Below are 54,834 nucleotides of genomic sequence, written 5' to 3'. Positions count from 1 at the left end.
CCAAGGACCCGAACGACGGGCGCAACGTGTTCCTCGAAATCCGTGCCGGCACCGGCGGCGACGAGGCGGCGATTTTCTCCGGCGACCTGTTCCGCATGTATTCGCGTTACGCCGAGCGTCGTGGCTGGCGGGTGGAGATTCTCTCGGAAAACGAGGGCGAACACGGCGGCTATAAAGAGGTGATTGCCCGGGTCGAGGGCGACAACGTCTACGGCAAGCTCAAGTTCGAATCCGGTGCGCACCGTGTGCAGCGGGTTCCGGCGACCGAATCCCAGGGCCGCATCCACACGTCGGCCTGCACCGTGGCGGTATTGCCCGAGCCGGACGAACAGGAGGCCATCGAGATCAACCCGGCCGACCTGCGCATCGATACCTACCGCTCCTCCGGCGCCGGTGGCCAGCACGTCAACAAGACCGACTCGGCGATCCGCATCACTCACTTGCCGTCCGGCATCGTGGTCGAGTGCCAGGAAGAACGTTCGCAGCACAAGAACCGCGCCCGGGCGATGTCCTGGTTGTCGGCCAAGCTGAACGATCAGCAGACCTCCGCCGCGGCCAACGCCATCGCCAGCGAACGCAAGCTGCTGGTGGGTTCCGGTGATCGCTCCGAGCGCATCCGCACCTACAATTTTGCCCAGGGCCGGGTCACCGACCATCGGGTCAACCTGACCTTGTATTCCCTCGACGAGATCCTCGCCGGCGGCGTCGAGGCAGTGATCGAGCCGTTGCTGGCCGAGTACCAGGCCGATCAACTGGCGGCGATAGGTGAGTAAATGACGATCATCGCCAGTTTGTTGCGTGCCGCCGATCTTCCCGACTCGCCGACGGCGCGTCTGGATGCCGAATTGCTGCTGGCGGCGGCGTTGGGCAAGTCCCGCAGTTTCCTGCACACCTGGCCGGAACGCATCGTGCCGAGCGAAGCGGCGCTGACGTTCGCCGAGTATTTGCAGCGCCGCCGCAGCGGCGAGCCCGTAGCCTATATCCTCGGCCAGCAAGGTTTCTGGAAGCTGGATCTGGAAGTGGCACCACACACGCTGATCCCGCGCCCGGACACCGAACTGCTGGTGGAAGCTGCGCTGGAACTGTTGCCGGCCATACCGGCCAAAGTGCTCGACCTCGGTACCGGCAGCGGCGCGATTGCCCTGGCGTTGGCCAGCGAGCGTCCGGCCTGGAGCGTCACTGCTGTGGATCGCGTGCTGGAAGCGGTGGCCCTGGCCGAGCGCAATCGCCAGCGTCTGCACCTGAACAACGCCAAGGTGCTGAGCAGCCATTGGTTCAGTGCCCTGGAAGGTCAGCGTTTTGAGCTGATCATCAGCAATCCGCCCTACATTGCAGCGACCGATCCGCATCTGGTCGAGGGCGATGTGCGCTTCGAACCGGCCAGCGCCCTGGTGGCCGGTGTCGACGGGCTCGACGATCTGCGTCTGATCGTCGCCCAGGCGCCGGATCATCTCGACGCTGGCGGCTGGCTGATGCTCGAGCATGGTTACGATCAGGCCGAGGCGGTCCGCGATCTGCTGCTGACCCGCGGTTTTGAAGAGGTCCACAGCCGCACCGATCTGGGCGGTCACCAACGCATCAGTCTGGGGCGCCTGCCGTGCTGAATGATCAGGAGTTGCTGCGTTACAGTCGGCAGATTCTGCTGCAACACATCGATATCGACGGCCAGTTGCGGCTCAAGGACAGCCGCGTATTGATCGTCGGGCTCGGCGGCCTTGGCGCACCAGTGGCGCTGTATCTGGCGGCTGCCGGCATTGGCGAGATGCACCTGGCGGACTTCGACACGGTCGACCTGACCAACCTGCAACGCCAGATCATTCACGACACCGACAGCATCGGCATGGGCAAGGTCGATTCAGCGATCAAGCGCCTGACGGCGATCAATCCCGAGGTCCGGTTGATCGCCCATCGCGCGGCGCTGGACGAAGACTCCCTGGCCGCCGTGGTGGCCGGGGTGGATCTGGTCCTCGATTGCTCGGACAATTTTTCCACCCGTGAAGCCGTCAATGCCGCGTGCGTTGCAGCCGGCAAACCGCTGGTCAGCGGTGCGGCGATTCGCCTCGAAGGCCAACTGTCGGTGTTCGATCCGCGTCGGCCAGAGAGTCCGTGCTACCACTGTTTGTACGGGCACGGCAGCGAAGCCGAACTGACCTGCAGCGAGGCCGGCGTGGTCGGTCCGCTGGTGGGACTGGTCGGCAGCCTGCAAGCGCTTGAAGCGCTGAAGTTGCTGGCCGTATTCGGTGAACCACTGGTGGGGCGCCTGTTGCTGATCGATGCCTTGGGCACGCGCTTTCGCGAATTGCGGGTCAAGCGCGATCCGGGCTGCAGCGTCTGTGGTTCGAAACATGCGTGAAGCGCCGATTGGCGTGTTTGACTCCGGTGTCGGTGGGCTCTCGGTGCTGGCCGAGATCCAGCGCTTGCTGCCCAACGAGACGCTGATGTACGTCGCCGATTGCGGCAATGTTCCCTATGGCGAGAAAACCCCGGAATTTATCCAGCAGCGTTGCAGTGTGATGGCCGATTTCTTTCAGCAGCAGGGCGCCAAGGCCCTGGTGCTGGCCTGCAACACGGCAACGGTGGCCGGCGTCGCCGACTTGCGTCGCGACTATCGCGATTGGCCCATCGTCGGCATGGAGCCGGCCGTCAAGCCGGCGGCCGCCGCGACGCGCTCCGGCGTGGTAGGGGTGTTGGCCACCACTGGCACCTTGCAGAGCGCCAAGTTCGCCGCGTTGCTCGACCGTTTCGCCACGGATGTGAAAGTGATCACCCAGCCCTGTCCCGGGCTGGTGGAGCTGATTGAAAACGGCGACCTGCACAGCGCCGAGCTGCGTCAGCTGTTGGCCGGGTATGTCGAGCCACTGCTGGCGGCTGGCGCGGACACCCTGATTCTCGGCTGTACCCATTACCCCTTTCTCAAACCGATGCTCCGGCAGATGATCCCCGCGGACATCAGCCTGATCGATACGGGAGCCGCCGTCGCGCGGCAACTCCAGCGGCTTTTGGCCGAACGCGAACTGCTTGCCGCCGGGCCTGCCCGTGAAGCGCAGTTCTGGACCAGCGCTGATCCGCTTCATTTCAGAAATATCTTGCCGATACTGTGGAATACCTCTGGCGTTGTGCGAAGCTTCAACCGGTAGAAGGCTGTCTGGGGGGGAGTACGAAAAATCGGGGTGAACTTCTGATAAATCGCTGACTTCTATAGTTTTGCTGGGCCAGGCAACAAAAAAATCATACGAAATCGTTCGGAAAAGGAAGTTTCTAGTGAAGCGACTATTCTGCTTGGCCGCGATTGCGGCCACATTAATGGGGCACACCTTTACTGCGCAGGCGGCAGGTGTGGAGTTCGCGGTTGGTCAGACCAGCGATTCGACCATGACGTATCGACTGGGCATGCAATTCGACTGGGACCAGAGTTGGTGGCAGAGCGACGTGGGTCGTCTGACCGGTTACTGGGATGGCGCCTACACCTATTGGGAGGGTGACGAGAAATCCAGTAACCACAGCCTGTCGTTCTCGCCTGTGCTCGTCTATGAATTTGCCGGCCAGAACGTCAAACCCTACATCGAGTTCGGGATTGGCGTGGCGGCGTTTGCCAGCACCGAAGTCGAAAGCAGCGATCTGGGCAGCGCCTTCCAGTTTGAAGACCGCTTTGGATTCGGTTTGCGCTTTGCCGGCGGACATGAAGTCGGGGTTCGTGCGACGCACTATTCCAACGCCGGGATCACCACTCCGAACGATGGTGTAGAGAGTTACGCATTGCATTACACGATGCCGTTGTAAGACGCAACGCGGTACTAAATGTGGGAGCGAGCCTGCTCGCGAAAGCGGTTTAACATTCACCATTTATAGTGATTGTCAGACTGCATTCGCGAGCAGGCTCGCTCCCACATTTGTATTCGGGTGACTTCAAAACTCAGCGATACGCCGTCGAAATCCCCAGGCGTTCGTCGATGCATTCCGGTGCGCCCATCTCGAACTCCCGGCAGATCAGCGGACGTTTTTCGTAGATGGTGCACATCATCGTGTTGCGATCCAGTGCGGCACACCAGCCGTCGTCCAGGCGCAGCATGACTTCCCCGCCCCAGTCATCGGTATCGATGAACCGTTCAGGCACACCCGTGTCGGTGATCAGCATGACTTCGAGCTGGCAGCAGCAGGCTGCGCAGGTCGAGCACGTGACCGCGGGTTCCGCGATTTGCGTATGGGGGATGGTTTTCATGCCGCGCAGTGTAAGGCAGTCACCCGGTGCTGTGTGAAAGGTCTGACGGACGCCCAGGTATCGGCGCGTCCGGGATACCGCTGCCGATGATGGCGATTTTCAGGGTTAGTCCTTGATCGGTGGCTGACTGCGCACCATGCGTTTGCCGATCTCCAGTTTCACTTGGTCCGGCCGTTTGGAGAGCGGCCAGAGGGCAGCCATGAACGCAGCCGGGAAAGCGATTTCCAGCGGGCGGTCCTTGAGCTTTTCGAAGATGTGCCGTGCGGCTTTCTCCACCGGCCAGCTCAAGGGCATGGGAAAGCCATTTTTCGCCGTCAGCGGCGTTTCGACAGCCCCGGGGCTGATCACTGTGAGTTCTATGCCTTCAGGGGCCAGGTCGATGCGCAGGGATTCGAACAGGTAACGCAGCCCGGCCTTCGAGGTGCCATACGCCTCTGCCTCGGGCAGTGGCAGGTAAGTTACCGTACTGGCCATGGCAACCATATGTGGTGCGGTGCCGGCACGCAGCAACGGCAGGGCGGCGTCGATGCAATAGGTACTGGCTAACAGGTTGGTACGCAACACGTGCTCGACAATCGACGCATCGAACTGCCTGGCATCCACGTACTCGCTGGTGCCGGCATTGAGTATCACGGTGTCCAGCGAGCCCCAGTCCTCGGCAATCTGTTCGCCGATCTCGCGCACGGTCTGGCTGTCGGTCAGGTCACCGGCCACCACCAGCACTTGACCCGGATAGCGTTGCGACAATACTTTCAACTGCGCTACCGAGCGCGAACTGACGGCCAGGTGCGCACCGGTTTTCAGGATTTCTTCGGCCATGGCCGCACCAATGCCACTGCTGGCACCGGTCAGCCAGTATCGTCGTGAGAGCGTACGACTCATCCCAATCTCCTTTTCAGCCAGGCCATTGCCCGGCCCAATACGGGTAAACATTTATAAAGCAAAGCCCCGGCATCAAGGTAGTCCCGGTGGCGGTCATTCATGATCCAACGGCGGCGTATTGCCGTGACGGCAGGTTTTTGAACGCCGTCAACGCTCGCGTCCGGGATGTGCTCAAGTCGACGATCGGTGAAGGGTAATCCACCCCACCAAACAGGCCGCCGAGATTGGCAGGGTTATGCACGTCTTTTTTATTCAGCCCAGCCAGTTCCGGCAGCCATTGCTTGATGAACACACCTTCGGGATCGAATTTTTCCGATTGGCTCAGCGGGTTGAAGATCCGGAAGTAAGGCGCCGAGTCGGTGCCGGTGGAAGAACTCCATTGCCAGCCACCATTGTTCGCCGCCAGATCGCCATCGATCAGGTGACGCATGAAAAAGCGTTCGCCTTCGCGCCAGTCGATCAGCAGGTTCTTGGTCAGGAACATCGCCACCACCATGCGTAGGCGGTTGTGCATCCAGCCGGTGGCCAATAGTTGGCGCATGGCGGCGTCGATGATCGGCAAACCGGTGCGCGCCTGTTGCCAGGCGGCCAGTTCATCGGGAGCGTCGCGCCAGGCCAGCGCTTCGGTTTCCGGGCGAAATGCGCGGTGCCGGGACACTCGTGGGTAGCCCACCAGGATGTGTTTGTAGAATTCGCGCCACAGCAGTTCGTTGATCCAGGTGACGGCGCCTGTGTTACCGCTTTCGAACTCACCCTGATTGCTGTTCAACGCGGCGTGCAGGCATTGGCGTGGAGAAATCACCCCGGCGGCAAGATAGGCCGAGAGCTGACTGGTGCCGGGTTTTGCCGGGAAGTCGCGTTCGTTCTGGTAGTGCTCGATCTGCGCTTCGCTAAAGTTGTCGAGGCGACGCCGGGCTTCAGTTTCGCCGGCCGGCCACAGGCTGCGCAGGTGATCACCGGGTGTTGCGAAACCCTCGACGCTCAAGGGGATCGCATCGCTGGCAATGTTCAGCGGCGCTTGTTTGTGCGGCGCGCGGACCAGGCTGGGCAGCGAATGGTGCAGTCGTTCGTAGCAGACTTTGCGGAACTGGCTGAAGACCTGAAAGTAAGTGCCGGTCCGGGTCAACACGCTCCCGGGCCTGAACAGCAATTGATCGAGGTAGCGGTGAACTTCGATGCCTTCGGCCTGTAGCGTACGGACGACCGCTGCATCGCGACGGGACTCGTGGATGCCGTACTCTTCGTTGAGGTGCAGCGCGTCGACCTGCCACTGTCGGCACAGGTTCAGCAATACGCTGGGCGCGTCATCCCAGCGGGGAGCCTGGCGGATCAACAGTGGAATGTTCAGTTGACCCAGTTCGCGGCTCAGCTCGCGCAGGTTACGCAGCCAGAAGTCTACTTTGCAGGGCGCATCGTCATGTTCCAGCCATTGCTCCGGACTCAGCAGGTACACCGCGACGCAGGGGCCACGAGCCGCGGCGGTCGAAAGGGCGGTGTTGTCATGTAGGCGCAAGTCGCTGCGCAGCCAGATCAATTGCATAGGGGGATCCACGCGATTCATTTAAATCAGCCCGCGCTGAACGAGTACCTGATGTGCCGACAATGGATCTTCGGCCAGGTACAGGTCAGCGATTTCGGTGGTACTTGCGGACAACTCGGCGTGGTGGATGCACACCGTTGGTCCGGCAATCATTTTTGGGCAACTGACACCTTTGAAAAGTTTCGGCAGTTGCGCCAGGTTCATGGCCTTGCTGGAGTACAGCAGAACCCCGCGGGGTTGCAGCAGTTCGACCGCCAATGCCAGTTCGCCGACAGGCAGCGGCCCGTCGAAGACTTCCACCGGGCAATCCGCGCTGCTGATCAGCCAGGCCGTGAGCCACAGCTGAGGTTCCATGGGCAGGTCGGAGTGGTTGATCAACAGCATTGGCGCGGTGCGCAACTGACGATTGTCATGGTAGATGCGTGCGCCGAATTTGCTGCGTAGCCAGGCACAAAAAAAGCCCCGCTCCATCTGCGCACCGAATTGGCCTTGCCAGCGTTGCTCCAGAGCGGCCAGCAAAGGCATCAGCAATTGCTCGCACAGGGTTCGCGGCGGATACAGGGCCATCGCCTGATTGACGTTGTCATCCAGGGCGCGTTCCTGCAATCCGCTGACCGCCTGCAGCAACGTTTGCAGCAATGTGTGCCAATCGTTGTCGACGGACTCGCTGAATATTTGCGGCGTATCGAGCAATTCCTTGACCTGGCTGACGGCGACGCCGCGGTTGAGCCAGGTGAGGATGGCCTGGATGCGTTGTACATGGTCGGCCGAGAACAGCCGATGCCCCTTGGGGGTGCGTTGCGGCACGATCAGACCGTAGCGCCGCTCCCAGGCGCGCAGAGTCACGGCATTGACGCCGGTCAGGCGCGCCACTTCACGGATGGGCAGCCAGCCTTCGTCCAGTGCTTTTTTAAAGTCATCGCCGAGGTCTTCGCGGGCGCTGGTGTCGAGTGTTTTTTTCATCAGATAGCGTTTCGCAGGCTGAGGTTTTCCGGGTGCGGTTGCAGATAGACCTGCTGTGCGATGTACGGATCGGGGTGTTGGCGAAAGTGATGTTTGAGCAGCGTCAACGGCACCACCAACGGCACGATGCCTTGGTGGTACTGGCTGATCAGCTGTTGCACTTCCTGCTTGTCTTCGCGGCTGATGGCCTGTTTCAGGTAACCGCTGATGTGTTGCAGGACGTTGGTATGGGTGCGGCGGGTGGCGCACTTTTTCAACGCCGCCATCAATTCGCTGAAGTAGCGGGGGCCCAGTTCCTGCGGATCGTTTTTGCCCATGCTGCCCAGCAGGTGGCCCAGGGCTTTGTATTGCACCGGGTTGTGGGCCATCAGCAGGTATTTGTAGCGTGAGTGAAAGTCCGTGAGGCCGCGCCGGGTCAGGCCTTCCTGGCGTAGCTGCTGCCAGGCGCTGTAGGCGAATACGCGGGTGAGGAAGTTTTCCCGAAGCACCGGATCGTTGAGCCGGCCGTCTTCCTCCACCGGCAAGTCCGGGTGCAGCAGGCAGAAGGCCTGGGCGTAGATCCCGCGACCGCCAATGTCCGCCCGTGTGCCGTTGGCGTGGTAGACCTTGACCCGCTCCAGGCCGCAGGACGGGGAATTTTGCATGAAGATATAACCGCAAATATCCCCCAGCTGCGCTGCCATCTCCCGGCCGTAGGTGGCCAGCGGTTGTGTCACGTTCAGGTTGTGATCCAGGGTTCCCACGGCTTCGGGTTGATCGGCGCCACTCACCAGCCGAATCGGTTGGCGCGGTACGCCGAGGCCGATGGCCACTTCCGGGCAGACCGGGATGAAATCGAAGTAATCAGTGAGGGTACGGCTGCACAGCCGCGACTCCTTGTGCCCGCCGTTGAAGCGCACATCGAGCCCCATCAGGCAGGCGCTGATGGCTATTTTCGGTTTGACGGGGACGTGGGACATCGGAACACCTCGAATCTGAACCTGTACAAACATTTGCGTCTGTACAAGATAACTTCATCATAGATTCGAAGTTGTACAAGTCAAATTTTTTGTATAGGTTTTTTCGGCGCAATGCCCCTTCAGGAGCTGCCGAAGGCTGCGATCTTTGATCTTGAAAAATAAAATCAAAAGATCGCAGCCTTCGGCAGCTCCTACGGTCATTGCAGGTGTTCATGCAAGCGGCGGGCGGCTTCCTGACCGCTTAGCCAGGCGCCTTCGACACGTCCGGACAGGCACCAGTCGCCACAGGCGTACAGCCCCAGGTCGGCATCGGCCAGGGTGCCCCATTCGTGACTGCTGGCGGGGCGGGCGTAGAGCCAGCGGTGGGCGAGGCTGAAGCTCGGCGCAGGCATGGAATCGTGCAGCAGTTCGGCAAACGCGCCGTGCAACTGTTCGATCACCGCTTCCTTGGGCAGGTCGATGTGTTGCCGGCTCCAGGCACTCGTGGCGTGCAGCACCCAGGTGTCGAGGGTGTTGTCGCGCCCGGGTTTGCTGCGGTTGCGGGCCAGCCAGTCGAGTGGGCTGTCCTGTACGAAGCAGCCTTCCATGGGCGTTTCCAGCGGCGTTTCGAAGGCCAGGGCAATGGCCCAGGTCGGGTCCATTTTCACCCCGGCGGCGGCCCCCGCGAGTTTTGGCGCCGATGCCAGCAGAGCCGTGGCCTGTGGCGCGGGCGTGGCGATGACGACGTGGCTGAACGGTCCGTGGGTGAATCCCTCGGCGTCCTGCAGATGCCAGTGTTCTTCCCCGCGATAGACCTCGGTGATCCGGCAGGCGAAGTGCACTTCCAGATCACCGAGCAGGGCGCGAGTGATTGCGCTCATGCGGGGCGTGCCGACCCAGCGGGTCTGCTCGTCCGGCGACAGGTTGAGCTGACCGCCATGGTAGGTGTACAGCTGCGGCGTCCACTCGGCGACCCAGCCTCTGGCCTGCCAGCGCTGGACTTCCGTGACAAAGCGGCGGTCGCGGGCGGTGAAGTACTGCGCGCCCATGTCCAGAGCACCCGCATCGCTGCGCTTGCTCGACATGCGCCCGCCGCTGCCGCGGCTTTTATCGAAAAGTTGAACCACGTGCCCGAGGTCCGTCAGGGCCTGGGCGGCGGAGAGTCCGGCAATGCCGGTGCCGATGATTGCGATAGGTACAGTCATAGGGGCCTCGTTTACCTTTCTGTACAGACTACGCCGGGGTTCAAACCTGTACAATATTGTTTTTTGGTATAACTTTTAGCGTTCTCGTTCTGACAGCTTGGCCTATTGTTAAACATAGAGCCTGCTCGATACCAAAGATCCCTGCTTATAAAAATAGACTAGTGGACAGGGTAAAACGCCACGCGAGGAAGAAGTCATGCACATATTGCTGACCGGCGGTACTGGTTTGATAGGACGTCAGCTCTGCCGGCACTGGTCCGGGCAGGGCCATCGCCTGACAGTCTGGAGTCGCAAGCCTGAAAAAGTCGCGAAAACATGTGGTGCCCAAGTGCGTGGAATTGCCCGATTGGAGGATCTGGGGCAGGAACCGGTGGATGCGATCGTCAATCTGGCCGGTGCGCCGATTGCCGACCGGCCCTGGACGCACAAGCGTAAAGCCTTGTTGTGGAGCAGTCGGATCACGCTGACTGAAACCCTGCTGGCGTGGCTTGAGAGTCGCGAGCAGAAACCCCGGGTGTTGATTTCCGGCTCGGCTGTCGGCTGGTATGGCGACGGTGGCGAACGCGAACTGACAGAGGACTCGGGGCCGGTCAGTGAGGACTTTGCCAGCCAGCTATGCATCGCCTGGGAAGAAACCGCGCAACGGGCTGAAGCGCTGGGCATTCGCGTCATCCTCATTCGAACCGGGTTGGTGCTGTCGGCCGAGGGCGGCTTTTTGTCGCGGCTGTTACTGCCCTTCAAGCTGGGGCTGGGGGGGCCGATTGGCAACGGCCGGCAATGGATGCCATGGGTTCATATCGACGATCAAATCGCTCTGATTGATTTTCTTCTGCATCGCAACGAGGCCAGCGGTCCCTATAATGCGTGCGCACCCAAACCGGTGCGCAACCGCGAGTTTGCCAAGACGTTGGGCAGCGTACTGCATCGCCCGGCATTCATGCCGATGCCGGCCTTCGCCTTGAAGGTCGGGCTGGGCGAGTTGTCCTTGCTGTTGCTGGGCGGCCAACGGGCCACGCCGGTTCGCTTGTTACAGGCGGGTTTCACTTTTCAGTTCACGGATTTGCGCGCGGCTCTGGATGATTTGTCCGCTCGCCTTTGAAATAGGATGTTGCATGACCGATCACGCGTTGCTTCTGGTCAACCTGGGTTCACCTGCCTCCACCTCGGTGGCGGATGTGCGCAGCTACCTCAATCAATTTCTGATGGACCCGTACGTGATCGACCTGCCATGGCCGGTGCGGCGCTTGCTGGTGTCGCTGATCCTGATCAAGCGTCCCGAGCAGTCGGCCCATGCCTATGCCTCGATCTGGTGGGACGAAGGCTCGCCACTGGTGGTGCTCAGCCGTCGCCTGCAACAAGCCATGACTGCCCAATGGCAACATGGCCCGGTCGAGCTGGCGATGCGTTACGGCGAGCCATCGATCGAGTCGACGCTGGTGCGCATGGCTGCGGCGGGGCACAAGCGGATAACCCTGGCGCCGCTTTATCCACAGTTTGCCGACAGCACCACCACCACGGTGATTGAAGAAGCCAAGCGCGTGCTGCGCGAAAAAGGACTCGACCTGCAACTGTCGATTCTTCAGCCGTTTTATGATCAACCGGAGTACCTCGACGCATTGGTCGCCAGCGCGCGGCCTCATTTGCAGCAGGATTACGATCACTTGTTGCTGAGCTTTCACGGATTGCCGGAGCGGCACCTGACCAAGCTCGATCCGACGGGCAAGCATTGCTTCAAGAATGAGGATTGCTGCAAGAACGCATCGCCAGTAGTTTTGGCCACCTGCTATCGCGCGCAATGCCTGCGTACGGCATCGGAGTTTGCCAAGCGCATGGGCTTGCCGGACGACAAGTGGTCGGTGTCATTCCAGTCGCGCCTGGGACGCGCCAAATGGATCGAACCCTACACCGAGGCGCGCCTCGATGAGTTGGCCAAAAGTGGCGTGAAAAAGATTCTGGTGATGTGCCCGGCGTTCGTTGCCGATTGCATCGAGACCCTGGAAGAGATCGGTGATCGCGGCAAGGAGCAATTCCGCGAGGCGGGGGGAGAGGAGTTGGTGCTGGTGCCGTGCCTCAACGATGACCCGCATTGGGCGCGGGCGTTGAGTGCGTTGTGCGAAAGGGCGCCGTTGGCCCTTTAAAAGCTTCGCGAGCAAGCCCGCTCCCACATTGGATTTCGGTGTACACATTTATTGTGTCCAGCACCGATCAAATGTGGGAGCGGGCTTGCTCGCGAAGAGGCTCTTACAGTCAGCGAAAAATCCGAACCTGCTTAGATCAACGGCTCATTCGCTTTTTTGTGCTTCCAGCTGTCATTGCCCGGCAGGATCAGGTTCAAGCCAATCGCCACCACCGCGCACAGCGCGATGCCTTTGAGGCCGAAGTCGTCCGGCCCCGTGCCGGTGCCGATCAGTACACCGCCGATCCCGAACACCAGGGTCACCGACACAATCACCAGATTGCGCGCCTCGCCCAGATCGATCTTGTGGCGGATCAGTGTGTTCATCCCCACCGCCGCGATCGAACCGAACAGCAGGCACAGAATCCCGCCCATCACCGGCACCGGAATGCTTTGCAGCAGCGCACCGAACTTGCCGATGAACGCCAGGCTGATGGCGAAGATCGCCGCCCAGGTCATGATTTTCGGGTTGTAGTTCTTGGTCAGCATGACCGCGCCGGTCACCTCGGCGTAGGTGGTGTTGGGCGGGCCGCCAAACAGACCGGCCGCCGTGGTGGCAATGCCGTCGCCGAGCAGGGTGCGGTGCAGGCCGGGCTTCTTCAGGTAATCGCGACCGGTCACGCTACCCACGGCAATCACGCCGCCGATGTGTTCGATGGCCGGGGCCAAAGCCACCGGAACGATGAACAGGATCGCCTGCCAGTTGAATTCCGGCGCGGTGAAGTGCGGGATGGCGAACCAGGGTGCCGCAGCGATCTTCGCGGTATCGACCACGCCGAAGTAGAACGACATGCCAAAGCCCACCAGCACGCCGGAGATGATCGGCACCAGGCGAAAGATGCCCTTGCCGAAAACCGCAACGATCAGCGTGGTCAGCAGTGCAGGCATCGAGATCATCATCGCCGTCTGGTAATGAATCAATTCACTGCCGTCACCGGCCTTGCCCATGGCCATGTTGGCGGCAATCGGTGCCATCGCCAGGCCAATCGAAATGATCACCGGCCCGATCACCACCGGCGGCAGCAGGCGGTCGATGAAACCGGTGCCTTTGATTTTCACTGCGAGGCCGAGGAAGGTATAGACGAAACCCGCCGCCATCACGCCGCCCATGGTCGCGGCCAGACCGAACTGGCCCTTGGCGAGAATGATCGGGGTAATGAAGGCAAAGCTCGATGCCAGGAACACCGGCACCTGGCGCCCGGTGACGATCTGGAACAGGATCGTCCCCAGGCCGGCCGTGAACAACGCCACGTTCGGGTCGAGACCGGTGATCAGCGGCATCAACACCAGGGCGCCGAAGGCCACGAACAGCATCTGTGCACCCGACAGCACCGTGCGCCAGAGCGGATCGTTGAACTCTTGCTGCATGGTCACGCGTCCTTCTGCTTGGTGCCGAAGATCTTGTCACCGGCATCGCCCAGCCCCGGGATGATGTAGCCGTGTTCGTTCAGTTTTTGATCAATGGACGCGGTGTAGATGATCACGTCCGGGTGAGCCTTCTCGACCACGGCAATGCCTTCTGGCGCAGCGACCAGCACCATGGCGCGGATGTCGCGGCAGCCGGCTTTTTTCAGCAGGTCGATGGTTGCAACCATCGAGCCGCCGGTAGCGAGCATCGGGTCGATGATCATGGCCAGGCGTTCGTCGATTTCCGGCACCAGCTTCTCGAGGTAGGTGTGGGCCTCGAGGGTTTCCTCGTTGCGGGCCACACCCACGGCGCTGACTTTGGCGCCCGGGATCAGGCTGAGCACGCCTTCGAGCATGCCGATGCCGGCACGCAGGATCGGCACCACGGTAATTTTCTTGCCGGCGATTTTCTCGACCGACACAGTGCCGCACCAGCCATCGATATCGTAGGATTCCAGCGGCAGGTCTTTGGTGGCTTCATAGGTCAACAGGGCACCGACTTCCTGAGCGAGCTCACGGAAATTCTTGGTGCTGATGTCTGCGCGGCGCATAAGGCCAAGTTTATGACGGATCAGCGGGTGGCGGATCTCATGGATGGGCATGGGGAAAGGCTCCGGCGGCGGGCAAAAAAACCGGCCTAGATTAATCTATCCGAGGGTGTTGTCCTATAGACATACAGTACGTTAGTCCACAAACGCTTGATCTGGCCTCGCTTGATGCGTACCTTTGCCCGCTTTTCCTGAATCCGCCATCCCCCTGGAGAGCACCATGTCTGCTGATCTCGAGCATATCCGTCAAATCATGCGAGAGGCTGACTGCCTGTACACCGAAGCTGAAGTCGAGGCGGCCATCGCCCGCGTCGGTGCACAAATCAACGATCAACTGGCGGATTCCAACCCGGTGGTGTTCTGCGTGATGAACGGCGGGCTGATTTTTTCCGGCAAGCTGCTGACCTATCTGCACTTCCCGCTGGAAGCGTCCTACCTGCACGCTACCCGCTATCGCAACGAAACCAGCGGTGGCGACCTGTTCTGGAAGGCCAAGCCGGAAGTTTCCTTCATCGACCGTGATGTGTTGATCATCGACGACATTCTCGACGAAGGTCACACCCTGGGTGCGATCATCGACTTCTGTAAGCACGCTGGCGCACGTAAAGTGCACACCGCTGTGCTGATCGATAAAGACCACGACCGCAAGGCCCGTCCGGACCTCAAGGCCGATTTCGTCGGTCTGCCGTGCATCGACCGCTACATCTTCGGTTACGGTATGGACTACAAAGGCTACTGGCGTAACGCCAACGGGATTTTCGCCGTTAAAGGAATGTAAGACATGGATATGCCGCGTTTTCTGGATCAGACCTTGTTCGCCGAGCTGGCCGGGAAAGCCGCGGCCAATCCTCGCGGGCGCCAGCATCACAATTTTCATCAGATGGAAGACGCTTGCCATCGCATGGCGGTGGCGCTGCAGCCGTCTACCTATATCCCGCCTCACCGGCACTTGGGTGACAACAAGGCCGAAACCCTGTTGGTCCTCAAGGGACGGCTGGGCGTGCTGATCTTTGACGAGACCGGCATGGTGCTGAGCAAGACCGTGCTCGAGGCCGGTGGCGACTGTGTTGGCGTGGACCTGCCAACCGGTGTGTTCCACGGTCTGGTGGTGCTGGAGGCCGACAGCCTGATGTTCGAATGCAAGGCCGGTCCTTACCGTCCGGTCGGTGAAGGCGAGCTGGCGCACTGGGCTCCGCGCGAAGGCGAGCCTGGTGTTGCCGAGTATCAGGCCTGGATGCACGCGCAGTTCGATTGATTTTCTTCCTGTGGGAGCGGGCTTGCTCGCGAAAGCGGTGTGTCAGTCAACATCAAGGCGACTGACACACCGCTTTCGCGAGCAAGCCCGCTCCCACAGGGTGTCGTGTTCACAGCCCCACGTCCGCTCGCCCATGCTAGAGTGCCCGGCCCCGATTCCGGAGCCTGCCATGAACCCTTTTATCCGCAGCTGCGCCGCCCTGTTGCTGACCCTCAGCCTGCCTCTGGCCGCCGCCCCGGCGCCCATGCACAGTCAATTCCTGCCGCCGGACGACCTCACTCTGCGCGCTGCTGATCCCGAGCAGCAGCAACTGATGCAGGTCACCGATTATTCGGTGGTGGTCGGTGCTCAGCGTCAATCCACTCAACAGCCGATTCCGGTCACTTCGCCGTTGCTGATTCGTCTCAAGGGCAAATCCCTGAACAAGGGCGCTACCATCAGTCAGGTACTGGTCAATTTCGATGGTGAAAGCAAAAGCCTGAAGAAGCCGGTTTACGACGAGCCGAGCAAGACTCTGACCCTCTATTACCCGCTGGCGCAATACCGGGTGGTGATCGACTTGCTGCGCAACGACACGGTGTATTGCCAGTTTCTCAGCTACGCCAATGGCCATGTCTGGGCCGATCTGCATACCGGCAGCAATCGTGTGCGTTGAGCCCTGTGCCTGCGCGGGGGTAAACTGCCCGCCCCGTGAAATGTCTGCGAGCTGGAGTCGGCAATGCGTAAAGATAAAAAACAAGTGATTGGTGACGAGATCGGTGATGAGCAGATCAAGTTGTTCCTCGATTTCGAACCGGTCGACGCGACTTCTCCGTCCCTGCACAAACTGGTCAAGGCCTACCGTGGTCTGCGCATCGACGATTTCGAGCGTTTCCTGACGTTCTTCGTCGAAGCCGGTTACGACGTGAATGGCAAGGATGAGCACGGCAATGACTTTGTTGCCTTGATCAAGGATCAGCGCAATGCACCGGATTACATCGAGTTGATCGAGAAGGTTCGCGGTTAAGATCAGGAGATCGCAGCCTTCGGTAGCTCCACAAGGAGCGATCTTTCAAAGGCATAAAAAAACGCCCCGCTCTCAATGAGAGCGGGGCGTTTTTCATGGGGCCCAATCAAGCGTAGCTTTCGGTCTCGCTGCTGGCTTCAACCAGTTCCAGGGCAACGTTGTTCTGCGTGCTGATCTTGCGATACAGCGCAGCGTCGGTTTCCAGAACTTTCTCCCGGGCCGGGAAGATTTCTGCCAGTTTGCCAGCCCATTCGCCCTTGGCTTTGCTCGGGAAGCATTTCTCGATCAGCTCGAGCATGATCGAAACAGTCACCGATGCACCAGGCGAAGCACCGAGCAGTGCAGCCAGGGAACCGTCCTTGGCCGCGACCAGTTCGGTACCGAATTGCAGGATGCCGCCTTTTTTCGGGTCTTTCTTGATGATCTGCACCCGTTGGCCGGCCACTTCCAGGCGCCAGTCTTCGGCTTTCGCCTCCGGGTAGAAGCGACGCAGGGACTCCAGGCGCTGCTCCATAGACTGCATCACTTCGCTGACCAGGTACTTGGTCAGGTCCATGTTGTTTTTCGCCACGGCCAGCATCGGACCGATGTTGCCGGCGCGAACCGACATCGGCAGGTCCATGAAGGAGCCGTGCTTGAGGAACTTGGTGGTGAAGCCGGCGTACGGTCCGAACAGCAGGGACTTCTTGCCATCGACCACGCGGGTGTCCAGGTGCGGCACGGACATTGGCGGTGAACCTACGGCAGCCTGGCTGTAGACCTTGGCCTGGTGGTGCTTGACCACTTCCGGGTTGTCACAGCGCAGCCACTGGCCGCTGATCGGGAAGCCGCCGAAGCCTTTGCTCTCTTCGATGCCCGAGGCTTGCAGCAGTGGCAGTGCCGCGCCGCCAGCGCCGAGGAAGACGAATTTGGCGTCGACTTCACGGGTATTGCCGCTGTTGACGTCCTTGATGCTGACGGTCCAGCCGCCGTTGTTGCGCTTGAGGCCGGTCACGCGCTTGCAGTACTTGACCTGGGCATCGGGTGCGCTGGTCAGGTGCTTGAGCAACTGGTTGGTCAGAGCGCCGAAGTTGACGTCGGTGCCATTGATCACGCGGGTGGCGGCAAGGGTTTCGCCGGGGTCGCGCCCAGGCATCATCAATGGCATCCACTCTGCCATTGTCGCCTTGTCTTCGGTGTACTCCATGTCGGCGAAAGCGTGGTGCTTGCTCAGCACCTTGAAACGTTCCTTGAGGAAGGAAACGCCGCTTTCACCCTGCACGAAACTCAGGTGTGGCACCGGGCTGATAAACGATTTGCACGAGCCGAACGTGCCTTTCCTGGTCAGGTACGACCAGAACTGCTTCGACACCTCGAACTGGGTGTTGATGTGCACGGCTTTCTTGATGTCGACGGCGCCATCGGCTGCCTGCGGTGTGTAGTTGAGCTCACACAGCCCGGCGTGACCGGTACCGGCGTTGTTCCAGGGGTTGGAACTCTCCGCAGCACCGGAATCCATCAGCTCGACGACTTCCAGCTTGATCGCGGGGTCGAGCTCTTTGAGCAGCACTGCAAGGGTGGCACTCATGATGCCGGCCCCAACCAGTACTACGTCGACTGCTTCGTTATGCGCCATTTAACGCGTCTCCAAAATCTGCAGCACCAAATTGTCGGCATGGCTGCCAGGCATTCCGGGGCGTGTCAGTGTGGCCCCAGGGTATTCATGGCAGTATCGCCATGTCCGAATCTTCGCAATTTATCGCAACTTCGACGGACGCTACCTGCCGGGTCTAATAAGAGTCATATGAACTCATTTCAACGTGCGACTGGCAATTCGACTTATGGTCGATACATCCGTTTGTGCAACCAAATCCGTAGCGGACAGGCTTCAGGCTCCGGTGTTCGAGGAATACTCGGTCCTGTGTCGTTGGGCTGTTGTAGACGCTAATGGTGCATGTTCAGACGCAAAACTATTCATTTGCTCGCCACACTCTTGTGAAGTTGTGAAAACCCGTTTTTTTCACGCTCTTTTGAAGACGTGAACCTCAAAAAGGGCTGTCCCAGCCTGGCACCGTGCCCGGATGGATTGCCGCCATGGGATACAGGGCAGGCAAAACGGGCAAACAGCTCAGTGACCGAGCGTAATGACAGCTCTGCAGATTCGCGAAAAGTGGAGGTTTTGCTCAACAAAACAGCAAGCGCGCCAGCTTCACTCGATCTGTGTGGGCGGCTCTCTGTGGGCGGTGCGGGGTGTCAACACAAGCGCATTGACGATGCTGCGAGGCCCGATCAGGAGACGTCCTTATAATCGGGGGGAGATTGTATCTAAGAAACGCAGGGAAATGGTCGTGTTTAATGACTTTTATTAGGTGTTTGGTCAGGTTGTCAGCAGTTGCTGTGCACGCGAGCGTGGCTGGTAAGGTTGCGAAACGACGCGGGCGCCGGCCGGCAGCGGCTGATTCAGCCAATTCAGGCGGATTTCCTCGATTTCAACCCAGCCATCTCCCATGGGCTGCAAGCTGCACTGCTTGAAGGCCTGGCAGTGGCCGTTGCGGTCGAGCAGGGCGAAGCAACGGTGCAACGGGCGTGGCGCGAACAGAGAGATCAGATGGCGCATGGTGAAGTACCGTGTGGGTGATTGCCAGGAAGATTGCCTGTAGGCCATTACGTGCAAGTGTAGGAGTGGTGACATCTGTGTGACATGAACTGCAATCCCCAGGGTTTGTCAGAGATTTCATCAAACACTCTGAGGCGCTGGTTCCCCGCAGTGGCGCACCGCTATACTGCCGGCCTGTTTGTGCCTGATTCTGGAGAGAAGAGCATGTTGCAACGCCTGTTGTTCGGTTTGATCACTGTGACCAGTTTGACCCTGGTTGGCTGCGCCCACAGCCCGCAACAACTGAGCCCGGAACCCAAGCTGACCGCCCAGTTGGCCCCGGTTGGCCATGGCCAGCCCGTCGTGGTGCGTGTCGTGGACGGTCGCCCGTCGCCGACGCTGGGCACCCGTGGTGGCCTGTATCCGGAGACCAGCGCGATCACCGTGCAGGGCGCGCAGATCCTGCCGAAGCTGCAGGCCCAGGCTGAAGCCGCCGTGCGTCTGTTGGGCTTTACGCCGACGAACAACGCCATGAATGCGCCGCAACTGACAGTGACTTTGGCTGAATTGAAGTACCAGTCGCCCAAGGAAGGCATGTACGTGACCGAAGCCACCATCGGCGCGACGTTCCGCTCGGATGTGCAGAACGCCAACCGTCGCTACAGCGGCCGTTATGGTTCGTCCCTGGACCAGCGCTTCGGCATGGCGCCGAACCAGGAAACCAACACCAAGCTGGTCAGCGATGTGCTGAGCGATGCGTTGACCCGCCTGTTCAAGGACCCGACCGTGGGCCAGATTCTCGGCGAGTAATGCGAGCCCCTGTAGGAGCGAGCCTGCTCGCGATGGTCGTTAACGATTACGCGGGGAATCTGATACCCCGCGGCGTCCTCAAGTCCATCGCGAGCAAGCTCGCTCCTACAGGGGGCAAGGAAATCAGGCAGCCTGCGAGTAAAAATCCAGCACACTCACACCCGTCAGCAAGTCCGTTTCCGGCAAATCCGCATGTTGATGCCCACCCAAGGCGCAATACACCAGCCAATGGCGATCCTGAACGTTGAAGGCGAGGCTGCCGACGAGGGCTTGTTGTTCTTCGCTGGGAATGATGAGGTAGAGACGATCCTGGTTTTCGGCGTGGAGCATGACGTGATCCGTGTCGGTTTCGGGACGCGCATGTTCGCCGATACAGATGACGAAGCCGTGACTCAGGACAGCCATTGATCAAAAGCTTCGTTATTTGTCGGAAACAGAGGGCAGGGGCGCAGGCTTTCGGTAGAATCCGCGCCGCGGTCGCCCGTCCGGCACCTGCTACCTGTTTGACTTGAGGTTCGTGATGTCGCTGCACTTGATGACGCTGTTTACCGCCCATCCCGCCAAACTGATCAATCTGCTGGCCTTGCTCTTTGCCTTCCCGGGTGGCTGGTTGCTGCACGCCACCCGTCGCCGCGAACTGCGTGCGATGGCCAGTTTGCAGGCGCAGCGCCAGAGCAGTCCGAACGTAGAACCCACGCTGGATTGGGCGACCTTGCGCATGAACCGCTTTTTCTACATCTTCGGTTTTGCCTGCCTGGGGATGGCGCTGCTGGTGTCGTGGATCAGCACGCAGGTCTGAACCTTTTCAAAGTAAAAGATCGCAGCCTTCGGCAGCTCCTACAGGGGCACATCAATCCCGTGTAGGAGCTGCCGAAGGCTGCGATCTTTTGATCTTGATAAATCGTATCGAGCCGAACCCGCTTACAGCGGCAACCCTGCCTTCACCCGGTACTGATTACGCACCGGCGTTGCATATTGCAGCACCAGGTATGGACGATGCTCTTGCGGGCAGGCGTCCAGGCGGCGTTGCCATTCTTCCTGGGCCTTGGCCAGTTCTTCGGCCGGGAACACCTCGGCGGCCTTTGGCACCTGCAACTGCGGATCAGCGTCTTTCCACTGCGCGTAAGCCAGGTAGTGCACCGGGAACAAGCGATAGCCGCTGAGGATTTGCTTGTCCATCTCGACCGCCAATTGCTTGGTGTCTTCGAACAGTTCGGTGATCGGCGCGGCAAAGTTCACATGCACCCGGCCCTTGTAGCCGGTGATGCCCTTGGCGATGCTCACGTCATCCTCGCCCGGCACCTTGGTGTAGCTGCCAGTGGTGGCACGGATGTAAAGCTCGCGGGCCTTGGCCTCGTCGCAGGGGTCGTATTCGTAGCTGATCGACACAGGGGTCAGGTTCAGCGACTGAATGACTTCGCCGAATGGCTCGTCCTTGCGGCTCATGTGGAACATCTTGAGGATCGCCGATTCGGTACGGTCGTCACCGTCCTTGGCGCGGCCCTCGGCCTGGGCGATCCAGATCGAGGCGCAATCGTTGCGGATCGAATGGTTGATATACGCCGACAGCAATTGATAGGCCGCCATTTTCTCCCGGCGACCGCTGATCGAGCGGTGCACGATGAAGCTCTTGTTCAGGCGCATCAGGTCGCTGACGAAAGGCTTTTGCAGCAGGTTGTCGCCGATGGCAATGCGCGGGGTCGGCAGGCCGGCGTGGTACACGGCGTAGTTGACGAAGGCCGGGTCCATCACGATATCGCGGTGGTTGGCGATAAACAGGTAGGCGCTGCCGGACTTGAATTGCTCCACCCCGGTATAAGTGACACCGTCGGTGGCGCGCTCGATGGTGTGGTCGACGTAAACCTCGACTTTGTCCTGTAACGTGGCCACACAGGTCACGCCGGCAAACTCACGGCGCAGCCGATGGGCTATAAGAGGTTTGAGCGCCCAACCTAAAGCGCCGGCAAAACGCGGGAAGCGGAAGTGGGTGAGGATATCTAGAAACGCCTTGTCGCCGAGCAGTCGGTCCAGCACCGCTGGGACTTCGCTGTCGTCGTAAGGTCGGATGGCATCGAATTCGCCCATCATGCTCTCTTGTTAGAAACGGCTAGGGTAAGTAAAGGTTTTGTTCGAAAACCGGCGGGGCAAGGTCTGAAAAAGTTGCCAGACAACAATAGCCCTGCAAATAGACCGGCGATTATACGCACAAGTCACCTGGGAGACCGCGATGCTGGAAACTGCGCAGTATGAATGTCCGTATTGTGGTGAGGAGGTAGAGACTACTCTGGATTTGTCCGGTGGCGATCAGACCTACATCGAGGACTGTCAGGTGTGCTGTCGGCCGATAACCTTCGTGTTGCAGGTTCATGAAGAGGAATGGCATCTCGAAGTGTTCAGTGAGAATGAATGAGGGGCGTGTATGCAGCGCATCTACGATCCGGAAAACCTGATGGAAGGCGAGTTGCTGCAAGGCATGCTCGCCAGCGAGGGTATCGAGGCGCATCTGGTGGGCCGTGATTTGCTCGGCGGCTCCGGGGAGTTGCCGATCTATGGCCTGCTAGGGCTGTCGGTCGAGAACGACCAGGCCGAATACGCCCGCGAGCTGATCACCGCGTACAATGCAGCGCTGCCGCTGTCCGGCGATGAACCGGACAGTTTTCCCGGCACGCTGGTCTGTTAGGCTGGCGTTCGTTTGATCAAGAGCTGTGTTGCCCCATGTGTGGACGTTATGCCCTGTTTCGCTGGAACCCTGCCTTCGCTGCGCTGCCCGGTTTTCCCGTCGATCAGAAGGCGCAGTGGAACATTTCCCCGAATGATTCGGTATTGATGCTGCGGGCCGAGCCTGACGGTCAGCGCACGCTTGCCCGCGCCCGCTGGGGGCTGACGCCACCCTGGCTGACCGATCTGTCCCGCACCCCGGCCCACGCCCGCGCCGAAACCGTTGCCGAGCAGCCGATGTTTCGCCAGGCCTTGCGCGAGCGCCGCTGCCTGTTGCCGGCCAATGGTTTCTACGAATGGCGCGGCACGACGCGCAAGCGCCCGTACTGGCTGACACCGGGAGAGGGCTCGTCATTGTTTTTTGCGGCGATCTGGGAGGCGTATCCGGTACAGGAGCAGGTGTGGCTGAGTACCGCCGTGATTACCCAGCCAGCGGCGAGTCAGCGGCGGCCGTTGATTCTTGATGAGGCGGGGCAGGCCGCGTGGCTCGATCCCGAGACGCCGTTGCATGCTTTGCAAGCCTTGCTGGCCAGTGAGCCTGCCGCGTTGCGCGAACGGGTGCTGGCCAACATGGTGAATGATCCGAAGCTCAATGGGCCGGAGTGTCTGACGCCGGGTTGAGTTTTTTTGGTGGCAGTGCTGGCCCTTTCGCGAGCAAGCCCGCTCCCACACTGGATCTGTGGCGTACACAAATCCCCTGTGGGAGCGGGCTTGCTCGCGAAGAGGGCCTGAAAGTCAAACCCTGAACTGATTGATCAACCGCCGCTGTTGCTCGGCCAGCTTGGTCAAATCCGCACTGGCCGCACTCGACTCATCCGCACCGCCGGCCACTTCATTGGCAACCTGGCCGATGTTGATCACGTTGCGGTTGATATCGTCCGCCACCGCACTTTGCTCCTCTGCCGCGCTGGCTATCTGGGTATTCATGTCGTTGATCACCGACACCGCCTGAGTAATGGTCTCCAGTGCTTCGGCGGCCTTCGATGCGTGCAGTACGCTTTCGTCCGTGCGGTTCTGGCTGTCCTCCATGACTCGCACCACATCCCGCGTGCCTTGCTGCAGTTGCTGGATCATGGCCTGGATTTCTTCGGTGGCCTTTTGCGTTTTTTGCGCCAGGTTGCGTACCTCGTCAGCCACCACGGCAAAACCCCGGCCCTGTTCACCGGCGCGGGCCGCTTCGATGGCTGCGTTCAGGGCCAGCAGGTTGGTCTGCTCGGCGATCCCGCGAATGGCAGTGAGGATGGCGTTGATGTTTTCGCTGTCCTTGGCCAGGGTCTGCACCACGCCGACGGCACGGCCGATCTCCACGGCGAGTGCGCCAATCGAGTTCGAGGTGTCGCGCACGATCTGCATGCCTTGGCTGGCAGCTTGATCGGCATGGCTGGCGGCCTGTGCGGCCTGGGTCGCGTTGCGCGCCACGTCCTGGGCAGTGGCGGTCATTTCCTGCACGGCGGTGGCCACCTGATCGATCTCGGCCATTTGCTTGTGTACGCCGGTGTTGGTGCGGATGGCGATGTCGGCGGTGTGTTCCGACGAATCGCTGACGCTCTGCACCGACGTCACCACCTGGGTGATCATCGCCTGCAACTTGGCCAGGAAGGTGTTGAAGCCTTTGGCGATCGAACCCAGTTCATCGGCGCGGTCGCTGGTCAGGCGCCGGGTCAGGTCGCCTTCGCCCTGGGCGATATCGTCGAGCATGGCCACCATCTGCTTGAGCGGACGAGCGATGCCGTGGCCCACCAGCCAGATCACCAGCAAACCGATACCGGCAATGACCAGGCCGACCATCGCCATGCCGAAGGTGTCGGATTTACGTTGCGCATCCAGGTCAGCCTGGAGTTTTAGCAGGTCGGCCATGACCGCGTTCAGTGGCAATTGCAGCATCAGGGTCCAGCGCGCATCGGTCTGGCCGATGCCGAACGGCAGGTACAACTCGATCCGGCCCTGGGCCTTGTCGACGGTGTAGGTGACTTCGCCGCGCTTGAGACTGGCCATGTTGGCAATCTGCTTGCTGTCGAGGATATCGCTGACTTTTTCGCCGAATTTGCTCGGATCCTTGGTGTAGGCAACGATGCGGCCATTGCCGCCGATCAGGGCCATTTCCCCGGCGCCGCTGTAGAGTTTCTGGTTGGCGCCCAGGAGCATTTCCTGAATGAAGTTCACTGACAGGTCAGCGCCGACGATGCCCTGGAAGGTACCGTTGAGCATGATTGGTTCAATAAAGGAGGCGAGCATGACGATTTTGTCGCCCACCTTATAAGGCGCAGGATCAATCACGCAGGATTTTCCGGTTTCCTTTGAGCACAGGTAGTACTCGCTGGCACGCACGCCGGTGGACAGGGTTTTCTGATCGTCGACATCCACCAGTTTGTCCAGGCCCAGGGTGCCGTCGTCGTTGCGGAACCACCAGGGCAGGAAGCGCCCGTTGCTGGCGTCGATGCCGACCACCTGGGTGCCGACGTAGGCCGCATCGTTGTGGTCCAGTGCGTCTTTTTCCCAACCGATGTAGGTGCCGAGGATCTTCGGGTTCTTGACCACGTTTTCCTTGATCAGGCCGATCAGTTGCTCACGGCTCAGGCTCAACGAAGGCTGGCCATCGGCACCGGGTGTGCCGATCAGGGTGTTGACCCGCACCAGGCCGCCGGCAATCAGCAGCGGTGCTTCGAGTTCACGCTGGATCTGGCTGACCTGGGTCTGCGCCAGGGACGTCAGGCGTTGTTCGATGACTTGCTCGAACTGGGCCTGGGTCCGTTCCTGGACCATGTCCTGCGTCCGGGCACCGGAAAACAGCGCGTACACCACCAGCGCTGCCACGACACTAAGGACAATGGCGCCGGCAAGGGCCGCCACGGAAAACTGGATCGACTTGAATTTCATGGAGGCTCCGCACGCGAAAGGACGTCTGCCTGGGTGTATCGGCAGGGTGTCGGGCGGGCATGAGCGCGAGCTGTTGAAATGGCTGTTTTTGCCTGGCGGATGTCGCAAATGAATCAATGCGCGGCGTGACGGGCTGCGGCTTGCCCCGAAGTGTGAATTTTTTTCTGCATTGATGAGAGCTTTGCCTGAATTGCGCGTCTTATGTCTATTGTATCTGGCGTCGATACCATTCCACGCCTAGGATACCTGGCATGTTTTCAGGGAGTTTTCGATGAACAAGACATTGGCTATATATGCGCTGAGCGCAGGCCTGCTGCTCGCCGGCTGCCAGTCGGTCAATACCACCAGTGGTGGCGCTGTGGGCGTTGAGCGCAAGCAGTACATGTTCAGCATGTTGTCCTCGCAAGAGGTCGACCAGATGTACGCCCAGTCCTATACAAAGACTGTGAGTGAGGCGAGCAGCAAGGGCGTGCTGGACAAGACCAGCAGCGATGCCAAGCGTGTTCGGGCGATTGCCGACCGGCTGATTGCCCAGGTCCCGAACTTTCGTCCGGATGCGGCCCAGTGGAAATGGGAAGTGAACCTGATCAAGAGCGACGAGCTCAATGCCAACTGTGGTCCTGGCGGCAAGATCTTTGTCTACACCGGGCTGATCGACAGTCTTCAACTCACTGACGATGAACTTGCCGCGGTCATGGGTCATGAAATCGCCCACGCCTTGCGCGAGCACAGTCGTGAGGCGATGTCCAAGGCATACGGTATCGAAATGGCCAAACAGGGCGCCGGTGCGTTGCTCGGGTTGGGCCAGGACAGCCTGGCCCTGGCGGACGCTGTAGCCAACTACGGCATGACCTTGCCCAACAGCCGTGGCAATGAAAACGAGGCGGACCTGATCGGCCTGGAGTTGGCCGCCCGCGCTGGCTACAACCCGAACGCCGCGATCACCCTGTGGAACAAGATGAGCAAGGCCAGCGAAGGTGCTCCGCCGGAGTTCCTCAGCACGCACCCGTCTTCCAGCAGCCGGACTGCGGCGTTGCAGGCGGCGATTCCCAAGGTTATGCCGCTTTACGAGCAGGCCAAGAAGTCCTGATAGTCATGCGGTGAGGCTGCTGGCCTCTTCGTCGGAACGCCGCCCGGAGCAAGCCCGCTCCCACAGGTTCAGCGCAATCCATGTGGGAGCGGGCTTGCTCGCGAAGAACGATAACGCGGTCTAACGACCTATTAAGTCAAACCCACCCGCTGCTCTGCATCGCCTTGTACACCGCGACAATCGCCAGGATGAAGAACGCCGACGCCGCCAGTCGACGGATCAGGGTCAATGGCAGCTTGTCTGCGGCAAAGTTACCCGCCAGAACCACCGGTACGTTGGCAATCAGCATGCCGGCGGTGGTGCCGATGATCACCAGCCACAACTCCGGATATTGCGCAGCCAGCATCACGGTCGCGATCTGAGTCTTGTCGCCGATTTCCGCCAGGAAGAACGCGATCAGTGTGGTCAGGAACGGCCCGAACTTGCGGGCGGTGCTGGCCTCGTCGTCATCCATCTTGTCCGGCACCAGGGTCCACAGGGCGGTCGCGGCGAAGCTCGCGGCGAGGATCCAGTGCAGCATCGTATCCGAGAAGAAACTGCCGACCCAGGCACCGACTGCACCGGCGGCCGCGTGGTTGGCCAGGGTCGCGGCAACGATGCCGGCGATGATCGGCCAGGGCTTGCGGAAGCGGGCGGCGAGAATGAGCGCGAGCAGTTGCGTCTTGTCGCCGATTTCGGCCAAGGCAACGATTGCGGTGGGTACGAGTAGTGAATCCAGCATCAGGGGTTTTCCTAAGGGGCGGGTCGACACGGCTATGACACGTACAGCCTTCCCGCCCCGGGTAAGGTGTGCGTGTCATAGGTCTTGTCAAACCCTGCGATCCATCTGATGTGGATGCTTGGGTCGCATGCGCCATGGTCTGAGGACCAAGTATGTTGACGCATGCCGGACGAGCATGGCGCTCGTGGGAGACTACTCCCCTAGGACGGGGCGGATTCTGCCTTTGCAAAACCCATTCGGCAAGCCTTCTTGTTCAAAAAAAGTTTCAGCCGCGCTTTGCCCGGTAGATTCTGAAACCCTGTTCTTCGGCCTTGATCGCACATACGCCAAGGTGCTCTTCGATCAATGGTTGATACTTCAGGAAGCTGTTCGCTACCAAGCGTAGTTCGCCGCCGTTTTTCAGATGTTTGGCCGCTTTTCGCAGCAAGTTCTCCGTTGCGAAATAGTCGGTGTGCACGCCGACATGGAACGGCGGATTGCTCAGGATCGCACTCAAACCCATAGGCGCGGCATCGATTCCGTCACCGGTAATCACCTCGGCTTCCAGACCATTGGCCGCCAGGGTCAGGCGACTGCTGGCAGCGGCAAAGGCATCTACATCCAGCATCGTGACCTGGTTGTGCGGGTAACGACGTTTCACCGCCGCGCCCAGAACCCCGGCGCCGCAACCGAAATCGAGCAAATGACCGCTGGGCAGTTTGTCCAGGTGCTCCAGCAGCAGCGCGCTGCCGCGATCGAGGCGACCATGGCTGAATACCCCCGGCAGGCTGATGACCTTTAGCGGGCCTTCGGCCAGCGGCAGCTCGTAGGTCTGCGCCAGGCTTTCCAGCGGCTTGGCTTCAGGCGCGTTGGCCACGGTGACCTGCCAGAGCTGGCAGTGGCGCGCGCTGTCGAGTTTGCGTGGCTTGCCGAAAGGGTTGAGTTGTTTGGCGGCACCTTCGATGCCGCTTTTTTTCTCGCCGACTAGATACAGCTCGCGGCCGGCCAGCCGCGAGGCGAGGGCGTTGAGAATGTAGTCGGTCAGGTCCTTGGCCTTGGGCAGAAAGACCACGGCGCTATCGAACCCGCGCTCCGGTGCGTTCACGCCAAAGTGGCTGCGCCCGTCGAATCGGGTGTCCAGCGCGGCCTGATCGCCGGCGTGCCAGCACCAGCCATGGGCATCGGGCAGGCGGCCCAGCAGGTCGTCGGCGGGCAAACCGGCCAACAACACCGAACCCTGGAATAACTCGGCCTGGCGAAGCAGTACTTCACTGCGCGGATCCATAACTGCTCCCGTGAAAAAAAGTGCCGCAGTTTATCAACTGACGACCCGCAGCGCCTTACCGCTGAAGTATCCCAGTGCGTTTTCGGTCACCTGGCCGACGATCCTCTGGCGCGCTTCACGGCTGCCCCAGGCGTTGTGCGGGGTGACGATCAGGCGCGGGATATCGTGGGCCAGCAGTGGATTGCCGTTGACGGGCGGTTCGACGCTCAGCACGTCAGTGGCGGCGCCGCCCAGATGACCGTTGCGCAAGGCATCGGCCAACGCCTGTTCGTCGATCAGGCCGCCGCGGGCGGTGTTGATCAGGAACGCTTCGGGTTTCATCGAGGCCAGTTCGCGGGCGCCGATGAAGTGGCGAGTGTGTTCGTTGAGCGGGCAGTGCAGGGTCAGGGCATCGACTTGCGGTAGCAGTTCATCCAGTGGGAGGCGGTCCGGCCGGGCAGGGCGTCCGGGAATCTGCCCCAACAGCACGCGCATGCCGAAGGCTTCAGCGAGCCGTGCGACTGCGCCGCCCAATTCGCCGTGACCCAGCAGGCCAAGGGTTTTGCCTTCGAGTTCGACAATCGGGTAGTCCAGCAAGCAGAACTGTTTGGCCTGTTGCCAGCGGCCTGCGCCGACGGCTTTTTGATAATCGGCCAGGCGCGTGGCCAGGTTGAGCAGCAGCATGATCGTGTGCTGCGCCACCGACGGCGTGCCGTAACCCTGGCAGTTGCACACGGTGATCCCGTGGGCGCGGGCGGCGGCGAGGTCGACGTTGTTGGTGCCGGTGGCGGTGATCAGGATCAGCTTGAGGTCAGGGCTGGCGGCCATGGCGGCGGCGTCGATCAGGATCTTGTTACTGATGGCTACCGTGGCACCCTTGAGGTGTTCGATGACTTGATCGGGCAAGGTCTGGGTGAATAGCTGCAATTCGCTGAAACAACTGCGCAGCGGGTTGAGGTCAAGGTCGCCGAGGTCCAGGGACGGGTGGTCGAGGAAAACGGCGCGGCGAGTATTCGGCATCAACTGTACCTTTTGTGCATTGAACTGAAGGCGTAATCTGCCGAGCCTACCAGATGAAATAAATAGTTACGCTTGGCCTGAAGGAGCCCCACATGTACTGGACAGAGTTCTTGACCGTTGCCCTGATTCACTTGTTGGCCGTGGCCAGCCCCGGCCCGGACTTTGCCGTGGTGGTACGTGAAAGTGTTACCCACGGTCGCCGCGCGGGTACCTGGACCGCACTGGGTGTGGGCACGGCGATTTTCCTGCACGTGGGTTACTCGCTCTTGGGTATCGGCCTGATCGTGTCCCAGTCGATCGTACTGTTCAACGCCTTGAAATGGGCCGCCGCCGCTTACCTGCTGTACATCGGTTACAAGGCACTGCGCGCGCAACCGGCCAAGCCTGTGGCGGACGATCTGCACAAGGAAGCGGGGGAGCGCACGGCCCGTGGTGCCTTTACCTCGGGTTTCGTCACCAACGGTCTCAACCCGAAAGCCACGCTGTTCTTCCTCTCGCTGTTCACCGTGGTGATCAACCCGCACACACCACTGGCCGTGCAAGCCGGTTACGGGGTTTACCTGGCAGCCGCGACAGCGACCTGGTTCTGCCTGGTGGCGATGTTGTTCAGCCAGCAGCGCGTACGCGCCGGTTTTGCGCGCATGGGGCACTGGTTCGACCGGACCATGGGCGCGGTGCTGATTGCGATTGGCGTGAAGCTCGCTTTTACCGAGATGCATTGATCAAAGGTGATTCCCTGTAGGCGTTGTCGCAGTGCGTAATAAATGGCAAATACTGGCCCAATGCCAGTATTTGCGGGGCTCTACAAATCATTCCTTTGGCTGATTTGGCTGACGATCAGGGGCACTACAGTGCGTACTTTCAGTCACGTCCGTGCAGTCAGAAAAAGGGATTCTTATGTTGCAGACTCGCGTTATCCCCCCGGCCGAAGGCGCTTACCAATACCCGCTGCTGATCAAGCGGCTGCTGATGTCCGGTGCCCGTTATGAGAAAACCCGCGAGATCATCTACCGCGACAAGTTGCGCTACAGCTACCCGACCCTGATCGAACGGGTGGCCCGCCTGGCCAACGTGCTGACAGCGGCCGGGGTCAAGCCTGGGGATGCCGTGGGTGTGATGGACTGGGACAGCCATCGTTACCTGGAATGCATGTTCGCCATCCCGATGATCGGCGCGGTGATTCACACCATCAACGTGCGCCTGTCGCCGGAACAGATCCTCTACACCATGAACCACGCCGAGGACCGCTTTGTGCTGGTCAACAGCGAGTTCGTCGGCCTCTACAAGGCCATCGAAGGGCATCTGACCACGGTCGACAAAACCCTGTTGCTGACGGACCTGCCGGAAAAAACCGCGGACCTGCCGAACCTCGTCGGCGAATACGAACAACTGCTGGCCGCGGCGAGCCCGCAGTACGATTTCCAGGATTTCGACGAAAACTCGGTCGCGACCACGTTCTATACCACCGGCACCACCGGCAATCCCAAGGGCGTGTACTTCACCCATCGGCAACTGGTGCTGCACACCATGGGCGTGTCGACCATCATGGGCGCGATCGACAGCGTGCGCCTGCTGGGTACCAGCGACGTTTACATGCCGATCACCCCGATGTTCCACGTCCACGCCTGGGGCTTGCCGTATGTGGCGACCATGCTCGGACTCAAGCAGGTGTACCCTGGCCGCTATGACCCGGAGTACCTGGTGGAGTTGTGGCGCAAGGAGAAGGTCACGTTCTCCCATTGCGTGCCGACCATCCTGCAAATGGTCCTCAATGCCAAGGCCGCGCAGAACGTCGACTTCGGCGGCTGGAAAATCGTCATCGGCGGCAGCGCCCTGAACCGCACTCTGTACGAGGCGGCCAAGGCCAGGGGCATTCAGTTGACCGCCGCCTACGGCATGTCGGAAACCGGGCCACTGGTATCGTGCGCGCACTTGAACGATGAGTTGATGGCCGGCACCGAAGACGAGCGCACCACCTACCGGATCAAGGCCGGCGTGCCTGGGCCGCTGGTGGAGGCGGCGATCGTCGACACCGAGGGCAACTTCCTGCCTGCTGACGGCGAGACCCAGGGCGAACTGGTGCTGCGCGCACCCTGGCTGACCGAGGGTTATTTCAACGAGCCGCAGAAGGGCGCCGAGCTCTGGGCCGGAGGCTGGCTGCACACCGGCGACGTGGCGACCCTGGACAGCATGGGTGTGATCGATATTCGTGACCGCATCAAGGACGTGATCAAGACCGGTGGCGAGTGGATCTCCTCTCTGGACCTGGAGGACCTGATCAGTCGTCATGTGGCGGTACGTGAAGTAGCAGTGGTGGGAATCCCTGATCCGCAGTGGGGAGAGCGGCCGTTCGCCCTGCTCGTAGTCCGTGAAGGTCACGTCATCGGGGCGAGGGAACTCAAGGAGCACCTCAAGCCATTTGTGGAGTTGGGGCACCTGAGCAAGTGGGCGATTCCGAGCCAGATCGCCCTTGTTACTGAAATTCCCAAGACCAGCGTCGGCAAACTCGACAAGAAGCGCATTCGTGTCGACATCAGCGAATGGCAGGCCACCAACAGCACCTTCCTTTCGACGCTTTAAGCAGCTCCCGGCGTGCCCGAAAGGGCACGCCGGCCCCACCAAGCAAGCGCTTGGCTTGTCAAATCGAAATATTCAGCCATCCTTGCCGTGCCGACGGGTGTCGGACTGGCGAAAGGACTGTTCCAGAGTGGCTGGCAACTGCAAATCACACTTTAGAGGGATCAAGCACTACTGCCTGCTGGCTATAGTCCGCTCAAGGATTTTTAAGAACGGGGCAACCGCACGAACCGGGGCGATGCAACTTTGGAATGACTTTGGGATGCCATGGCTCCCGGTTATCCACAACGTTTTTAGAAGTGCTCAATGCCATAAAAATAAAATGCACATGGAGTAGCGTCGATGACATCAGTAAACCAGTTCTGGCGCCGGGCGAAGCTGCCCCTGGCTGTCAGTCTTGCCTCTACGCTCGCCGGGCCAGCATTCGGCGTCAGTTTCAACGTCGGTGAAATCGAGGGGCAGTTCGACTCATCCCTGTCGGTCGGTGCCAGTTGGTCTACCGAAAGTGCCAACAAGAACCTCATCGGTGTCAACAACGGCGGCAAGGGGCTGTCCCAGACTTCTGATGACGGTCACCTGAACTTCAAGAGCGGGGAAACCTTCTCGAAGATCTTCAAGGGCATCCATGACCTTGAACTGAAATACGGCGATACCGGTGTTTTTGTCCGTGGCAAATACTGGTACGACTTTGAACTGAAGGACGAAAGCCGTCCGTTCAAGGACATCAGCGACGCGGGCCGCAAGGAAGGCGCCAAGTCCGCTGGCGGCCAGATCCTCGACGCCTTCGTCTACCACAACTACTCCGTTGCTGATCAACCAGGCTCCGTACGTCTGGGCAAGCAGGTGGTGAGCTGGGGTGAAAGTACCTTCATCGGTGGCGGCATCAACTCGATCAACCCGATCGACGTGTCCGCGTTCCGTCGTCCGGGTGCCGAGATCAAGGAAGGCCTGATCCCGGTCAACATGTTCTATGTGTCCCAGAGCCTGACCGAAAACCTCTCGGCCGAAGCGTTCTATCAAATTGAATGGGACCAGACCGTCGTCGACAACTGCGGCACGTTCTTCTCCCAGCCGGACATCGTTGCCGACGGCTGTAACGACAACCTGCGGGTACTGGCCAAGCGCTCGCAGATTCCGGCCATTGCCCTGGGGCCTTTGGCCGCCAACGGCGTGGACGTCAACAATGAGGGCGTTCTGGTGCGTCGTGGCCCCGATCGTGATGCTCGCGACGGCGGTCAGTGGGGCGCGTCCCTCAAGTACATGTTCGAACCGCTGGACACCGAGTTCGGCGCCTACTTCATGAACTACCACAGCCGCGCACCGATCTTCAGTGCAACAGGCGCGCCGCAGTCGGTCTACAACACTGCAGCGGCACTCCAGGGTGGCCCGTTCGCCGCGCTGGCGCCTTTGCTGGTGGCGGGTAATTCGCAGTACTTCATCGAATACCCGGAAGACATTCGCCTGTATGGCTTGAGCTTCTCCACCACCCTGCCTACCGGTACGGCGTGGAGCGGTGAGATCAGCTACCGTCCGAACGCTCCGGTGCAGCTCAACTCCACCGACATCCTGTTCTCCGGTGTCCGTCCTATAGGCAATAACAACCCGAACAACCCGTTGACCAATGCATCGCTGCTTACCGGCGTGCCGGGTCAGGACCTGCACGGGTATCGTCGCAAGGAAATCACCCAGTTCCAGACCACCCTGACGCACTTCTTCGACCAGGTCATGGGCGCCAGCCGCCTGACCCTGGTGGGCGAAGTGGGCGTGACCCACGTCGGCGGCCTGGAAAGCACTTCCGATGTTCGTTATGGCCGCGATCCAGTCTACGGCCCGGGTGAGTTGCCACCTTCTGGCGCGCTCGATACCTGCGTGGCGCTCAACACCAGCACCATCAACGGTGCCGGCCCGGGTACGCCGACCAACAACCGCAGCCGCAACTGCAACGACGAAGGCTTCACCACTGCGACTTCGTGGGGATACCGCGGTCGTGCCATCTGGGAATACAACGACGTGTTTGCCGGTGTGAACCTCAAGCCGAACGTTGCCTGGTCCCATGACGTGGAAGGTTACTCCCCTGGCCCTGGCGGCAACTTCGAGGAAGGCCGCAAGGCGGTCAGCCTCGGTGTCGACGCCGAGTACCAGAACACCTACACCGCGAGCCTGGCCTACACCAACTTCTTCGACGGCAAGTACACCACCGTGGATGACCGCGACTTCGTTGCGCTCAGCGTCGGCGTGAACTTCTAAGCACAGTATTTTCAGGACGAACGCAAATATGAAAATAACAAAGAGTCTGTTCCACGCCGGTGTTCTGGGGCTTTCGCTGCTGGCAACCAGCGTCATCGCAGCAGTTCCCCAGGCCGAGGCCGACAAGCTGGGCAAGAGCCTGACCCCGATGGGCGCCGAAATGGCGGGTAACGCCGACGGTTCGATCCCGGCCTGGAAGCCGATGGCGAAGAATGCCGGTACGGTCGACAGCAAAGGTTTCCTGTCCAATCCGTTCGCCAGCGAGAAACCGCTGTTCACCATCACGGCGCAGAACGTTGACCAGTACAAGGACAAGCTCGCACCGGGCCAGTACGCGATGTTCAAGCGCTACCCGGAAAGCTTCAAGATGCCGGTCTATCCATCCCATCGCGGTGCTACCGTGCCGGATGAAGTATTCGCCGCCATCAAGCGCAACGCCACCAACACCAACCTGGTGTCCGGCGGCAACGGTCTGGAAAATTTCGAAACCGCCATTCCGTTCCCTATTCCGAAAAGCGGCGTTGAAGTCATCTGGAACCATATCACCCGCTATCGCGGTGGTAGCGTGACCCGCTTGGTAACCCAGGCCACACCACAGCCGAACGGCTCGTTCAGCCTGGTGTACTTCCAGGACCAGTTCGTGTTCCGCGACAAGATGAAGGATTACGACCCGAAAAACCCGGGCAACATTCTGTTCTACTTCAAGCAGAAAGTGACTGCGCCGGCGCGTCTGGCCGGTGGTGTACTGCTGGTTCACGAAACCCTCGACCAGGTCAAGGAGCCGCGCTCGGCGTGGGTCTACAACGCGGGCCAGCGTCGTGTGCGCCGTGCACCGCAAGTGTCCTATGACGGCCCGGGTACCGCGGCTGACGGCCTGCGTACTTCCGACAACCTGGACATGTTCAACGGTGCACCGGATCGTTACGACTGGAAGCTCGAAGGCAAGAAAGAGATGTACATCGGCTCCGATGCCTACAAGCTCGACGATCCGAAACTCAAGTACGCCGACATCATCAAGGCCGGTCACATCAACCAGGACCTGGCGCGTTACGAGTTGCGTCGCGTGTGGCATGTAGTTGCCACCCTGAAGGAAGGTCAGCGCCACATCTACGCCAAGCGTGACTTCTACATTGACGAGGACACCTGGCAAGCAGCGGTCATCGACCATTACGACGGTCGCGGTCAATTGTGGCGCGTCGCCGAGGCGCATGCCGAGAACTACTACGACAAGCAAGTGCCGTGGTACGCCCTCGAAGCCCTGTATGACCTGCAGTCGGGTCGTTACCTGGCGCTGGGCATGAAGAACGAAGAGAAGTCGGCTTATGACTTCGGCTTCACTGCCACCACCAGCGACTTCACCCCGGCCGCCCTGCGTCAGGACGGTGTTCGCTAAGGTGAACTGAGTAGAGGCCGCACCCTCTGAAACGCCCCGACTGGTTCGGGGCGTTTTTTTTTGCTTGTAGACTTTTTGTAGCCATTTGTAGCAATTACCTTCATTCCCTATCCGTTTACGGCTAGTCTGCGGACATCTGCAACGCCGCCATCCGCAATTCAAACAAGAGCCGGCTATGACTGATTTGTCCACACCCTCAGGTTCTGCACAGGTTGCCGTCGCGACACTCGACGGGCGGTTTTTCCGTCCGCCGTTGCCCGACGGCCATGTGCTGCGTCCACGATTGTGCGAGCGTCTGAGTGCCGGACTGGCAGGCAGGTTATTGCTGGTCAGTGCCCCGGCAGGGTTCGGCAAGAGTTCGCTGGCGGTGGAGTTCTGTCAGGGATTGCCGGCACACTGGCAAAGTCTCTGGCTGGGGTTGAGCCCGCGAGACAGTGACCCGGGACGCTTTCTCGAGCGGCTGCTGGAAGGCCTTCAGGACTATTTCCCGCAACTGGGCAGGCAATCCCTCGGGTTGTTGAAAATGCGCCAGCGCCATCAGCCGTTCGCATTCGAAGAGTGGCTCGACGGCTTGCTCGACGAACTGGCCGTACACCTGTCCACGGCGAAGCCCTTGCTGCTGGTGCTGGATGATTACCACCTGGCTCAGGGGCCGGTGCTGGACCGTTGCCTGCAGTTTTTCCTCAACCATCTTCCCGATGGTTTGCTGGTGATGGTCACCAGTCGCCAACGTCCCGACTGGCACCTGGCGCGGCTGCGGCTGTCGCGGCAATTGCTCGAATTACATGAACAGGATCTGCGCCTGACCCACGACGAGGCCTTGAGCCTGCTCGACCGGCACAGCAGCTCCTTGCGCGGTGAGGCACTGGAAAACCTGATCCAGCGCAGTGAAGGCTGGGTTGCAGGGTTACGCTTCTGGCTGCTGGCGGCTTCGGAGGCGGGCACCGATGGCGCGCTGCCGCAATCGTTGCATGGCGGGGAAGGGCTGATCCGCGATTATCTGCTCGAAGAAGTCATCGATTGCCTGCCCGCCGAGGTCCAGTCGTTCCTCTATGACACGGCACCCCAGGAGCGTTTCTGCAGCGAACTGTGCGATGCCGTTCGCGACGCCCATGACAGCGGGGAGATCTTGCGCTTCCTGCTTGCCCATCAAGTGTTCCTGGTACCGCTGGACGAGCATGGTCACTGGTATCGCTATCACCATCTGTTTTCCGATCTGTTGCGCACGCGGCCGACGTCCCAGTCGATGGTGCCGGCCGCGAGCCTGCACCTGCGCGCCTGCCGCTGGTTCAATGCCCAGGGACTGCTCGATGAGGCGGTGGAGCAAGCGTTGCGTGCCGGTCACCTGGACGTCGCAGCGAACCTGGTGCAGAACCTCTCCGAAGAGCAGCTGCTGGCCGAGCAGAATGTCGGCATGTTGCTGCGCTGGAAAATGGACTTGCCTGACAGCTTGCTGATCAGCACGCCGCGACTGATTGTGCTGTATAGCTGGGCGCTGGGCCTGGCTTGCCAGCTGGATGCTGCCGAAGAGCTGGCCAGCCATCTGAGCCGCTTCCTGCCTGCTCCGTCGGCCACCGCCCAGAAGTCCATGCTGGCTCAATGGCTGGCGTTGAGTGGCATCATTGCCCGTGGACGAGGCAACCGCGAGCTGACGCTGCAGTACTGCCGCGAGGCATTGGAAAGTCTTCCGGCCAAGCGTTACGGCCAGCGCCTGATGTGCCTCTCGACCCTGTCCAACCTGGCCATTGCCGACGGTGATTTGTGGCGGGCGCGGGGGCTGAACCGCGAATCGCTGGAACTGGCGCAACGTGTCGGCAACCCGTTGTTCGAAGCGCTGGCGCACTACGACCGCGCACGGGTGCTGCAAGCGCGCGGAGAAATCTGTCGGGCACTGGAAGAGGTCCGTCAGGGCATGCAACGCCTGCAGAGCTTGTCTGCACAACGGCTGTATGCGGTTCGCGCCCGACTGACCTTGTACGAAGGCTTTTTGCTGGCCCTGCGCATGCAGCCGCAATTGGCGCGGGTCCGATTACAGGCCGGTCTGAGCGAGGCGCGCGCCTGCCGTGACATCAGCGTGCTAATCGGCCACTGCGTGATTGCCAGGCTGGAAGGCAGCAGCGGCGAGTTCGCCAAAGCCTTTGCCGAGTTGGCCGAAGCCGAGCGGCTCATGCACATCTGGGACGTGCCACCGATCTACTACCTGGCCATGATCACCCTGGTCAAATGCGAGCTCTGGCTGGCCCAGGGGCGTACCGATCTGGCCGAAGCCTGGCTGGCGCGCCTGGGGCAGACCTATAACGGCGAGAACGGGGCGGCACCACCGGAGTTCCATCCGCAATTGCCCTTGCATATCGAATTGCAACAAGCCTTGCTGGAAGTCATCCAGGGCCAGCCGATGCTGGCTGAAGGGCGATTGAATGCGCTGCTCGAACATGGCCAGCAAAGCGGTCGGCAGATGCTCAGTGCCATGGCGCTGACCCAGAAAGTGGCGTTGTTGCTGGGCAGCGGACGGGAGCCGGAAGCACGCAAGGCACTGGTCCAGGCGCTGGACGCCGCTGGCGGAGGCGTGCTGCAACCCTTCGAGGGCCTGCTGGCCGAGCATCCGGACTGGCTGCGTGGGCAGCTTCAACAGTGTTCACCAACCCCTGTTTCCATGAGCCTCAGTGAAAAGCTGCCGGCATTGACTGCCCGCCCTGGAGCGGAATCCGGCGCGGCTGCGGAGCAACTCAGCACGCGGGAACTGGCGGTTCTGCGATTGATCGCCCAAGGCTGTTCGAACCAGGAAATCAGCGATCAGCTGTTTATTTCCCTGCACACGGTCAAGACCCACGCCAGCCACATCAACAGCAAACTCGGGGTCGAGCGGCGTACGCAGGCCGTGGCGCGGGCGAAGGAGTTGGGGGTGCTGGGTTAAGGATTTTTCACGTTACATATCGCGGCCCTTGGCTGGATACTCAATTGTGCGAAAATCGCCCGTCCCCGTTTATCGAGCAGGCCCCCGATGTCCCAGCATCCCACCCTCATCCGCGAAACCTTCCCCGTCGGCCCGTTGCAGTGCAACTGCACGATCATCGGCGACCCGGTGACGAAAAAGGCCATCGTCGTCGATCCGGGTGGCAATCATGAGCTGATCCTGGCGCGTCTCGATGCCTTGGGGCTGAAAGTGGTCAGCATCATTCACACCCACGCCCACCTCGATCATTTCCTGGCGTCCGGTCAACTCAAGGAGAAAACCGGCGCGACCCTGCATCTGCACAAGGAAGACCAGTTTCTCTGGGACAACCTGGAAATGCAGTGCCAGATGTTCGGTGTCCCTTACACCCCGGTACCGTCCCCGGATCGCTGGCTGGCCGATGATGAAGAGCTGGCCTGCGGTTGTGGCGTGTCGCTGCACACGCCTGGGCACACACCGGGGTCGATGAGTTTCTGGTTTGCCGATGCCAAGCTGCTGATTGCCGGTGACACGTTGTTCAAGCGTGGGGTAGGGCGCACGGATTTGTGGGGCGGCGACCAGGCCACCATCGTGCGTTCGATCAAGCAGCGTTTGTACACCCTTGACGAAGAGGCGACGGTGGTGACCGGGCATGGTCCGGACACCCGTCTGGGCGATGAAATGCGCGAAAACCCCTTTGTACGGGCCTGATTTGTAACGAACGGAATTTTTGTTTCCGGAAATGATCCAACACCTGCAAAGGCTGTGCCTTGGTCCGTTGCACCACAGAATGCAAAAACGTAGGAGCTATACATGTTCACCACGCGTCGTTTGATTATTGTCGCTACGGCTGTGGCCGTTTTGTCCGGTTGTGCCACGCCCAACCCTTACGGCGGTCAAGGCCAGGCTCAGGGGCAGGCGGACAGCGGCTCCGAAGGCATGAGCAAGACCGCGAAGTATGGTGGTCTCGGCGCTCTGGCCGGTGCGCTGGCTGGTGCTGCGATTAACCACGATAACCGTGGCAAGGGCGCGCTGATCGGTGCGGCAGTGGTCGGTGCTTCCGCCGCCGGTTACGGCTACTACGCCGACCAGCAAGAGAAAAAGCTGCGCGCCAGCATGGCCAACACCGGTGTTGAAGTGCAGCGCCAGGGCGACCAGATCAAGCTGATCATGCCGGGCAACATCACGTTCGCTACCGATTCGGCAAACATTGCCCCAAGTTTCTATCAGCCGCTGAACAACCTGGCGGGCTCGCTGAAAGAGTTCAACCAGAACCAGATCGAAATCGTGGGCTATACCGACAGCACCGGCAGCCGCCAGCACAACATGGACTTGTCCCAGCGTCGTGCACAAAGCGTGGCCACCTACCTGACCTCGCAAGGGGTCAGCGGTGCCAACCTGAGCGCTCGCGGCGCGGGTCCGGATAGCCCGGTTGCCAGCAACGGCGACGCCAATGGCCGGGCGCAGAACCGCCGTGTAGAGGTTAACCTCAAGGCGATTCCGGGCCAGCAGTATGGTGGTCAGCAGCAAGGTACAGTTCAGCAGTACCCATAAGCGCCTGACTGAACCCCGGGCGTAAAAAAGCCCGCCCTATCCTCAACAGATCGGGCGGGCTTTTTTTTGTTGCCAGATCCGGCCCCTTCGCGAGCAAGCCCGCTCCCACAGGTTATGTGTTGAATGCAGATTTTGTGTACGACATCGACCACTGTGGGAGCGGGCTTGCTCGCGAAGAGGCCAGGCCAGGCAACAGAAATCCGGAACAGACAGAAATAAAAAGCCCCCGGACAATCACTCGTCCGGGGGCTTTGTCACACCTGAAACCTGATTACTTCTTCAGGCCGTAATGCTCATCGAGCATGCCTGGTGCGTTCGGGGCTTTTGGTGCGTAGTCGCGAGGCGGCTCCTGATTGCGCGGTGGCGTCAGGCGTTCACGGGGTGCCTGCGCCGCATCGGCGTGCAGGGAGGCCAGCAGGCGTTGGCGAGTCTGTTCGTCCAGGGCCAGGCGGTTGGCACCCTCGGCGAGATGGTCCTGCACTTCCTGATAGCTCGCAGTCAGTTTCTTGACCAATGAAGCAGTGCTGTTGAAGTGGGTCACCACTTCGTTCTGATAACTGTCGAAACGTTCCTGAATATCGTCCAGCTGACGTTGCGTGCTGCTAGGCGCGGCATTCGGCGCAAGGCGAGCGATCAGGAACCCAATGGCGACACCCACAACCAGGGCAAGAGTCGGTAGCAACCAAACTAAGAGCGAGTGTTCCACGAGTCCTTCCTCTATAAACGGCTTTGCTTTACGTTAACGGCTCGAACCTGCGCTGTATACCGCGATTCACTCGCAATAGACAGCCACAGACAATTTGCTAGACGAGTCGACCCGATTCGAGGTCACGGAGTTCCTTCCTTGCTTATGCGCGAAACCCCTGTAGTGATTGATGGCCCGGTGGGTCAACTGGAAGCCCTTTACCTGGACAACGAGCAGCCTCGCGGCCTGGCGCTGATCTGCCATCCAAACCCGGTCCAGGGTGGCACCATGCTCAACAAAGTGGTTTCGACCCTGCAGCGCACTGCGCGCGACGCCGGACTGGTCACCCTGCGCTTCAACTATCGTGGCGTCGGTGCCAGCGAGGGCTCTCACGACATGGGTACCGGAGAAGTTGATGATGCCCAGGCTGTCGCCGAGTGGTTTCGCAATAAACACCCGGAGTTGCCGCTGACCCTGTTCGGTTTTTCCTTCGGCGGTTTTGTTGCAGCAAGTCTCGGCGGACGCCTTGAGGCCAAGGGCGAGCCGCTCAAGCACCTGTTCATGGTCGCGCCGGCGGTCATGCGCCTTGGGGACCAGGATCAACTGCCGCAGCAGGGTGAGCTGACCTTGATCCAGCCGGAAACCGACGAAGTGATCGATCCACAAGTCGTTTACCAATGGTCCGAGAAGCTCGAACGTCCCCATGAGCTGCTGAAAGTGGCAGAATGCGGACACTTTTTTCATGGCAAGCTGACCGATCTCAAGGATCTGATCCTGCCGCGTCTCTCGAATTGATTGCAGTCTGACAAGCGATTACCCATGACGACTCGTACCCGTATCCTCACCGGCATCACCACCACCGGCACGCCGCACCTGGGCAACTATGCTGGCGCCATCCGCCCGGCGATCGTCGCCAGCCGTGACAGCAATGCTGATTCGTTCTACTTCCTGGCCGACTACCACGCCCTGATCAAATGCGATGACCCGCTGCGCATCCAGCGCTCGCGTCTGGAAATCGCCGCGACCTGGCTGGCCGGTGGCCTGGATGTCGAGCGCGTGACCTTCTACCGCCAGTCCGACATCCCGGAAATCCCCGAGCTGACCTGGCTGCTGACCTGCGTCGCCGCCAAGGGCCTGCTCAATCGCGCCCACGCCTACAAGGCTTCCGTGGACAAGAACGTCGAGACCGGCGAAGACCCGGACGCCGGCATCACAATGGGCCTGTACAGCTACCCGGTGCTGATGGCTGCGGACATCCTGATGTTCAACGCGCACAAGGTGCCGGTCGGTCGCGACCAGATCCAGCACGTGGAAATGGCGCGGGACATCGGCCAACGCTTCAACCACCTCTTTGGCCAGGGCAAAGAGTTCTTCACCATGCCCGAGGCGTTGATCGAAGAGAGCGTTGCCACGTTGCCGGGCCTGGATGGCCGCAAGATGTCGAAGAGCTACGACAACACCATTCCGCTGTTCAGCAGCGCCAAAGAGATGAAGGACGCGATTTCGCGGATCGTCACCGACTCCCGCGCACCCGGCGAAGCCAAGGATCCGGACAATTCGCACCTGTTCACCTTGTTCCAGGCGTTCGCCACCCCGGCGCAGGCCGACGAGTTCCGCAGCGAACTGTTGCAGGGCCTGGGTTGGGGCGAGGCGAAGAATCGTCTGTTCCAGCTGCTGGGCAATGAACTGGGCGAATCCCGTGAGCGCTACAACCAACTGATCGAGCGCCCGGCGGATCTGGAAGACATCCTGCAGCACGGGGCGAAAAAGGCTCGTGCGGTAGCGACACCCTTCCTCAATGAATTGCGTGAAGCGGTGGGCTTGCGCTCCTTCGTTGCCCAGACCCAGGTGGCGGCGACCGTCAAGAAAAAAGCCGCGAAAGCTGCGCGTTTTGTCAGCTTCCGTGAAGACGACGGCAGTTTCCGCTTCCGTCTGCTGGCCGCCGATGGTGAACAACTGCTGCTGTCGCGCAACTTCGCCGATGGCAAGACCGCCGGTCAGGTGACCAAACAACTGCAATCGGGTCAGCCACTGGACGTGCGAAATGAAGAACTGAACTTCAGTGTCTGGCTGGAAGGCGAGTGCGTTGCCGACGGCCCGGCCTTTGTCGACAGTGCTGCGCGTGATGCTGCCGTCGAGGCTTTGCGCATCGCCCTGACACCTGTTCAGGAATAAACAACGGTCCGGCCCGACCAAGGGCCGATTGCCATTCCTCCGGGCCGTCGCTACAGTGTCGGCCCGTTTTTGTTGCCTTGCTAACGAATTATGACGCCCCTAGAACGATATCAAGCTGATCTGAAACGCCCGGAATTCTTCCATGATGCCGCGCAGGAAACTGCCGTGCGTCATTTGCAGCGCCTGTACGACGATCTGGTCGCGGCCGAGCAAAACAAGCCGGGCCTGCTGGGTAAGTTGTTTGGCAAGAAGGATCAGACCCCGGTCAAGGGCCTGTATTTCTGGGGCGGCGTAGGTCGCGGCAAGACTTACCTGGTGGACACCTTCTTCGAAGCGCTGCCTTTCAAGGAAAAGTCCCGTACGCACTTCCACCGCTTCATGAAGCGCGTGCACGAAGAGATGAAGACCCTGGGCGGCGAAAAAAACCCGCTGACCATCATCGCCAAGCGCTTCGCCACCGAAGCCCGGGTCATCTGCTTCGATGAATTCTTCGTTTCCGACATCACCGACGCCATGATCCTTGGCACCCTGATGGAAGAACTGTTCAAGAACGGCGTGACCCTGGTCGCGACGTCGAACATCGTGCCGGACGGCCTGTACAAGGACGGCCTGCAACGCGCGCGCTTCCTGCCGGCCATTGCGCTGATCAAGCAGAATACCGAGATCGTCAACGTCGACAGCGGCGTCGACTATCGTCTGCGTCACCTCGAACAAGCCGAGCTGTTCCACTATCCGCTCGACGAAGCCGCCAACGAAAGCCTGCGCAAGAGCTTCCGTGCGCTGACGCCGGAATGCACGGCTGCGGTCGAAAATGACGTGCTGATGATCGAAAATCGTGAAATTCGTGCCCTGCGCACCTGCGATGACGTGGCCTGGTTCAACTTCCGTGAACTGTGCGACGGCCCGCGCAGCCAGAATGACTACATCGAACTGGGCAAGATCTTTCACGCCGTACTGCTCAGCGATGTCGAGCAGATGAGCGTCACCACCGACGACATCGCCCGACGCTTCATCAACATGGTCGACGAGTTCTACGACCGCAACGTGAAGCTGATCATTTCTGCCGAAGTCGAACTCAAGGATCTGTACACCGGCGGGCGCTTGAACTTCGAGTTCCAGCGCACCCTGAGTCGTCTGCTGGAAATGCAATCCCACGAATTCCTGTCCCGGGCGCACAAGCCGTAGGACATTGCCGAAAATAAAAAAGGCCTGCATTGCAGGCCTTTTTTTTGCGCTGAAGAAACCTCCATTCACCGCAATCCCTGTGGGAGCGGGCTTGCTCGCGAAGGCGTCGTGTCAGTTGATGTTAATTTCGCTGACACTCCGCTTTCGTCGGAACGCCGCCCGGAGCAAGCCCGCTCCCTCATTGGATTTTTGTTGGGTCTGGATCTACGCAGCCTGCTGAAACTGCTGCCGATACTGGTTCGGCGACAGCTCCGTGTGCTGGCGGAACAGTCGCGCGAAGAAGCTCGCATCGTCATAGCCCACCTCATAGCTGATGGTCTTGATGCTCTTGCGGCTGCCGGACAACAAGCCCTTGGCGGTTTCGATGCGCAGGCGTTGCAGGTAATGCAGTGGCTTGTCGCCGGTGGCGGTCTGGAAGCGGCGCATGAAGTTGCGGATGCTCATGCCGTGTTCGCGGGCGACGTCTTCGAAGCGGAACTTGTCGGCGAAGTGTTCTTCGAGCCAGTGCTGGATCTGCAGGATGATCACGTCCTGGTGCAGCTTCTGGCCGCCAAAACCGATGCGTCCCGGCGAGTAGCTGCGCTGTACCTCGTACAGGATGTCCCGCGCTACGGCTTGGGACACATTGGCGCCGCAGAAGCGCTCGATCAGGTAAATGTAAAGGTCGCACGCCGAGGTGGTGCCGCCGGCGCAGTACAGGTTGTCGGCGTCTGTCAGGTGTTTGTCCTGATTGAGCTGGACCTGTGGGAAGCGTTCGGCGAAGGCATTGAAGAAGCGCCAGTAGGTGGTCGCTTCCTTGCCATTGAGCAACCCGGCTTCGGCCAGCCAGAACACACCGGTGGCCTCGCCGCACAGCACGGCGCCGCGCGCATGCTGTTGGCGCAACCAGGGCAGGACTTGGGGGTAACGTTTGCAGAGACTTTCGAAATCGTCCCAGAACGCGGGAAGAACGATGATGTCGGCGTTTTCCAGCCCGCCGTCCACCGGAATCATCACATCGCTGAAGGTGTTGACCGGTTTGCCGTCGGGGCTGACCAGGCGGGTTTCGAACGCCGGTGTCAGGCCCTGGCCCAGCTGTTTGCCGTAGCGCAGGCTGGCGAGGTGGAAGAAATCCTTGGCTTGCATGAGGGTGGAAGCGAAAACCCGGTCGATGGCCAGGATGCTGACGCGCCGCAGGGGCGTGGATGCTTGGTTAGACATAATTCAACTTTATTTTTATAGGGGGAAGTGGTCACCAGACGGCTGGATCGTCTTATTTTTTGTCGGATGTGTCCAGTGTCCTGTATCGGAAGCGAGGCATAGTCTCTGAAGGTCAACTCCTTCTAAAAACAAAGAAAAGGTGCCGCATGATCCCCAGAACCTTGTTCAGTTCCGAGCACGAGCTTTTCCGCGACAGCGTGCGGACGTTTCTCGAAAAGGAGGCAGTACCCTTCCATGGGCAATGGGAAAAACAAGGCTATATCGACCGCAAGCTGTGGAACAAGGCAGGGGAGGCGGGGATGCTCTGCTCACACTTGCCGGAAGAGTACGGCGGACTGGGGGCGGACTTTCTCTACAGCGCGGTGGTGATCGAAGAAGTGGGGCGACTTGGCCTGACCGGCATCGGTTTTTCCCTGCACTCGGACATCGTGGCACCGTACATCTTGCATTACGGTAGTGAGGCGCTGAAGCAGAAGTACCTGCCGAAACTGGTGTCCGGCGAGATGGTTACCGCGATCGCCATGACCGAACCGGGCGCCGGTTCCGACTTGCAGGGAGTGAAAACCACGGCCGTGCTCGATGGCGACGAATACGTGATCAACGGCTCCAAGACTTTCATCACCAACGGCTACCTGGCCGATCTGGTGATCGTCGTCGCCAAGACCGATCCGAAGGCCGGCGCGAAGGGCACCAGTCTGTTTCTGGTGGAAGCCGATACGCCGGGCTTCGACAAGGGCAAGCGCCTGGAGAAGGTCGGGATGAAAGCCCAGGACACCTCGGAGCTGTTCTTCCAGGACGTGCGTGTGCCCAAGGAAAACCTGCTGGGCCAGGCCGGGATGGGCTTTGCCTACCTGATGCAGGAATTGCCTCAGGAGCGCCTCACGGTGGCCGTTGGCGGGCTGGCCTCGGCCGAAGCGGCGCTGCAATGGACGCTGGACTACACCCGCGAGCGCAAGGCGTTCGGCAAGTCGATCGCGGATTTCCAGAACACCCGGTTCAAACTGGCGGAGATGGCCACGGAAATCCAGATCGGCCGTGTCTTCGTCGACCGCTGCCTGGAACTGCACCTGCAAGGCAAGCTCGACGTGCCGACGGCGGCGATGGCCAAGTACTGGGGGACCGACCTGCAGTGCAAGGTGCTCGACGAGTGTGTGCAGTTGCACGGTGGCTACGGGTTCATGTGGGAGTACCCGATCGCGCGGGCATGGGCGGATGCGCGCGTGCAGCGGATCTATGCCGGGACGAACGAGATCATGAAGGAGATCATTGCGAGATCATTGTAGGAGCGAGCTTGCTCGCGATGGTCGTCAACGATAACGTTGAAAACCTGACACCCAACGGTGTGCTCAGGTTTTTCGCGAGCAAGCTCGCTCCTACAAGTGAGGGTTATGGCGCCGGATTCGGATGATCCTTGTGAATCGCCTCGATCCCTTCCAGCACTTCCTCCGACAGCTTCAAGTCGAAACTGGCGATGTTGCTCTCCAGTTGCTCCATGGTGGTCGCGCCAATGATGTTGCTGGTCACGAACGGCTGCTGCGTCACGAAGGCCAGGGCCATTTGCGCCGGGTCCAGACCGTGTTCGCGAGCCAGGGCCACGTACCGGCTGCAGGCTGCTTCCGACTGTGGGTTGAAATAGCGGCTGAAGCGGCTGTAGAGGCTCAGGCGACCTTTTGGCGGGCGGGCGCCACCTTCGTACTTGCCTGACAGGAAACCGAACGCCAGCGGTGAATAGGCGAGCAGGCCGCATTGCTCGCGGATGGCGATTTCCGCCAGGCCGACTTCGAAGCTGCGATTGAGCAGGTTGTACGGGTTCTGGATCGATACGGCGCGCGGCCAGCCACGGGCTTCGGCCAGGGCCAGGAAGCGCATGGTGCCCCACGGCGTTTCGTTGGACAGGCCGATGTGGCGGATCTTGCCGGCCTTCACCTGTTCGTCGAGCGCTTCGAGGGTGTCTTCCAGCGGGGTCAGGTTGGCTTCGATCTTGTGCTTGTAACCCAGTTGCCCAAAGAAGTTGGTGCTGCGTTCCGGCCAGTGCAACTGGTACAGGTCGATGTAGTCGGTTTGCAGGCGCTTGAGGCTGGCGTCCACGGCTTCGGTGATGTGCTGCCGATTGTGCCGGAGGTTCTTGTCGCGGATGTAGTCGATGGTATTGCCGGGGCCGGCGATCTTGCTGGCCAGGATCCAGTCGCCGCGGTCGCCGCGGCTTTTGAAGTAATTGCCGATGTAGCGTTCGGTGGTAGCGTAGGTTTCGGCCTTGGGCGGCACCGGGTACATTTCGGCGGTGTCGATGAAGTTGATCCCGGCGCTCTTGGCTCGTTCAATCTGGGCGAAGGCGTTTGCCTCGCTGTTTTGCTCGCCCCAGGTCATGGTTCCGAGGCAGAGGGCACTCACGTTCAGATTGGTTCGGCCTAGCTGGCGATAGTCCATCGTGCTGCTCCTTGGGCAAAACAATCATAAAAGCAGGTTGAATTATTTTTCGCAATCTGCATAATTGCGCACCTCTTTCTGCAGTGGAAGTGATGCGCCGCCGCCGAAGAATCTTGCCGTTGAACGGACGCGCCGACCCGAGCCCCCGAAAGCGTCTGTATCCGGCTGCCTTTGACTTGTCAAAGTACGCACTATTCAGTAAGATCCGCCGTCTAATTTACAGGGCGGCCCCTGAGGCTATAAAGAATGAAAACTTTTACTGCTAAACCGGAAACAGTAAAGCGCGACTGGTTTGTCGTCGACGCTGCTGGTCAGACCCTGGGTCGTCTGGCCACCGAAATCGCGAGCCGTCTGCGTGGCAAGCACAAGCCTGAGTACACTCCTCACGTTGACACCGGCGACTACATCGTCGTAATCAACGCTGAGCAAATCCGTGTTACCGGTGCTAAAACCACTGACAAAATGTACTACTCCCACTCCGGTTTCCCGGGCGGCATCAAGTCGATCAACTTTGAAAAGCTGATCGCCAAGGCCCCTGAGCGCGTGATCGAGACCGCGGTCAAAGGCATGCTGCCTAAGAACCCGCTGGGTCGCGACATGTACCGTAAGCTGAAAGTCTATGCGGGCGCTGCACACCCTCATACTGCTCAGCAGCCCCAAGAACTGAAGATTTAACGGAATAGTTCATTATGTCGGCGACTCAAAATTACGGCACTGGCCGTCGCAAGACCGCAACCGCACGCGTTTTCCTGCGTCCGGGTACTGGTAACATCTCCATCAACAATCGTTCGCTGGATAATTTCTTCGGCCGCGAAACTGCCCGCATGGTAGTTCGTCAGCCGCTGGAATTGACTGAGACTGTCGAGAAGTTCGACATCTACGTCACCGTGATCGGCGGTGGTGTGAGTGGTCAAGCTGGCGCAATCCGCCACGGCATCACCCGCGCTCTGATGGACTACGACGAGACTCTGCGCAGCGCCCTGCGTAAAGCCGGCTTCGTAACCCGCGATGCTCGTGAAGTTGAACGTAAGAAAGTCGGTCTGCGTAAAGCGCGTAAGCGTCCGCAGTACTCGAAGCGTTAATTCGCTTTCACGTTCAAAAAAGAACGCCCAGTTTCCTCACGGAGCTGGGCGTTTTTTTATGCCTGTGATTTATCAAAGAATTGCGCTGTGACAACTTGCCACATCCGTAGAAGCCCTATACTCCAAGGCTTGAGGGTGGTGGGCTCCGGTAATTACCTTGTCAGAATTGGGGCTTTTCATTACCATTCGGCAAAATTTTTATAAGTACATAGTTTTACTTAGTAGATGCCTGATTTAACAGGCCACAAAGCTGATGGGAGAGGACTGAATGAGCAATGACGGCGTGAATACAGGCCGGCGTCGCTTCTTGGTAGCAGCCACATCCGTGGTGGGTGCTGCAGGAGCGGTGGGGGCTGCGGTCCCGTTCGTGGGGTCATGGTTTCCCAGTGCCAAGGCGAAAGCCGCTGGTGCACCGGTGAAAGTGAATGTCAGCAAAATCGAACCAGGCCAGCAGATGATTGCTGAGTGGCGCGGTCAGCCTGTGTTCATCGTCCGCCGTACACCGGAAATCCTGGGGAACCTGAAGAAAATCGAGGGCCAGCTCGCTGACCCGACCTCCAAGAGCTCGACACAACCGACTTACGTTGATCCGGAAACCCGTTCGATCAAGCCTGAGGTTCTGCTGCTGATCGGTATCTGCACGCACCTGGGTTGCTCGCCGACCTTCCGTCCTGAGGTGGCACCTGCGGATCTGGGTAAAGACTGGGTAGGCGGTTATTTCTGTCCCTGCCACGGTTCCCACTACGATCTGGCTGGCCGCGTCTACAAGTCGCAACCTGCGCCTTTGAATCTGCCAGTTCCCCCGCATTCCTATGAGACCGATGAGATCATTGTCATTGGCGTCGATACGGAGAAAGCGTGATGAGCAAGTTCATGGATTGGGTTGATGCGCGCTTTCCCGCGACCAAGATGTGGGAAGACCATCTCAGCAAGTATTACGCTCCGAAAAACTTCAACTTCTTCTACTTCTTTGGTTCCCTGGCATTGCTCGTTCTGGTCAACCAGATCGTTACCGGTGTCTGGCTGACCATGAGCTACACCCCGTCGGCGGAAGAGGCGTTTGCCTCCGTTGAATACATCATGCGTGACGTCGAGTACGGCTCGATCCTGCGTCTGCTGCACTCCACCGGTGCTTCGGCGTTCTTCATCGTGGTCTATCTGCACATGTTCCGTGGCCTGCTCTACGGTTCGTACCAGAAGCCGCGCGAGTTGGTGTGGGTATTCGGCATGCTGATCTACCTGGCGCTGATGGCCGAAGCCTTCATGGGTTACCTGCTGCCGTGGGGGCAGATGTCCTACTGGGGTGCCCAGGTGATCATCTCGCTGTTCGGTGCGATCCCGGTCATCGGCAACGACCTGACCCAGTGGATTCGTGGTGACTACCTGATTTCCGGCATTACCCTGAACCGCTTCTTCGCCTTGCACGTGGTTGCCTTGCCGATAGTCATCCTCGGTCTGGTGGTGCTGCACATCCTGGCGTTGCATGAAGTCGGTTCGAACAACCCGGACGGCGTGGACATCAAGAAGCACAAGGACGAAAACGGCATACCGCTGGACGGCATCGCCTTCCACCCGTACTACACCGTGAAAGATATCGTCGGCGTGGTAGTGTTCCTGTTCATCTTCTGCTCGATCGTGTTCTTCTTCCCGGAAATGGGCGGCTACTTCCTCGAGAAGCCGAACTTCGAACAGGCCAACCCGTTCAAGACGCCTGAGCATATTGCGCCGGTCTGGTACTTCACTCCTTACTACGCGATCTTGCGTGCGGTTCCGGACAAGCTCCTGGGTGTTATCGCCATGGGTGCGGCCATCGCTGTGCTGTTCGTGCTGCCGTGGCTCGACCGTAGTCCGGTCAAGTCCATGCGCTACAAGGGCTGGCTGAGCAAGATCTGGCTTGTCGTGTTCTGCATCTCGTTCGTGATCCTCGGTGTTCTGGGCGTGCTGGCTCCGACGCCAGGTCGTACGTTGCTGTCGCAGGTATGTACCTTCCTGTACTTCGCCTACTTCATTCTGATGCCGTTCTACACCAGGCTCGAGAAGACCAAACCGGTTCCGGAAAGGGTGACTGGCTGATGAAAAAACTATTTGCTGTATTGATGCTTGCTGCGCTGCCAGTGTTCGCTTTCGCAGCACCACACGGTGGTCCTGAGCTGGAAAAAGTCGACATTGACGTTTCCGATAAGGCCGCCATGCAGGACGGCGCACGCACGTTCGCCAACTACTGCATGGGGTGCCATAGCGCCAAGTTCCAGCGCTATGAGCGTGTTGCTGACGACCTGGGTATTCCCCATGAGTTGATGCTGGAGAAGCTGGTGTTCACTGGTGCCAAGATCGGCGACCACATGAACATCGGCATGCAGCCAGCGGACGCCAAGGCCTGGTTTGGTGCTGCACCGCCAGACCTGACCCTGGTTGCTCGTGTTCGCGGCACCGACTGGCTCTACGGTTACCTGAAGTCGTTCTACGAAGATCCTTCGCGCCCATGGGGCGTGAACAACAAGGTCTTCCCGAACGTGGGCATGCCTAACGTCCTGGCCGGCCTGCAAGGTCGCCAGGTGGTGGGATGCAAACAGGTTCAGATCGTCGAAGACGGCAAGAAGCAATTTGATCCACTGACCGGCACGCCGTTGACTCATGAAGCATGCGATCAGCTGACGATTGTGCCGAAAAGCGGCGCTCTGACTGAAGAGCAGTTCGATGAGAAGGTCAAGAATCTGGTAACCTTCCTGGCTTACTCGGCTAACCCGGTTAAGCTGCAACATCAGCGCATCGGTACGTACGTATTGTTGTACCTGGCGTTCTTCTTCGTATTCGCTTACCTGCTCAAGCGCGAATACTGGAAAGACGTGCACTGATAAAGCTTCAAGCTATTGCTGTTAATCGCGCGCGCCCAAGGGCGCCTCTGAATAGGTAGCGAAACTGGTGATCCAGTCGTTACGGGAGGCGCCCTCTGGGCGCGCTCGTTTTTCCGCTTTCGATAATTTCTACAAGCGAGGAGGATCGCCATGGGCGTGACCAATCGGTTGGCCTGTTACTCCGACCCCGCCGACCACTATTCCCACCGAGTGCGCATCGTACTGGCAGAGAAGGGTGTCAGCGCCGAGATCATTTACGTGGAAGCTGGACGCCAGCCACCTAAACTGATTGAGGTGAACCCTTACGGCAGCTTGCCCACCCTGGTCGACCGCGACCTGGCGTTGTGGGAGTCGACCGTGGTGATGGAATATCTGGATGAGCGTTACCCGCACCCGCCGCTACTGCCGGTTTATCCCGTGGCGCGTGCCAACAGTCGCCTGCTGATACACCGCATTCAGCGAGACTGGTGTGGTCTGGTGGATCTGATTCTGGATTCGCGGACCAAGGAAGCAGCCCGTGCCGTGGCTCGCAAAGAGTTGCGCGAAAGCCTGACGGGTGTGTCGCCACTGTTTGCCGACAAGCCGTTTTTCCTCAGTGAGGAACAAAGCCTGGTGGATTGCTGCCTATTGCCAATACTCTGGCGATTGCCGATTCTGGGTATAGAACTGCCGCGGCCGGCCAAGCCGCTGCTTGATTATATGGAGCGCCAGTTTGCGCGTGAGGCTTTCCAGGCGAGTCTGTCTGGTGTCGAACGCGACATGCGCTAAGGCTTAAGGAGCCGCTATGAACTCCAGTCGACCTTATCTGGTCCGCGCGCTCTATGAGTGGATTGTGGACAACGATTGCACCCCGCATATGCTGGTCAATTCCGAGTATCCGTCGGTGCAGGTGCCTCAAGGCTTTGCCAGTGACGGCCAGATCGTCCTGAACGTATCGCCACAAGCCGTGCGCCACTTGCACATGGATAACGAGGCGGTCAGTTTCGAGGGGCGCTTTGGTGGTGTGCCGCACACCTTGTACGTGCCTATCGCATCGATCCTGGGTATCTACGCCCGGGAAAACGGCCAGGGTATGGTGTTCGATCTGGAATCGCCGATGGGCGAGGACGACGACATCGAACCGGATGACGACCTTCCGCCACCGGACAGCGAGCCACCGCGTCCAAGCGGTCGCCCCAGTTTGAAGGTGGTGAAGTAATAAAAAAGGCGATCCGGATGGATCGCCTTTTTTATTACTTCACCACCTTCAAACGATGTAGGAGCGAGCCTGCTCGCGATGGGCGTGAACGATGACGCGGGCTGCCTGAATGAGCGCATTCACCGGACGCTTTTCGCGAGCAAGCTCGCTCTTACAAGATGTGGATCAGTCGATGTACTCGAACAGCTTCACAATCTTCTGCACGCCGGAGACGCCTTGCACCAGGTTGGTCGCCTGCGCAGCTTCCTGTTTGGTCAGCAGGCCCAGCAAGTAGACGATGCCGTTTTCAGTGACGACTTTGATGCGCGAACCAGGGATGTTCGCGTCAGCGAGCATCTGGGTCTTGATCTTGGTGGTCAGCCAGGTGTCATTCTGGCGCGCCAGCAGCGAGGAGGGGGGCATGACTTGCAGCTCGTTGTGCACCTGCTTCACGCGCTGGACCGCGACGGCAGCCTGTTCAGCCTTGGCCTTGAGGTCTGCGCGTGGCGTTTGCCCGGCGAGCAGCACGACACCGTTGTAGCTGGTGATGACGATGTGCGAGTCCTTGTCCAGGGCCGGGTCGGCCTTGGCGATGTTCACGCCAACTTTGGTGTCGATCAGGGAGTCGTCGATCTTGCTGCCCAGTGTGCGAGTGCCGCGGTCATCTTCAATGGGTGCTTCACGGCTGGCAGTCACCACCGAGGTGCAACCGCTGATGCCGAGGCACAGAGTCAAGGCCAGTAGGCCGAGGCGATTAGGGGTCATTCTTCACTCCCGAACAATTGGCTGTCGATCAAGTCGCAAAGGCAATGGATCGCCAGCAGGTGGACTTCTTGAATACGAGCGGTGACGTTGGCCGGTACGCGAATCTCCACGTCCTCGGGCAACAGCAGCGACGCCATGCCGCCGCCATCACGTCCCGTCAATGCTACGACAATCATTTCGCGATCATGTGCGGCCTGGATCGCTTGAATTATGTTGGCCGAGTTGCCGCTGGTGGAGATAGCCAGCAACACATCGCCCGGTTGGCCCAGTGCGCGGATCTGTTTGGAGAAGATTTCGTTATAGCTGTAGTCGTTGGCGATCGAGGTGATCGTCGAGCTGTCGGTCGTCAAGGCGATGGCCGGCAGGCTCGGGCGCTCGCGCTCAAAGCGATTGAGCAGCTCGGACGAAAAGTGCTGGGCGTCGCCGGCTGAGCCACCGTTGCCACAGGAAAGCATTTTGCCTTCGTTGAGCAGGGCGTTGACCATGACCTGGCTGGCTTGCTCGATGTGCGGTGCAAGAACTTCCATCGCCTGTTGCTTGGTGTCGATACTGGCCTGAAAAAGCTGGCGAATTCGGGATTGCATGTCCATCTGTGTGACCTTAATTAGCGCGGCTGTTCGGCACGTGAATGTGCAGCCCGCAAAGCAAAGAGCAAAAGTGTTGGGTGATAGTGTCCGGTTCGTGATGCCGGTGATCAGCCATCGAAGGCATTCTGTAGCCAGTTCAGCTGATCGAGGTGGCTGTCGATGGCAATCACGTCGAAGCGGCAAGGGGAATTGGCCCAGCGCGACTCGCGCTGAAGAAAATATTGCGCGGCGAAAATCAGCTTTTGCCGTTTGCGCTCATCGATGCTATCGAGCGCGCCACCCCATTGAGTGTCTTTTCGGTAGCGGACTTCAACGAATACTACTGTATCGCCATCTAGCATGACCAGATCAAGCTCGCCGCGTTTGCACAACCAGTTCTGCGCCAGCAGGCGCAGACCCTGTTGTTGAAGATGCTCGAGCGCGTGGCGCTCGGCATCCATACCGCTTTGCTGGCGTGACCTGTCAGGCATCAGCGGGCGGTGTCCGGCAGGCGCTGGATCTGGCCATTGGCGAACTGGGCCCATGGCAACTGGCGCACGACCCGCTGGCTCTGAGTCATGCCGAGGCTGCCCGACTCACCGTCGATGCGGCTGTCCGGCAGAGACTTGAGCTGGCCCAGGCGCGGCGCCAGCCGATAGGCGTCCACGCCCATGGCGTACAGACGTCCCAGGCTACCGGCGGCTTGTGGCCACTGGGCGGTGACCTGGCGGCGCAGTGGATCATTGGCGTCCAGCAGCCAGGGTGTTTCGCAGAAGCGAATGCCGTTCATGTCGTTGTACTGGTTGACGTCGCCGCTGGCG

The 54,834-nt window shown here is 59.9% G+C and carries 58 protein-coding genes, 2 pseudogenes and 1 riboswitch (2 of these 61 running past the window's edge); of the genes and pseudogenes, 35 read left to right on the top strand and 25 right to left on the bottom strand.

Going from position 1 to position 54,834, the window contains the following annotated elements:
• From prfA to ACXX83_RS20245, 5 genes are all read left to right on the top strand, one after another.
• A protein-coding gene (gene prfA, locus ACXX83_RS20265) for a peptide chain release factor 1 (protein WP_007973879.1) crosses the window boundary here: on the top strand, positions 1–773 show its 3' portion. 310 nt of this gene lie to the left of the window's left edge; the window shows 773 of its 1,083 coding nt (coding positions 311–1,083); its start codon lies off the left edge, out of view; its stop codon occupies positions 771–773.
• A complete protein-coding gene (prmC, locus tag ACXX83_RS20260) occupies positions 774–1,604 on the top strand; it encodes a peptide chain release factor N(5)-glutamine methyltransferase (protein ID WP_458549432.1) in 831 nt (276 codons plus the stop codon).
• Positions 1,598–2,353, top strand: coding sequence for a molybdopterin-synthase adenylyltransferase MoeB (locus ACXX83_RS20255; RefSeq protein WP_217836352.1), 756 nt, complete (start codon positions 1,598–1,600; stop codon positions 2,351–2,353). The genes prmC and ACXX83_RS20255 overlap by 7 nt, the downstream gene beginning before the upstream one ends.
• Positions 2,346–3,137 (top strand): glutamate racemase, encoded by a 792-nt coding sequence (murI, locus tag ACXX83_RS20250; protein ID WP_217836351.1) that lies wholly within the window; start codon positions 2,346–2,348, stop codon positions 3,135–3,137. Before ACXX83_RS20255 ends, murI begins: the two co-directional genes overlap by 8 nt.
• A gap of 124 nt (positions 3,138–3,261) precedes the next feature.
• Positions 3,262–3,780, top strand: coding sequence for an acyloxyacyl hydrolase (locus tag ACXX83_RS20245; protein ID WP_015096815.1), 519 nt, complete (start codon positions 3,262–3,264; stop codon positions 3,778–3,780).
• Positions 3,781–3,913: 133 nt separating this feature from the next.
• On the opposite strand, the gene ACXX83_RS20240 is transcribed toward ACXX83_RS20245, so the two are convergent.
• The 7 genes and pseudogenes from ACXX83_RS20240 to ACXX83_RS20210 all read right to left on the bottom strand — a co-directional run bounded on the left by ACXX83_RS20240 (position 3,914) and on the right by ACXX83_RS20210 (position 9,747).
• Positions 3,914–4,219, bottom strand: coding sequence for a YkgJ family cysteine cluster protein (locus tag ACXX83_RS20240; protein WP_015096814.1), 306 nt, complete (start codon positions 4,217–4,219; stop codon positions 3,914–3,916).
• 105 nt (positions 4,220–4,324) lie between these two features.
• Positions 4,325–5,101, bottom strand: a complete 777-nt coding sequence (locus ACXX83_RS20235; protein ID WP_458549431.1) for an SDR family NAD(P)-dependent oxidoreductase — start codon at positions 5,099–5,101, stop codon at positions 4,325–4,327.
• Positions 5,098–5,193 (bottom strand): annotated as a pseudogene (locus ACXX83_RS20230) (transcriptional regulator); the annotation flags it as partial. The pseudogene ACXX83_RS20230 and the gene ACXX83_RS20235, both read right to left, overlap by 4 nt.
• A 5-nt stretch (positions 5,194–5,198) precedes the next feature.
• Positions 5,199–6,641: a deoxyribodipyrimidine photo-lyase gene (gene phrB, locus ACXX83_RS20225; RefSeq protein WP_458549430.1), complete on the bottom strand. Its 1,443-nt coding sequence runs from the start codon at positions 6,639–6,641 to the stop codon at positions 5,199–5,201.
• Positions 6,642–6,662: 21 nt separating this feature from the next.
• Entirely contained in the window at positions 6,663–7,604 is a 942-nt protein-coding gene (locus tag ACXX83_RS20220; protein WP_458549429.1) for a MerR family transcriptional regulator, read from the bottom strand.
• Positions 7,604–8,563, bottom strand: coding sequence for a YbgA family protein (locus ACXX83_RS20215; protein ID WP_458549428.1), 960 nt, complete (start codon positions 8,561–8,563; stop codon positions 7,604–7,606). Before ACXX83_RS20215 ends, ACXX83_RS20220 begins: the two co-directional genes overlap by 1 nt.
• Before the next feature lie 197 nt (positions 8,564–8,760).
• The gene (locus ACXX83_RS20210; RefSeq protein WP_008016642.1) at positions 8,761–9,747 is read right to left on the bottom strand and encodes an NAD(P)/FAD-dependent oxidoreductase; all 987 of its coding nucleotides are present in this window, start codon (positions 9,745–9,747) and stop codon (positions 8,761–8,763) included.
• A 196-nt stretch (positions 9,748–9,943) separates the two neighbouring features.
• Between ACXX83_RS20210 and ACXX83_RS20205 the strand changes: the two genes are divergently transcribed.
• Complete coding sequence (locus ACXX83_RS20205; protein WP_407799122.1) at positions 9,944–10,846, top strand: TIGR01777 family oxidoreductase; 903 nt, start codon at positions 9,944–9,946, stop codon at positions 10,844–10,846.
• 13 nt (positions 10,847–10,859) lie between these two features.
• A complete protein-coding gene (gene hemH, locus ACXX83_RS20200; RefSeq protein WP_458549427.1) occupies positions 10,860–11,885 on the top strand; it encodes a ferrochelatase in 1,026 nt (341 codons plus the stop codon).
• Between the two features lie 131 nt (positions 11,886–12,016).
• Here the strand turns inward: hemH and ACXX83_RS20195 are convergent, their stop codons facing one another.
• Together ACXX83_RS20195 and upp are read right to left on the bottom strand one after the other, a co-directional pair.
• Positions 12,017–13,291: a uracil-xanthine permease family protein gene (locus ACXX83_RS20195; protein WP_095965568.1), complete on the bottom strand. Its 1,275-nt coding sequence runs from the start codon at positions 13,289–13,291 to the stop codon at positions 12,017–12,019.
• Between the two features lie 2 nt (positions 13,292–13,293).
• A complete protein-coding gene (gene upp / locus ACXX83_RS20190) occupies positions 13,294–13,932 on the bottom strand; it encodes a uracil phosphoribosyltransferase (RefSeq protein ID WP_095965567.1) in 639 nt (212 codons plus the stop codon).
• A 166-nt stretch (positions 13,933–14,098) separates the two neighbouring features.
• On the opposite strand from upp, the gene ACXX83_RS20185 reads away from it, so the two are divergent.
• From ACXX83_RS20185 to ACXX83_RS20170, 4 genes are all read left to right on the top strand, one after another.
• Positions 14,099–14,656, top strand: a complete 558-nt coding sequence (locus ACXX83_RS20185) for a hypoxanthine-guanine phosphoribosyltransferase (protein ID WP_008045996.1) — start codon at positions 14,099–14,101, stop codon at positions 14,654–14,656.
• A 3-nt stretch (positions 14,657–14,659) separates the two neighbouring features.
• Positions 14,660–15,133, top strand: a complete 474-nt coding sequence (locus tag ACXX83_RS20180) for a WbuC family cupin fold metalloprotein (RefSeq protein ID WP_458549426.1) — start codon at positions 14,660–14,662, stop codon at positions 15,131–15,133.
• Positions 15,134–15,302: 169 nt separating this feature from the next.
• Positions 15,303–15,788 carry a hypothetical protein gene (locus ACXX83_RS20175; protein ID WP_217836342.1) on the top strand — a complete coding sequence of 162 codons (486 nt, stop codon included), beginning with the start codon at positions 15,303–15,305 and terminating at the stop codon, positions 15,786–15,788.
• Between the two features lie 63 nt (positions 15,789–15,851).
• The gene (locus tag ACXX83_RS20170; protein WP_007973850.1) at positions 15,852–16,139 is read left to right on the top strand and encodes a PA4642 family protein; all 288 of its coding nucleotides are present in this window, start codon (positions 15,852–15,854) and stop codon (positions 16,137–16,139) included.
• A gap of 106 nt (positions 16,140–16,245) precedes the next feature.
• On the opposite strand, the gene mqo is transcribed toward ACXX83_RS20170, so the two are convergent.
• Complete coding sequence (gene mqo, locus ACXX83_RS20165; protein ID WP_458549425.1) at positions 16,246–17,754, bottom strand: malate dehydrogenase (quinone); 1,509 nt, start codon at positions 17,752–17,754, stop codon at positions 16,246–16,248.
• 741 nt (positions 17,755–18,495) lie between these two features.
• Positions 18,496–18,735 (bottom strand): hypothetical protein, encoded by a 240-nt coding sequence (locus ACXX83_RS20160; RefSeq protein WP_015096803.1) that lies wholly within the window; start codon positions 18,733–18,735, stop codon positions 18,496–18,498.
• Positions 18,736–18,939: 204 nt separating this feature from the next.
• Between ACXX83_RS20160 and ACXX83_RS20155 the strand changes: the two genes are divergently transcribed.
• A complete protein-coding gene (locus ACXX83_RS20155) occupies positions 18,940–19,524 on the top strand; it encodes a YajG family lipoprotein (protein WP_007973847.1) in 585 nt (194 codons plus the stop codon).
• Between the two features lie 123 nt (positions 19,525–19,647).
• Here the strand turns inward: ACXX83_RS20155 and ACXX83_RS20150 are convergent, their stop codons facing one another.
• Entirely contained in the window at positions 19,648–19,854 is a 207-nt protein-coding gene (locus ACXX83_RS20150) for a hypothetical protein (RefSeq protein ID WP_015096802.1), read from the bottom strand.
• A 190-nt stretch (positions 19,855–20,044) separates the two neighbouring features.
• Between ACXX83_RS20150 and ACXX83_RS20145 the strand changes: the two genes are divergently transcribed.
• Positions 20,045–20,323 (top strand): hypothetical protein, encoded by a 279-nt coding sequence (locus ACXX83_RS20145; RefSeq protein WP_217836340.1) that lies wholly within the window; start codon positions 20,045–20,047, stop codon positions 20,321–20,323.
• 122 nt (positions 20,324–20,445) lie between these two features.
• Here ACXX83_RS20145 and ACXX83_RS20140 read toward each other — a convergent pair whose 3' ends face one another.
• The gene (locus tag ACXX83_RS20140; protein ID WP_458549424.1) at positions 20,446–21,609 is read right to left on the bottom strand and encodes a 1-acyl-sn-glycerol-3-phosphate acyltransferase; all 1,164 of its coding nucleotides are present in this window, start codon (positions 21,607–21,609) and stop codon (positions 20,446–20,448) included.
• A 142-nt stretch (positions 21,610–21,751) separates the two neighbouring features.
• Between ACXX83_RS20140 and ACXX83_RS20135 the strand changes: the two genes are divergently transcribed.
• Genes ACXX83_RS20135 through ACXX83_RS20125 form a run of 3 tightly spaced genes read left to right on the top strand, consistent with a single transcriptional unit; the run spans position 21,752 to position 22,863 of the window.
• Positions 21,752–21,934, top strand: coding sequence for a CPXCG motif-containing cysteine-rich protein (locus tag ACXX83_RS20135; RefSeq protein ID WP_053159662.1), 183 nt, complete (start codon positions 21,752–21,754; stop codon positions 21,932–21,934).
• 9 nt (positions 21,935–21,943) lie between these two features.
• Positions 21,944–22,204 (top strand): putative signal transducing protein, encoded by a 261-nt coding sequence (locus ACXX83_RS20130; protein ID WP_007979315.1) that lies wholly within the window; start codon positions 21,944–21,946, stop codon positions 22,202–22,204.
• A 35-nt stretch (positions 22,205–22,239) separates the two neighbouring features.
• Positions 22,240–22,863, top strand: coding sequence for an SOS response-associated peptidase (locus ACXX83_RS20125; RefSeq protein WP_458549423.1), 624 nt, complete (start codon positions 22,240–22,242; stop codon positions 22,861–22,863).
• Between the two features lie 114 nt (positions 22,864–22,977).
• Here ACXX83_RS20125 and ACXX83_RS20120 read toward each other — a convergent pair whose 3' ends face one another.
• Positions 22,978–23,721 (bottom strand): methyl-accepting chemotaxis protein, encoded by a 744-nt coding sequence (locus ACXX83_RS20120; RefSeq protein WP_371317821.1) that lies wholly within the window; start codon positions 23,719–23,721, stop codon positions 22,978–22,980.
• 111 nt (positions 23,722–23,832) lie between these two features.
• Positions 23,833–24,030: pseudogene (locus tag ACXX83_RS20115) on the bottom strand (HAMP domain-containing protein); the annotation flags it as partial.
• Positions 24,031–25,390: 1,360 nt separating this feature from the next.
• On the opposite strand from ACXX83_RS20115, the gene ACXX83_RS20110 reads away from it, so the two are divergent.
• The gene (locus tag ACXX83_RS20110) at positions 25,391–26,209 is read left to right on the top strand and encodes a M48 family metallopeptidase (protein WP_217836337.1); all 819 of its coding nucleotides are present in this window, start codon (positions 25,391–25,393) and stop codon (positions 26,207–26,209) included.
• A gap of 136 nt (positions 26,210–26,345) precedes the next feature.
• On the opposite strand, the gene ACXX83_RS20105 is transcribed toward ACXX83_RS20110, so the two are convergent.
• From ACXX83_RS20105 to ACXX83_RS20095, 3 genes are all read right to left on the bottom strand, one after another.
• Positions 26,346–26,930 (bottom strand): TMEM165/GDT1 family protein, encoded by a 585-nt coding sequence (locus ACXX83_RS20105; protein ID WP_007972537.1) that lies wholly within the window; start codon positions 26,928–26,930, stop codon positions 26,346–26,348.
• Positions 26,931–27,019: 89 nt separating this feature from the next.
• Positions 27,020–27,143, bottom strand: a riboswitch (yybP-ykoY riboswitch).
• A gap of 52 nt (positions 27,144–27,195) precedes the next feature.
• On the bottom strand, positions 27,196–28,194 hold the full coding sequence (locus ACXX83_RS20100; RefSeq protein ID WP_458549422.1) for a methyltransferase: 999 nt from the start codon (positions 28,192–28,194) through the stop codon (positions 27,196–27,198).
• Positions 28,195–28,227: 33 nt separating this feature from the next.
• On the bottom strand, positions 28,228–29,193 hold the full coding sequence (locus ACXX83_RS20095; protein ID WP_458549421.1) for a 2-hydroxyacid dehydrogenase: 966 nt from the start codon (positions 29,191–29,193) through the stop codon (positions 28,228–28,230).
• A 92-nt stretch (positions 29,194–29,285) separates the two neighbouring features.
• Here ACXX83_RS20095 and ACXX83_RS20090 point away from each other — a divergent pair, with 92 nt between their 5' ends.
• The 7 genes from ACXX83_RS20090 to ACXX83_RS20060 all read left to right on the top strand — a co-directional run bounded on the left by ACXX83_RS20090 (position 29,286) and on the right by ACXX83_RS20060 (position 39,896).
• Complete coding sequence (locus tag ACXX83_RS20090; RefSeq protein ID WP_007972540.1) at positions 29,286–29,915, top strand: LysE family translocator; 630 nt, start codon at positions 29,286–29,288, stop codon at positions 29,913–29,915.
• Positions 29,916–30,090: 175 nt separating this feature from the next.
• A complete protein-coding gene (locus ACXX83_RS20085) occupies positions 30,091–31,773 on the top strand; it encodes a fatty acid--CoA ligase (RefSeq protein ID WP_126052836.1) in 1,683 nt (560 codons plus the stop codon).
• Between the two features lie 339 nt (positions 31,774–32,112).
• On the top strand, positions 32,113–34,017 hold the full coding sequence (locus ACXX83_RS20080) for a DUF1302 domain-containing protein (protein ID WP_458549420.1): 1,905 nt from the start codon (positions 32,113–32,115) through the stop codon (positions 34,015–34,017).
• Between the two features lie 28 nt (positions 34,018–34,045).
• Entirely contained in the window at positions 34,046–35,410 is a 1,365-nt protein-coding gene (locus ACXX83_RS20075; protein WP_015096792.1) for a DUF1329 domain-containing protein, read from the top strand.
• A gap of 175 nt (positions 35,411–35,585) precedes the next feature.
• Positions 35,586–38,324, top strand: a complete 2,739-nt coding sequence (locus tag ACXX83_RS20070; protein ID WP_126047500.1) for a winged helix-turn-helix domain-containing protein — start codon at positions 35,586–35,588, stop codon at positions 38,322–38,324.
• A gap of 87 nt (positions 38,325–38,411) precedes the next feature.
• A complete protein-coding gene (locus tag ACXX83_RS20065; protein WP_458549419.1) occupies positions 38,412–39,053 on the top strand; it encodes an MBL fold metallo-hydrolase in 642 nt (213 codons plus the stop codon).
• A gap of 102 nt (positions 39,054–39,155) precedes the next feature.
• Positions 39,156–39,896, top strand: coding sequence for a YiaD family glycine zipper/OmpA-like lipoprotein (locus ACXX83_RS20060; protein ID WP_217836331.1), 741 nt, complete (start codon positions 39,156–39,158; stop codon positions 39,894–39,896).
• A gap of 271 nt (positions 39,897–40,167) precedes the next feature.
• Here ACXX83_RS20060 and ACXX83_RS20055 read toward each other — a convergent pair whose 3' ends face one another.
• Entirely contained in the window at positions 40,168–40,602 is a 435-nt protein-coding gene (locus tag ACXX83_RS20055) for a Z-ring associated ZapG family protein (protein WP_126047494.1), read from the bottom strand.
• 144 nt (positions 40,603–40,746) lie between these two features.
• Between ACXX83_RS20055 and ACXX83_RS20050 the strand changes: the two genes are divergently transcribed.
• The 3 genes from ACXX83_RS20050 (at position 40,747) to zapE (ending at position 43,941) form a co-directional block, all read left to right on the top strand.
• Positions 40,747–41,376 (top strand): alpha/beta hydrolase, encoded by a 630-nt coding sequence (locus tag ACXX83_RS20050; protein ID WP_458549418.1) that lies wholly within the window; start codon positions 40,747–40,749, stop codon positions 41,374–41,376.
• A gap of 24 nt (positions 41,377–41,400) precedes the next feature.
• The gene (locus tag ACXX83_RS20045; protein ID WP_458549417.1) at positions 41,401–42,756 is read left to right on the top strand and encodes a tryptophan--tRNA ligase; all 1,356 of its coding nucleotides are present in this window, start codon (positions 41,401–41,403) and stop codon (positions 42,754–42,756) included.
• Between the two features lie 90 nt (positions 42,757–42,846).
• Complete coding sequence (zapE, locus tag ACXX83_RS20040) at positions 42,847–43,941, top strand: cell division protein ZapE (protein ID WP_007998226.1); 1,095 nt, start codon at positions 42,847–42,849, stop codon at positions 43,939–43,941.
• 204 nt (positions 43,942–44,145) lie between these two features.
• Here the strand turns inward: zapE and ACXX83_RS20035 are convergent, their stop codons facing one another.
• Positions 44,146–45,066 (bottom strand): GlxA family transcriptional regulator, encoded by a 921-nt coding sequence (locus ACXX83_RS20035; RefSeq protein WP_177325126.1) that lies wholly within the window; start codon positions 45,064–45,066, stop codon positions 44,146–44,148.
• Between the two features lie 221 nt (positions 45,067–45,287).
• Between ACXX83_RS20035 and ACXX83_RS20030 the strand changes: the two genes are divergently transcribed.
• Entirely contained in the window at positions 45,288–46,424 is a 1,137-nt protein-coding gene (locus tag ACXX83_RS20030) for an acyl-CoA dehydrogenase family protein (protein WP_015096781.1), read from the top strand.
• Between the two features lie 103 nt (positions 46,425–46,527).
• Here the strand turns inward: ACXX83_RS20030 and ACXX83_RS20025 are convergent, their stop codons facing one another.
• Entirely contained in the window at positions 46,528–47,568 is a 1,041-nt protein-coding gene (locus tag ACXX83_RS20025) for an NADP(H)-dependent aldo-keto reductase (protein WP_458549416.1), read from the bottom strand.
• Positions 47,569–47,814: 246 nt separating this feature from the next.
• Here ACXX83_RS20025 and rplM point away from each other — a divergent pair, with 246 nt between their 5' ends.
• The 7 genes from rplM to ACXX83_RS19990 all read left to right on the top strand — a co-directional run bounded on the left by rplM (position 47,815) and on the right by ACXX83_RS19990 (position 52,703).
• Positions 47,815–48,243 (top strand): 50S ribosomal protein L13, encoded by a 429-nt coding sequence (gene rplM / locus ACXX83_RS20020; RefSeq protein ID WP_003228062.1) that lies wholly within the window; start codon positions 47,815–47,817, stop codon positions 48,241–48,243.
• Positions 48,244–48,257: 14 nt separating this feature from the next.
• Positions 48,258–48,650, top strand: a complete 393-nt coding sequence (rpsI, locus tag ACXX83_RS20015) for a 30S ribosomal protein S9 (protein ID WP_003228056.1) — start codon at positions 48,258–48,260, stop codon at positions 48,648–48,650.
• 268 nt (positions 48,651–48,918) lie between these two features.
• Positions 48,919–49,512, top strand: coding sequence for a ubiquinol-cytochrome c reductase iron-sulfur subunit (petA, locus tag ACXX83_RS20010; protein WP_015096779.1), 594 nt, complete (start codon positions 48,919–48,921; stop codon positions 49,510–49,512).
• On the top strand, positions 49,512–50,723 hold the full coding sequence (locus tag ACXX83_RS20005) for a cytochrome b (RefSeq protein ID WP_095965541.1): 1,212 nt from the start codon (positions 49,512–49,514) through the stop codon (positions 50,721–50,723). Before petA ends, ACXX83_RS20005 begins: the two co-directional genes overlap by 1 nt.
• Complete coding sequence (locus tag ACXX83_RS20000; RefSeq protein WP_015096777.1) at positions 50,723–51,505, top strand: cytochrome c1; 783 nt, start codon at positions 50,723–50,725, stop codon at positions 51,503–51,505. The genes ACXX83_RS20005 and ACXX83_RS20000 overlap by 1 nt, the downstream gene beginning before the upstream one ends.
• A 150-nt stretch (positions 51,506–51,655) precedes the next feature.
• Complete coding sequence (locus tag ACXX83_RS19995) at positions 51,656–52,273, top strand: glutathione S-transferase N-terminal domain-containing protein (RefSeq protein ID WP_007972581.1); 618 nt, start codon at positions 51,656–51,658, stop codon at positions 52,271–52,273.
• A gap of 16 nt (positions 52,274–52,289) precedes the next feature.
• A complete protein-coding gene (locus ACXX83_RS19990; protein WP_007972582.1) occupies positions 52,290–52,703 on the top strand; it encodes a ClpXP protease specificity-enhancing factor in 414 nt (137 codons plus the stop codon).
• A gap of 165 nt (positions 52,704–52,868) precedes the next feature.
• On the opposite strand, the gene ACXX83_RS19985 is transcribed toward ACXX83_RS19990, so the two are convergent.
• The 4 genes from ACXX83_RS19985 to ACXX83_RS19970 form a co-directional block, all read right to left on the bottom strand.
• The gene (locus ACXX83_RS19985; RefSeq protein WP_458549415.1) at positions 52,869–53,447 is read right to left on the bottom strand and encodes a BON domain-containing protein; all 579 of its coding nucleotides are present in this window, start codon (positions 53,445–53,447) and stop codon (positions 52,869–52,871) included.
• On the bottom strand, positions 53,444–54,037 hold the full coding sequence (locus ACXX83_RS19980; protein ID WP_007972584.1) for a phosphoheptose isomerase: 594 nt from the start codon (positions 54,035–54,037) through the stop codon (positions 53,444–53,446). The genes ACXX83_RS19985 and ACXX83_RS19980 overlap by 4 nt, the downstream gene beginning before the upstream one ends.
• 104 nt (positions 54,038–54,141) lie before the next feature.
• Positions 54,142–54,504: a YraN family protein gene (locus ACXX83_RS19975; RefSeq protein ID WP_095965538.1), complete on the bottom strand. Its 363-nt coding sequence runs from the start codon at positions 54,502–54,504 to the stop codon at positions 54,142–54,144.
• Positions 54,504–54,834, bottom strand: partial view of a penicillin-binding protein activator gene (locus ACXX83_RS19970; protein WP_458549414.1) — the 3' end only. It continues 1,481 nt past the right edge of the window; 331 of the gene's 1,812 nt are visible here — the last part of the coding sequence; its start codon lies beyond the right edge, outside the window; it ends in the stop codon at positions 54,504–54,506. The genes ACXX83_RS19975 and ACXX83_RS19970 overlap by 1 nt, the downstream gene beginning before the upstream one ends.

Source organism: Pseudomonas sp. GNP012 (assembly GCF_054343835.1).
This window is presented reverse-complemented; position numbering and strand designations above follow the sequence as displayed.

Bases quoted from the DNA above. Each gene is read 5' to 3' on its own strand.
- prmC (WP_458549432.1), top strand. From the start codon at position 774: ATGACGATCATCGCCAGTTTGTTGCGTGCCGCCGATCTTCCCGACTCG.
- murI (WP_217836351.1), top strand. From the start codon at position 2,346: ATGCGTGAAGCGCCGATTGGCGTGTTTGACTCCGGTGTCGGTGGGCTC.
- ACXX83_RS20240 (WP_015096814.1), bottom strand. From the start codon at position 4,219: ATGAAAACCATCCCCCATACGCAAATCGCGGAACCCGCGGTCACGTGC.
- ACXX83_RS20235 (WP_458549431.1), bottom strand. From the start codon at position 5,101: ATGAGTCGTACGCTCTCACGACGATACTGGCTGACCGGTGCCAGCAGT.
- phrB (WP_458549430.1), bottom strand. From the start codon at position 6,641: ATGCAATTGATCTGGCTGCGCAGCGACTTGCGCCTACATGACAACACC.
- ACXX83_RS20220 (WP_458549429.1), bottom strand. From the start codon at position 7,604: ATGAAAAAAACACTCGACACCAGCGCCCGCGAAGACCTCGGCGATGAC.
- ACXX83_RS20215 (WP_458549428.1), bottom strand. From the start codon at position 8,563: ATGTCCCACGTCCCCGTCAAACCGAAAATAGCCATCAGCGCCTGCCTG.
- ACXX83_RS20210 (WP_008016642.1), bottom strand. From the start codon at position 9,747: ATGACTGTACCTATCGCAATCATCGGCACCGGCATTGCCGGACTCTCC.
- ACXX83_RS20205 (WP_407799122.1), top strand. From the start codon at position 9,944: ATGCACATATTGCTGACCGGCGGTACTGGTTTGATAGGACGTCAGCTC.
- hemH (WP_458549427.1), top strand. From the start codon at position 10,860: ATGACCGATCACGCGTTGCTTCTGGTCAACCTGGGTTCACCTGCCTCC.
- ACXX83_RS20195 (WP_095965568.1), bottom strand. From the start codon at position 13,291: ATGCAGCAAGAGTTCAACGATCCGCTCTGGCGCACGGTGCTGTCGGGT.
- upp (WP_095965567.1), bottom strand. From the start codon at position 13,932: ATGCCCATCCATGAGATCCGCCACCCGCTGATCCGTCATAAACTTGGC.
- ACXX83_RS20185 (WP_008045996.1), top strand. From the start codon at position 14,099: ATGTCTGCTGATCTCGAGCATATCCGTCAAATCATGCGAGAGGCTGAC.
- ACXX83_RS20180 (WP_458549426.1), top strand. From the start codon at position 14,660: ATGGATATGCCGCGTTTTCTGGATCAGACCTTGTTCGCCGAGCTGGCC.
- ACXX83_RS20175 (WP_217836342.1), top strand. From the start codon at position 15,303: ATGAACCCTTTTATCCGCAGCTGCGCCGCCCTGTTGCTGACCCTCAGC.
- ACXX83_RS20170 (WP_007973850.1), top strand. From the start codon at position 15,852: ATGCGTAAAGATAAAAAACAAGTGATTGGTGACGAGATCGGTGATGAG.
- mqo (WP_458549425.1), bottom strand. From the start codon at position 17,754: ATGGCGCATAACGAAGCAGTCGACGTAGTACTGGTTGGGGCCGGCATC.
- ACXX83_RS20160 (WP_015096803.1), bottom strand. From the start codon at position 18,735: ATGCGCCATCTGATCTCTCTGTTCGCGCCACGCCCGTTGCACCGTTGC.
- ACXX83_RS20155 (WP_007973847.1), top strand. From the start codon at position 18,940: ATGTTGCAACGCCTGTTGTTCGGTTTGATCACTGTGACCAGTTTGACC.
- ACXX83_RS20150 (WP_015096802.1), bottom strand. From the start codon at position 19,854: ATGCTCCACGCCGAAAACCAGGATCGTCTCTACCTCATCATTCCCAGC.
- ACXX83_RS20145 (WP_217836340.1), top strand. From the start codon at position 20,045: ATGTCGCTGCACTTGATGACGCTGTTTACCGCCCATCCCGCCAAACTG.
- ACXX83_RS20140 (WP_458549424.1), bottom strand. From the start codon at position 21,609: ATGGGCGAATTCGATGCCATCCGACCTTACGACGACAGCGAAGTCCCA.
- ACXX83_RS20135 (WP_053159662.1), top strand. From the start codon at position 21,752: ATGCTGGAAACTGCGCAGTATGAATGTCCGTATTGTGGTGAGGAGGTA.
- ACXX83_RS20130 (WP_007979315.1), top strand. From the start codon at position 21,944: ATGCAGCGCATCTACGATCCGGAAAACCTGATGGAAGGCGAGTTGCTG.
- ACXX83_RS20125 (WP_458549423.1), top strand. From the start codon at position 22,240: ATGTGTGGACGTTATGCCCTGTTTCGCTGGAACCCTGCCTTCGCTGCG.
- ACXX83_RS20120 (WP_371317821.1), bottom strand. From the start codon at position 23,721: ATGGCCGAGATCGATCAGGTGGCCACCGCCGTGCAGGAAATGACCGCC.
- ACXX83_RS20110 (WP_217836337.1), top strand. From the start codon at position 25,391: ATGAACAAGACATTGGCTATATATGCGCTGAGCGCAGGCCTGCTGCTC.
- ACXX83_RS20105 (WP_007972537.1), bottom strand. From the start codon at position 26,930: ATGCTGGATTCACTACTCGTACCCACCGCAATCGTTGCCTTGGCCGAA.
- ACXX83_RS20100 (WP_458549422.1), bottom strand. From the start codon at position 28,194: ATGGATCCGCGCAGTGAAGTACTGCTTCGCCAGGCCGAGTTATTCCAG.
- ACXX83_RS20095 (WP_458549421.1), bottom strand. From the start codon at position 29,193: ATGCCGAATACTCGCCGCGCCGTTTTCCTCGACCACCCGTCCCTGGAC.
- ACXX83_RS20090 (WP_007972540.1), top strand. From the start codon at position 29,286: ATGTACTGGACAGAGTTCTTGACCGTTGCCCTGATTCACTTGTTGGCC.
- ACXX83_RS20085 (WP_126052836.1), top strand. From the start codon at position 30,091: ATGTTGCAGACTCGCGTTATCCCCCCGGCCGAAGGCGCTTACCAATAC.
- ACXX83_RS20080 (WP_458549420.1), top strand. From the start codon at position 32,113: ATGACATCAGTAAACCAGTTCTGGCGCCGGGCGAAGCTGCCCCTGGCT.
- ACXX83_RS20075 (WP_015096792.1), top strand. From the start codon at position 34,046: ATGAAAATAACAAAGAGTCTGTTCCACGCCGGTGTTCTGGGGCTTTCG.
- ACXX83_RS20070 (WP_126047500.1), top strand. From the start codon at position 35,586: ATGACTGATTTGTCCACACCCTCAGGTTCTGCACAGGTTGCCGTCGCG.
- ACXX83_RS20065 (WP_458549419.1), top strand. From the start codon at position 38,412: ATGTCCCAGCATCCCACCCTCATCCGCGAAACCTTCCCCGTCGGCCCG.
- ACXX83_RS20060 (WP_217836331.1), top strand. From the start codon at position 39,156: ATGTTCACCACGCGTCGTTTGATTATTGTCGCTACGGCTGTGGCCGTT.
- ACXX83_RS20050 (WP_458549418.1), top strand. From the start codon at position 40,747: ATGCGCGAAACCCCTGTAGTGATTGATGGCCCGGTGGGTCAACTGGAA.
- ACXX83_RS20045 (WP_458549417.1), top strand. From the start codon at position 41,401: ATGACGACTCGTACCCGTATCCTCACCGGCATCACCACCACCGGCACG.
- zapE (WP_007998226.1), top strand. From the start codon at position 42,847: ATGACGCCCCTAGAACGATATCAAGCTGATCTGAAACGCCCGGAATTC.
- ACXX83_RS20035 (WP_177325126.1), bottom strand. From the start codon at position 45,066: ATGCAAGCCAAGGATTTCTTCCACCTCGCCAGCCTGCGCTACGGCAAA.
- ACXX83_RS20030 (WP_015096781.1), top strand. From the start codon at position 45,288: ATGATCCCCAGAACCTTGTTCAGTTCCGAGCACGAGCTTTTCCGCGAC.
- ACXX83_RS20025 (WP_458549416.1), bottom strand. From the start codon at position 47,568: ATGGACTATCGCCAGCTAGGCCGAACCAATCTGAACGTGAGTGCCCTC.
- rplM (WP_003228062.1), top strand. From the start codon at position 47,815: ATGAAAACTTTTACTGCTAAACCGGAAACAGTAAAGCGCGACTGGTTT.
- rpsI (WP_003228056.1), top strand. From the start codon at position 48,258: ATGTCGGCGACTCAAAATTACGGCACTGGCCGTCGCAAGACCGCAACC.
- petA (WP_015096779.1), top strand. From the start codon at position 48,919: ATGAGCAATGACGGCGTGAATACAGGCCGGCGTCGCTTCTTGGTAGCA.
- ACXX83_RS20005 (WP_095965541.1), top strand. From the start codon at position 49,512: ATGAGCAAGTTCATGGATTGGGTTGATGCGCGCTTTCCCGCGACCAAG.
- ACXX83_RS20000 (WP_015096777.1), top strand. From the start codon at position 50,723: ATGAAAAAACTATTTGCTGTATTGATGCTTGCTGCGCTGCCAGTGTTC.
- ACXX83_RS19995 (WP_007972581.1), top strand. From the start codon at position 51,656: ATGGGCGTGACCAATCGGTTGGCCTGTTACTCCGACCCCGCCGACCAC.
- ACXX83_RS19990 (WP_007972582.1), top strand. From the start codon at position 52,290: ATGAACTCCAGTCGACCTTATCTGGTCCGCGCGCTCTATGAGTGGATT.
- ACXX83_RS19985 (WP_458549415.1), bottom strand. From the start codon at position 53,447: ATGACCCCTAATCGCCTCGGCCTACTGGCCTTGACTCTGTGCCTCGGC.
- ACXX83_RS19980 (WP_007972584.1), bottom strand. From the start codon at position 54,037: ATGGACATGCAATCCCGAATTCGCCAGCTTTTTCAGGCCAGTATCGAC.
- ACXX83_RS19975 (WP_095965538.1), bottom strand. From the start codon at position 54,504: ATGCCTGACAGGTCACGCCAGCAAAGCGGTATGGATGCCGAGCGCCAC.